Origin of the sequence: Pseudomonas sp. BMS12 (assembly GCF_001592875.1) — a bacterium.
Classification (GTDB): Bacteria; Pseudomonadota; Gammaproteobacteria; order Pseudomonadales; family Pseudomonadaceae; genus Aquipseudomonas.
Genome location: NZ_LSOF01000003.1, coordinates 1 through 52,913, shown reverse-complemented (window position 1 = coordinate 52,913; position 52,913 = coordinate 1). Strand labels below are relative to the sequence as shown.

49 protein-coding genes and 1 pseudogene are annotated in these 52,913 nt (G+C 65.2%); 15 read left to right on the top strand and 35 right to left on the bottom strand.

From position 1 onward, the window contains the following. Positions 1-115: 115 nt before the first annotated feature. The 5 genes from AYB31_RS01305 to AYB31_RS01285 form a co-directional block, all read right to left on the bottom strand. Positions 116-2,170: a pyridoxamine 5'-phosphate oxidase family protein gene (locus AYB31_RS01305; protein ID WP_068825007.1), complete on the bottom strand. Its 2,055-nt coding sequence runs from the start codon at positions 2,168-2,170 to the stop codon at positions 116-118. Positions 2,171-2,221: 51 nt separating this feature from the next. Then, complete coding sequence (locus AYB31_RS01300) at positions 2,222-2,848, bottom strand: glutathione S-transferase family protein (protein WP_068825005.1); 627 nt, start codon at positions 2,846-2,848, stop codon at positions 2,222-2,224. Positions 2,849-2,990: 142 nt separating this feature from the next. Continuing rightward, positions 2,991-3,893, bottom strand: a complete 903-nt coding sequence (locus tag AYB31_RS01295) for a LysR family transcriptional regulator (RefSeq protein ID WP_068825002.1) — start codon at positions 3,891-3,893, stop codon at positions 2,991-2,993. A 3-nt stretch (positions 3,894-3,896) separates the two neighbouring features. Then, on the bottom strand, positions 3,897-4,790 hold the full coding sequence (locus tag AYB31_RS01290) for a LysR family transcriptional regulator (protein ID WP_177332266.1): 894 nt from the start codon (positions 4,788-4,790) through the stop codon (positions 3,897-3,899). 203 nt (positions 4,791-4,993) lie between these two features. Then, entirely contained in the window at positions 4,994-5,860 is an 867-nt protein-coding gene (locus tag AYB31_RS01285; RefSeq protein WP_330219997.1) for a LysR family transcriptional regulator, read from the bottom strand. Between the two features lie 122 nt (positions 5,861-5,982). Between AYB31_RS01285 and AYB31_RS01280 the strand changes: the two genes are divergently transcribed. Next, positions 5,983-6,591 (top strand): short chain dehydrogenase, encoded by a 609-nt coding sequence (locus tag AYB31_RS01280; RefSeq protein WP_068824996.1) that lies wholly within the window; start codon positions 5,983-5,985, stop codon positions 6,589-6,591. 342 nt (positions 6,592-6,933) lie between these two features. Here AYB31_RS01280 and AYB31_RS22140 read toward each other — a convergent pair. From AYB31_RS22140 to AYB31_RS01255, 5 genes and pseudogenes are all read right to left on the bottom strand, one after another. Next, positions 6,934-7,093 (bottom strand): annotated as a pseudogene (locus AYB31_RS22140) (tripartite tricarboxylate transporter permease); the annotation flags it as partial. Positions 7,094-7,218: 125 nt separating this feature from the next. Beyond that, on the bottom strand, positions 7,219-8,298 hold the full coding sequence (locus tag AYB31_RS01275; RefSeq protein ID WP_068824994.1) for a GGDEF domain-containing protein: 1,080 nt from the start codon (positions 8,296-8,298) through the stop codon (positions 7,219-7,221). Positions 8,299-8,935: 637 nt separating this feature from the next. After that, entirely contained in the window at positions 8,936-9,382 is a 447-nt protein-coding gene (locus AYB31_RS01265) for an NfeD family protein (protein ID WP_068824990.1), read from the bottom strand. After that, positions 9,379-10,305, bottom strand: coding sequence for an SPFH domain-containing protein (locus tag AYB31_RS01260; protein ID WP_068824988.1), 927 nt, complete (start codon positions 10,303-10,305; stop codon positions 9,379-9,381). Before AYB31_RS01260 ends, AYB31_RS01265 begins: the two co-directional genes overlap by 4 nt. A gap of 51 nt (positions 10,306-10,356) precedes the next feature. Further along, a complete protein-coding gene (locus tag AYB31_RS01255) occupies positions 10,357-11,868 on the bottom strand; it encodes a L,D-transpeptidase family protein (protein WP_330219996.1) in 1,512 nt (503 codons plus the stop codon). Between the two features lie 167 nt (positions 11,869-12,035). On the opposite strand from AYB31_RS01255, the gene AYB31_RS01250 reads away from it, so the two are divergent. Continuing rightward, the gene (locus tag AYB31_RS01250) at positions 12,036-12,752 is read left to right on the top strand and encodes a murein L,D-transpeptidase catalytic domain family protein (RefSeq protein WP_068824984.1); all 717 of its coding nucleotides are present in this window, start codon (positions 12,036-12,038) and stop codon (positions 12,750-12,752) included. A gap of 26 nt (positions 12,753-12,778) precedes the next feature. On the opposite strand, the gene AYB31_RS01245 is transcribed toward AYB31_RS01250, so the two are convergent. Both AYB31_RS01245 and AYB31_RS01240 read right to left on the bottom strand, forming a co-directional pair. Next, complete coding sequence (locus tag AYB31_RS01245) at positions 12,779-14,563, bottom strand: GspE/PulE family protein (protein WP_068824982.1); 1,785 nt, start codon at positions 14,561-14,563, stop codon at positions 12,779-12,781. Positions 14,564-14,598: 35 nt separating this feature from the next. Then, complete coding sequence (locus AYB31_RS01240; RefSeq protein ID WP_068824980.1) at positions 14,599-15,966, bottom strand: CYTH domain-containing protein; 1,368 nt, start codon at positions 15,964-15,966, stop codon at positions 14,599-14,601. Between the two features lie 103 nt (positions 15,967-16,069). Between AYB31_RS01240 and AYB31_RS01235 the strand changes: the two genes are divergently transcribed. From AYB31_RS01235 to argA, 4 genes are all read left to right on the top strand, one after another. Then, positions 16,070-16,747, top strand: coding sequence for a TIGR00153 family protein (locus AYB31_RS01235; protein ID WP_068824978.1), 678 nt, complete (start codon positions 16,070-16,072; stop codon positions 16,745-16,747). A gap of 38 nt (positions 16,748-16,785) precedes the next feature. Continuing rightward, positions 16,786-18,051, top strand: a complete 1,266-nt coding sequence (locus AYB31_RS01230) for an inorganic phosphate transporter (RefSeq protein WP_068824976.1) — start codon at positions 16,786-16,788, stop codon at positions 18,049-18,051. A 74-nt stretch (positions 18,052-18,125) separates the two neighbouring features. Continuing rightward, positions 18,126-19,265 (top strand): acetylornithine deacetylase, encoded by a 1,140-nt coding sequence (gene argE, locus AYB31_RS01225; protein WP_068824974.1) that lies wholly within the window; start codon positions 18,126-18,128, stop codon positions 19,263-19,265. Between the two features lie 109 nt (positions 19,266-19,374). Continuing rightward, positions 19,375-20,673: an amino-acid N-acetyltransferase gene (gene argA / locus AYB31_RS01220; protein ID WP_068824972.1), complete on the top strand. Its 1,299-nt coding sequence runs from the start codon at positions 19,375-19,377 to the stop codon at positions 20,671-20,673. A 165-nt stretch (positions 20,674-20,838) separates the two neighbouring features. Here the strand turns inward: argA and rmf are convergent, their stop codons facing one another. The 4 genes from rmf to AYB31_RS01200 all read right to left on the bottom strand — a co-directional run bounded on the left by rmf (position 20,839) and on the right by AYB31_RS01200 (position 25,626). Then, complete coding sequence (gene rmf, locus AYB31_RS01215) at positions 20,839-21,036, bottom strand: ribosome modulation factor (protein WP_068824970.1); 198 nt, start codon at positions 21,034-21,036, stop codon at positions 20,839-20,841. Positions 21,037-21,178: 142 nt separating this feature from the next. Then, positions 21,179-22,765 carry a glutamate--cysteine ligase gene (gene gshA, locus AYB31_RS01210; RefSeq protein ID WP_068824968.1) on the bottom strand — a complete coding sequence of 529 codons (1,587 nt, stop codon included), beginning with the start codon at positions 22,763-22,765 and terminating at the stop codon, positions 21,179-21,181. A gap of 143 nt (positions 22,766-22,908) precedes the next feature. Further along, positions 22,909-23,295: a PaaI family thioesterase gene (locus tag AYB31_RS01205; RefSeq protein ID WP_068824966.1), complete on the bottom strand. Its 387-nt coding sequence runs from the start codon at positions 23,293-23,295 to the stop codon at positions 22,909-22,911. A 3-nt stretch (positions 23,296-23,298) separates the two neighbouring features. After that, on the bottom strand, positions 23,299-25,626 hold the full coding sequence (locus AYB31_RS01200; RefSeq protein WP_068824963.1) for a Tex family protein: 2,328 nt from the start codon (positions 25,624-25,626) through the stop codon (positions 23,299-23,301). 174 nt (positions 25,627-25,800) lie between these two features. Here AYB31_RS01200 and ompR point away from each other — a divergent pair, with 174 nt between their 5' ends. The 3 genes from ompR to AYB31_RS01185 all read left to right on the top strand — a co-directional run bounded on the left by ompR (position 25,801) and on the right by AYB31_RS01185 (position 31,761). After that, on the top strand, positions 25,801-26,532 hold the full coding sequence (gene ompR, locus AYB31_RS01195) for an osmolarity response regulator transcription factor OmpR (protein ID WP_068824961.1): 732 nt from the start codon (positions 25,801-25,803) through the stop codon (positions 26,530-26,532). Between the two features lie 117 nt (positions 26,533-26,649). Beyond that, positions 26,650-27,963, top strand: a complete 1,314-nt coding sequence (locus tag AYB31_RS01190) for an ATP-binding protein (protein ID WP_068824959.1) — start codon at positions 26,650-26,652, stop codon at positions 27,961-27,963. A gap of 54 nt (positions 27,964-28,017) precedes the next feature. Continuing rightward, positions 28,018-31,761: a sensor domain-containing protein gene (locus AYB31_RS01185; protein ID WP_068824957.1), complete on the top strand. Its 3,744-nt coding sequence runs from the start codon at positions 28,018-28,020 to the stop codon at positions 31,759-31,761. A gap of 77 nt (positions 31,762-31,838) precedes the next feature. Here AYB31_RS01185 and rimK read toward each other — a convergent pair whose 3' ends face one another. Both rimK and rimB read right to left on the bottom strand, forming a co-directional pair. Further along, the gene (gene rimK / locus AYB31_RS01180; RefSeq protein WP_068824955.1) at positions 31,839-32,744 is read right to left on the bottom strand and encodes a 30S ribosomal protein S6--L-glutamate ligase; all 906 of its coding nucleotides are present in this window, start codon (positions 32,742-32,744) and stop codon (positions 31,839-31,841) included. Further along, a complete protein-coding gene (gene rimB / locus AYB31_RS01175) occupies positions 32,741-33,208 on the bottom strand; it encodes a retropepsin-like aspartic endopeptidase RimB (protein ID WP_068824953.1) in 468 nt (155 codons plus the stop codon). The genes rimK and rimB overlap by 4 nt, the downstream gene beginning before the upstream one ends. 89 nt (positions 33,209-33,297) lie before the next feature. Between rimB and AYB31_RS01170 the strand changes: the two genes are divergently transcribed. Beyond that, the gene (locus AYB31_RS01170) at positions 33,298-33,684 is read left to right on the top strand and encodes an RNA-binding S4 domain-containing protein (protein ID WP_068824951.1); all 387 of its coding nucleotides are present in this window, start codon (positions 33,298-33,300) and stop codon (positions 33,682-33,684) included. A 1-nt stretch (position 33,685) separates the two neighbouring features. Here AYB31_RS01170 and AYB31_RS01165 read toward each other — a convergent pair whose 3' ends face one another. Further along, complete coding sequence (locus tag AYB31_RS01165; protein ID WP_068824946.1) at positions 33,686-34,483, bottom strand: phosphatase PAP2 family protein; 798 nt, start codon at positions 34,481-34,483, stop codon at positions 33,686-33,688. Positions 34,484-34,576: 93 nt separating this feature from the next. Here AYB31_RS01165 and hslO point away from each other — a divergent pair, with 93 nt between their 5' ends. Then, positions 34,577-35,470, top strand: a complete 894-nt coding sequence (gene hslO, locus AYB31_RS01160) for an Hsp33 family molecular chaperone HslO (RefSeq protein WP_068824944.1) — start codon at positions 34,577-34,579, stop codon at positions 35,468-35,470. 157 nt (positions 35,471-35,627) lie between these two features. Continuing rightward, the gene (locus AYB31_RS01155) at positions 35,628-37,169 is read left to right on the top strand and encodes a phosphoenolpyruvate carboxykinase (protein ID WP_068824942.1); all 1,542 of its coding nucleotides are present in this window, start codon (positions 35,628-35,630) and stop codon (positions 37,167-37,169) included. Positions 37,170-37,229: 60 nt separating this feature from the next. Here the strand turns inward: AYB31_RS01155 and AYB31_RS01150 are convergent, their stop codons facing one another. The 13 genes from AYB31_RS01150 to AYB31_RS01090 form a co-directional block, all read right to left on the bottom strand. Then, positions 37,230-37,631, bottom strand: coding sequence for a hypothetical protein (locus AYB31_RS01150; RefSeq protein ID WP_068824940.1), 402 nt, complete (start codon positions 37,629-37,631; stop codon positions 37,230-37,232). Between the two features lie 239 nt (positions 37,632-37,870). Continuing rightward, complete coding sequence (locus AYB31_RS01145; RefSeq protein WP_068824938.1) at positions 37,871-38,125, bottom strand: hypothetical protein; 255 nt, start codon at positions 38,123-38,125, stop codon at positions 37,871-37,873. 33 nt (positions 38,126-38,158) lie between these two features. Further along, on the bottom strand, positions 38,159-38,482 hold the full coding sequence (locus tag AYB31_RS01140) for a DUF3392 domain-containing protein (RefSeq protein ID WP_068824936.1): 324 nt from the start codon (positions 38,480-38,482) through the stop codon (positions 38,159-38,161). A 125-nt stretch (positions 38,483-38,607) separates the two neighbouring features. Continuing rightward, positions 38,608-39,762 carry a radical SAM family heme chaperone HemW gene (gene hemW, locus AYB31_RS01135; protein ID WP_068824934.1) on the bottom strand — a complete coding sequence of 385 codons (1,155 nt, stop codon included), beginning with the start codon at positions 39,760-39,762 and terminating at the stop codon, positions 38,608-38,610. Positions 39,763-39,794: 32 nt separating this feature from the next. Next, the gene (gene rdgB / locus AYB31_RS01130) at positions 39,795-40,391 is read right to left on the bottom strand and encodes an RdgB/HAM1 family non-canonical purine NTP pyrophosphatase (protein ID WP_068824932.1); all 597 of its coding nucleotides are present in this window, start codon (positions 40,389-40,391) and stop codon (positions 39,795-39,797) included. Next, the gene (locus tag AYB31_RS01125) at positions 40,388-40,807 is read right to left on the bottom strand and encodes a DUF4426 domain-containing protein (RefSeq protein WP_068824930.1); all 420 of its coding nucleotides are present in this window, start codon (positions 40,805-40,807) and stop codon (positions 40,388-40,390) included. The genes rdgB and AYB31_RS01125 overlap by 4 nt, the downstream gene beginning before the upstream one ends. Positions 40,808-40,833: 26 nt before the next feature. After that, complete coding sequence (gene metW / locus AYB31_RS01120; RefSeq protein ID WP_068824928.1) at positions 40,834-41,454, bottom strand: methionine biosynthesis protein MetW; 621 nt, start codon at positions 41,452-41,454, stop codon at positions 40,834-40,836. Between the two features lie 2 nt (positions 41,455-41,456). Then, a complete protein-coding gene (metX, locus tag AYB31_RS01115; RefSeq protein WP_068824926.1) occupies positions 41,457-42,596 on the bottom strand; it encodes a homoserine O-succinyltransferase MetX in 1,140 nt (379 codons plus the stop codon). A gap of 99 nt (positions 42,597-42,695) precedes the next feature. Then, positions 42,696-44,684 (bottom strand): dynamin-like GTPase family protein, encoded by a 1,989-nt coding sequence (locus AYB31_RS01110; RefSeq protein WP_068824924.1) that lies wholly within the window; start codon positions 44,682-44,684, stop codon positions 42,696-42,698. 152 nt (positions 44,685-44,836) lie between these two features. After that, a complete protein-coding gene (locus AYB31_RS01105; protein WP_068824922.1) occupies positions 44,837-45,133 on the bottom strand; it encodes a DUF167 domain-containing protein in 297 nt (98 codons plus the stop codon). After that, positions 45,130-45,720, bottom strand: coding sequence for a YggT family protein (locus AYB31_RS01100; RefSeq protein WP_068824920.1), 591 nt, complete (start codon positions 45,718-45,720; stop codon positions 45,130-45,132). The genes AYB31_RS01105 and AYB31_RS01100 overlap by 4 nt, the downstream gene beginning before the upstream one ends. Before the next feature lie 9 nt (positions 45,721-45,729). Continuing rightward, a complete protein-coding gene (gene proC, locus AYB31_RS01095) occupies positions 45,730-46,548 on the bottom strand; it encodes a pyrroline-5-carboxylate reductase (protein ID WP_068824918.1) in 819 nt (272 codons plus the stop codon). Continuing rightward, the gene (locus tag AYB31_RS01090) at positions 46,545-47,249 is read right to left on the bottom strand and encodes a YggS family pyridoxal phosphate-dependent enzyme (protein WP_068824916.1); all 705 of its coding nucleotides are present in this window, start codon (positions 47,247-47,249) and stop codon (positions 46,545-46,547) included. The genes proC and AYB31_RS01090 overlap by 4 nt, the downstream gene beginning before the upstream one ends. 72 nt (positions 47,250-47,321) lie before the next feature. Here AYB31_RS01090 and AYB31_RS01085 point away from each other — a divergent pair, with 72 nt between their 5' ends. Together AYB31_RS01085 and AYB31_RS01080 are read left to right on the top strand one after the other, a co-directional pair. Beyond that, positions 47,322-48,356, top strand: coding sequence for a type IV pilus twitching motility protein PilT (locus tag AYB31_RS01085; protein WP_068824914.1), 1,035 nt, complete (start codon positions 47,322-47,324; stop codon positions 48,354-48,356). 48 nt (positions 48,357-48,404) lie between these two features. Then, positions 48,405-49,550: a PilT/PilU family type 4a pilus ATPase gene (locus AYB31_RS01080; protein ID WP_068824912.1), complete on the top strand. Its 1,146-nt coding sequence runs from the start codon at positions 48,405-48,407 to the stop codon at positions 49,548-49,550. On the opposite strand, the gene AYB31_RS21675 is transcribed toward AYB31_RS01080, so the two are convergent. Both AYB31_RS21675 and AYB31_RS01070 read right to left on the bottom strand, forming a co-directional pair. Further along, the gene (locus tag AYB31_RS21675) at positions 49,551-50,933 is read right to left on the bottom strand and encodes a TIGR03915 family putative DNA repair protein (protein ID WP_161489370.1); all 1,383 of its coding nucleotides are present in this window, start codon (positions 50,931-50,933) and stop codon (positions 49,551-49,553) included. Next, positions 50,930-52,141 carry a putative DNA modification/repair radical SAM protein gene (locus tag AYB31_RS01070; RefSeq protein WP_068824908.1) on the bottom strand — a complete coding sequence of 404 codons (1,212 nt, stop codon included), beginning with the start codon at positions 52,139-52,141 and terminating at the stop codon, positions 50,930-50,932. The genes AYB31_RS21675 and AYB31_RS01070 overlap by 4 nt, the downstream gene beginning before the upstream one ends. Positions 52,142-52,243: 102 nt before the next feature. On the opposite strand from AYB31_RS01070, the gene AYB31_RS01065 reads away from it, so the two are divergent. Then, the gene (locus tag AYB31_RS01065) at positions 52,244-52,642 is read left to right on the top strand and encodes an NINE protein (protein ID WP_068824906.1); all 399 of its coding nucleotides are present in this window, start codon (positions 52,244-52,246) and stop codon (positions 52,640-52,642) included. Between the two features lie 60 nt (positions 52,643-52,702). On the opposite strand, the gene AYB31_RS01060 is transcribed toward AYB31_RS01065, so the two are convergent. After that, positions 52,703-52,913: amidohydrolase family protein (locus AYB31_RS01060; protein WP_153020618.1), on the bottom strand; the 211-nt coding region annotated here is incomplete at its 5' end.

Below are 52,913 nucleotides of genomic sequence, written 5' to 3'. Positions count from 1 at the left end.
CCCACTCCGGAACGTCAGCGGCCCAGGTCGAGGTGGCAGGCGAGTCGTTCCACAGCCCCGGCGCTGCCGACGGCCAATCTGGGATATCTGTGTTGTTCATGTGGTGGCCTCCGCGTCAGAGATCGAGTACCAGGGGTTGCGGGTTGTCGCTGGTCTGCGCCGGTACGGCACAGCAGATCAGTACCTTGTCGGCGTCCGGCAACTGCGCCGGTGGATTGGGGTAGTGCACGGTGCCGCTGACCAGGCGAGCGGCACAGGTACCGCACGAGCCGCCGCGGCAACTGAATTCCGGGCTCAAGCCGCGACTCTCGGCCAGCTCCAGCAGGCTGCCGCTGTCGGGCTTCCAGCGCGCTTCGGTGGCCGAGGCGGAGAAGTACACCGGCACCGGCGCGGTGGCCGCCGGCGGCTGCTCCAGGCTCGGCGGCTGCTCGCCCTGCGAGCGGCGCAGGGCAGAGGGGCCGAAGGCCTCGGCGTGGATGCGCTGGTCGGGGATATTGAGGTCGCGCAGGCCGTCGTACATGGCCTGCAGAAAGCCGCCAGGGCCGCACAGGTAGAAGTCGTAGTCGTCGAGCGGCAAGCGTGCCTTGACCTGGGCGAAGCCGAGGCGGCCGGCCAACTGGTAGTCGCGCTCGAGTTGCGCCTCGTTCTCGGGATTGCTCAGGGCGCGGTGGACATGCAGCCACCCGTTCGCCTGCTGTTGCAGCGCTGTCAGCTCCTCGCGAAAGGGCAGGTCGGCGAGGCTGCGGGCGCTCTGGAACAGGTGAATGTGCCGCTCGCGCTGTTGCTGCAGGTTCTGCGTCACCAACTCGCGGGCCATGGAAATCAGCGGCGTGATGCCGACGCCGGCGCCGATCAGCACCACCGGCCTGGTGGTGTCATCGACCAGGGTGAAGCTGCCCAGCGGCGCGCGTGCGTCCAGCAGATCGCCCACCCGGACGTTCTCGTGCAGGTGGCGCGAGGCCTTGCCCTGCAATTTCACGCTGATGCGGATATGCCCGTCGGACGGCGCGCTGGAAACGCTGTAGGTCCTGACCAGCGCCTCGTCGCCGGCCTGCAGGCGCATTGGCAGATGCTGGCCAGGGGCGAAGGTCACGGCGGCGTTGTCCTGCGGCGCGAGGAACAACGAGCGAATATCGCGGCTCTCCTGCTGCACCCGCGTCACCCGCCACTGCTGCCATTGCCGGCGCTGTTCCTGTGCGCGTACGCGCTCCTCGACCTCTGCCCAGGTGCCGGTGGCCAGGCTGGTGGGGGCGTAGTCATGGAACTGCCAGCGAATGCCCGCGGCGGCGGGGCGCAATACCACCCGCTCGACCTCGACCGTCCACAGCCGTTCGGCACCTTCGAAGGCCTTGATCAACGGGCTGTCGAGCAGCAGCTCGGTGCGCCCGCTGACCTGCAGCAGGTCGCCCGTGGCGAAGTCGACGAACAGCAGGCCGGCGCTCGGGTTGGCCTGCAGGTTGCCCAGGGTGTTGAAGAACAGGTTGCCGGCGTAGTCGGGGATGGTCAGGCGGTTGCCCTCGACCCGGACGAAACCGGCGCGGCCGCCGCGATGGGAGACATCCACCGAGCGGCTGTGGTCGGCATGCGCGACATAGCTGGCGATGAAGAAGGTGTCGGCGGCACGGATCAGCGCGCTGCTGTGCTCGTCCAGGCCGGTGAAGTCCTGGCGTGGCGGTTTGCCGTCGGCCGGCACATTGGCGCGGCTGTAGGCGCGTTCCTGGATGTACTTGGGGCAGTTGCCGTAGGAGTGCTCGACCTCCACCGTGAAGCCGGCGGCCGAGGCCTGCTGGATAACGCCGTTGATGCGGTTGCGCCGGCGCGTGTGCAGTTCGATGCCGAGCATGCCGATGGCGCTGCCCGCCTGCAGGCCCGATGCGGCAGGGTCCTGCGCGTCGGGCTGGGTAGCGAGGAGCAGGTGCTGCGGGTCGGCAGAGGTGACGAAGCCTTCCGGCCCTTCGAGCAGGGTCGCCCAGGGGCGGCCTTCGGCGTCCACCGCGCCGACCACCATGAACGGCAGCTGCTGGTAGAACTCGCGGTGCTGGTCGGGCATGTAGTCGCGGATGACCTTCTGCCCGATCACTTCCATGCGCTCGGTGACGTGCACACTCTCCTGCAGCTGGCGTTCGCCGGCGTGCCAGGGTGACTTGCGGTGCTTGGGCAGATGGTCCATGGCGACGCTCCTCGGAAGTGCTGCCGGATCACCCGGCAGCCTGATCGGTACTCAACCGGCTAGCAGTCCTGCGGCGGTACGTTGCATGGGCACGAAGCCGGGCAGGGCCTCGATGCGTTGCAGCCAGGCCCGCACGTTGGGGTAGGCGTCCAGCGCCACGTTGCCTTCCGGGGCATGGGCGATGTAGCTGTAGTTGGCGACGTCGGCGATGCTCGGTTCGTTGCCGACCAGGAATGGGCTGGCCGCCAGCTCGCTGTCCATCACCTTGAGCAGGGCATGGGCGCGGGTGATGACCTCGTCGGCATTGAAGGCCGCACCGAATACCGTGATCAGTCGGGCAGCTGCTGGGCCATAGGCGACCTGGCCGGCGGCGACCGACAGCCAGCGCTGTACGCGGGCTTCGTGCAGCGGGTCGTTGAGCTGCCAGCTGCCGCTGCCGTAGCGCTTGGCCAGGTAGACCAGGATCGCGTTGGAGTCGCTGAGCAGGGTGCCGTTGTCATCGATCACCGGCACCTGGCCGAAGGCGTTGATGGCCAGGTACTCGGCTTTCTTGTGCGCACCGTTGGCCAGGTCGACGAACACCAGTTCGGTTGGCAGGTTCAGCAGCGAGAGCATCAGCTCGACGCGATGGGCATGGCCGGACAGCGGGTGGCGATAGAGTTTGATGGCGTGGGACATGGTCGTGGCTCCGTAGCGGGTTGGTCAGCGCGGGGGCGGGGTGTTGCGCTGTTGGAGCCATGCTGCGCCCATGCAGGGATCAGCAGAATCCCCGCGATGGGCAATCCATAATTCCGTTTTCCGAAATAGTGCCGGGCCTGGTTCAGCCGGCGAAGGCGGGGTGGGCACGCAGTCGTGGGGTGGCGAAGTCGACGAAGCTGCGCACCCGCGCCTCGGCACGGCGGCCGTGGCGGTAGATCAGTTGCGCCGGCAGGCCGGGGCCGGCGAAGGGCTGCAACACGGGCTCCAGCAGGCCACTATGCAGTTCGGCATGGGCTTCGTAACTCATGCAGCGGATCAGCCCCAGGCCCAGCGTCGCGGCGTGGATGGCAGCGCGCTGGGTGGTACAGGTCAGCACCGGCACGGGCTTGACCTGGCGCGTGCTGCGTTCGCAGCGAAACTGCCAGGCGGCGTCGTAACCCGGTGCCGAGGCGAGTACCGCGCGATGGTTCCTTAGCTCGTCCGGCGTCTGCGGCCGGCCCCATTTGGCCAGGTAGGCGGGGGCTGCGCAGACGATCGGGCTGACCATGCCCAGAGGCTGGGCGAATTCGGACGAATTGGCCAGATGGCCTACCACCAGGGCCACGTCGACCCCTTCCTCCAGCAGCCTGGGCAGGCCATGGCTGGCGCGGGTGGCCAACTGCACGTCAGGGAAGGCGTCGAGGTAGGCGATGGCGATGGGTGTGAGTACCTGGTGGTCCATCAGCAAGGGCAGCGCCAGGGTCAGCTGCCCGCCTGCACAGGTGTGGATGCCCGCCGCCGAACGTTCGGCCTCCTCGGTCTGTTCGAGAATCTGCCGGCAGCTCAGAGCAAACCGCTCACCGGCGGGGCTCAGCGTGACGCCGCGGTGGCCGCGATCGAGCAGGCAGACGTTGAGGCGCGCCTCCAGCGCGTCGACGCTGCGCTGCACGGTCGCCACGGACAGCTCGAGACGGCGCGCGGCGGCGGCCAGGCTGCCGGCCTGCGCCACGGCATCGAACACCTGCATCTGCCGATAGCGGCTCATGCCTCAGCCCACCGCCGTCTGCAAGGCGGGGTCCTGCTGAAAGCGCCGGGTGCAGAAGTCGACGAAAGTACGCACTTTCGCCGGCACGCGCTTGTCGCCCTGATAGAGCACGTGCACGGGCAGCGCCGGCGTTTCATAGGCTTCGAGGATGATCTCCAGCTCGCCCTTGGCCACCAGCTCGGCGACCTGGTACGACAGCACCCGCGTCAGCCCCCAGCCCGTGCGCGCGGCATTGATCGCGGCCTGGTTGGAGCTGACCAGCAGGCGCGGCTGGGGATGCAGGGTCACGGCGCCCTGTGGGCCGTTGAACTGCCAGTCGGTGAGCAGGTGGCTGGCCGACGACATGACGACGGGCGCGCCCATCACCTCCTGCGGCACCTGTGGCCGCCCGGCGCGCTCGAGAAAGGCCGGCGCGGCGCAGATGACCGGGCGAATCGCACCTACCCGGATCGCGTTCAGGCCAGTATCGGGCAGGTTACCGATGCGGATGGCCACGTCCAGACCTTCGTCGACCATGTTCACCAGGCGATCCACCAGCAGCGCATTGATCGACACTTGTGGATGCTCGGCGAGGTACTCGGTGATCAGCGGAATCAGGAACAGCTCGCCGAACATCACCGGAGCCGTCACGCTCAGGTTGCCGCGCACGCGGCCGCTGCTACCGGCCGCCAGTTCATCGGCCTCTTCCAGGTCCTGCAGGATGCGCCGGCAGTCCTCCACATAGCGCCGGCCCGCTTCGGTCAGCCGCAGGCTGCGGGTATTTCTCGCCAGCAGCAGGGTGCCGAGACGGTTTTCCAGCCCGGCGATCACCCGGGTCACGCTCGGCGGCGACATGCCCATCAGCTTGGCCCCGCCGGCAAAGCTTTCCGCCTCCACGATTGCCAGCAGCACCTTCATCTCCTGAAACCTGTCCACCGTTACCGCCATGTCAGAGTGGGTTGGTGGCTACAGCTTAATGTCTGGCGAGGAGGGTGGAATATCGAAAGTGTTTGTGGTCGGGCGCGAGGTTGGTGGCTGATGTCGGCCAATAGCGGTCATCGAGGGTCTACAAAACCAGTGGCGATTCAAACTGGTTCAACACGAAAAGACTCGTCAGGCGACTAGCGTTCCGCCGCGTGCTCGAGCAAGTGCGCAATAAACCGAGTGAGCTTCGGCAGGGGGCGCAGGTCGGGTCGATAAACGATGTGTACGGGGCGGGGTTTGGGTGAATACGCTTGTAGCACTTGAACTAAGGCTCCGCTTGCGAGATCCGGGGCTACCAAGACCTCCGGTTGCAGCAACAACCCCGCGCCTTCGATAGCAGCCATGCGTAGGCCGTTGCCGTCATTGCAAGTGAACGCTGATTCCGTCACCACGTTCGGATCGACGCCACCATCGAGCTTCCAGTGACTACGACGACTCCATAACGTATGAGACAGGCAGTGGTGGGTGCTCAGATCCTGTGGCGTTTCTGGTAGACCATGTTGAGCCAGATAGCCTGGCGACGCACAAATCACCATGCGGTACATAGTCAAAGGCCTTGCAATCAGGTTGGCATCGTCCAGTTCGCCTATGCGGATCGCCAGGTCAAAACCTTCCTCAATCAGGTCGACGTTGCGATTGCTCAATTCTAACTCTACGCGCACAAGCGGATATAACTGCCGGAACGTCGCTGCCAAGGGGGCGATTACGCAGGAGCCAAAGGTAGTCGGAGCACTGATACGCAATGTGCCGGCCGGTGAGGTGCGTAACCGCTCGACCGAGGTTTCGGCGATACGCATGTGTTCGAGCGCACGTTTTGCATCTTCGTAAAAAACGCGACCAGCATCCGTCAGATTCTGACGCCGTGTAGTGCGCTCCAGCAGACGTGCCCCGAGATGTTCTTCAAGCTCGCGCACGTATTTGCCGACCATAACTGCCGATATGTCCAGCTTCGGCGCCGCCTCGGTGAAGTTGCCTGCTTCCACGACCGCAACGAAAGCTTCCATGGCCCGTAGTCTGTCCACATTGCTAACTCATAGTTAGTAGTGATCGAGATTTAAACACATTTATGGGGTTTCGATTTAGGTAAACAATGGCGTCGTTGAAACCTAAACGCGAAGGAGTGTTTATGAAGATCGTGGTGATCGGTGCTAGCGGGGACGTCGGCCGCTCTGTGGCGGATGAGTTTGAGCGCGGCGGCAAACACGAAGTCATTCGTGTCGGTCGTACCCGGTGTGAACATCAAGTCGACATCACCTGCGATGAAAGCGTGACCACGCTATTCGAGCAGCTTGGGCCTGTCGAAGGGATCGTGGTAACTGCAGGCAATGTTGTTTTGGCTTCAGTCGAGAAAATGACAGCGGACGATTTCCATAAAGGCTTGCAGGATAAATTACTCAGTCAGGTGCGAGTCGCCCTGATTGGTCAGCATTACCTGAGCGACGGCGGCTCGATTACGCTGACATCGGGTATCGCTGTTGATGATCCGATTGCCCAGGGCTCCAATGCCGCAGCATCTAATGCAGGGATTGAAGGATTCGTCCGTGCCGCTGCATGCGATTTCCGCCGGGGCATCCGCATCAACGCCGTAAGTCCAACTGTGCTGATTGAATCCATGGAGCGGTTTGGCCCGTTCTTTCCTGGCCACGAAGGCGTGCCCGCGATTAGTGTGGCAATGGCATATCGACGCAGCGTGGAAGGCGTGCATAGTGGCCGGGTGTACCGAGTAGGTCACTAAGACAAGCGCGCATTGCGCCGTGTCGGCTGCGCCTGCCGTACAAGATTTATCCGTGACTTAGGGGTATGTACAAAGGGGGCTAGCACCTAGCTCGATGCCTGACCATCCCCCACCTCCGAGCATCTGCTTCTGGCAGTTTCCTGCCCGATACGCCTGCCAGTGCTGCACTAGGTAAGTCCAGCATTTGCTCATGACTAGAAGTGGTGCCGCCAAATGCAGTTGAAGGTCGGCTCCACGGTTGATCGGTCTTGTGTACTTCGGATCTCGGCAGCCTGCGCGCCACGCAGCAAAAAGGGGCCGCCAACTCAGACGTTGGCGGCCCCTTTTTTGTCGCGCTCAGGTTCAGGTACGCAGGATCTGGTTGATCGCGCTGGGTTTCGGGCGCAGGGCTGAACACCTGCCAGAGCACGAAGATCAGGGCCAGGGCCAGGAAGCTGCCGGCGATGGGGGTGGTGAAGAAGTCGGCGAAGTTGCCGTCCGACAGCATCAGGCCGCGGCGCATCGCGAGAGCGTCGTTTTTTAGCGCGCCGAGTTGCGTGTATGTGGGGAGCGGGTTTGGCCGCGATGCGAGCCTATTGATCGCGGTTAAACCTGCCCCACTAAGCACCGCCAGCAGCAAGCGTCCCTTCAGGGCAGCGTGGTCGAGATCCGTATCTCTCGATCAGCGCTGACCAGGCAGTTGCGCCCCTCCTGCTTGCCGGCATACAGGCGGCCGTCGGCACAACGGTAAAGCTCGTCGGGTGTGCGGCCGTCAAACGGCCATTGGGCCAGGCCGAAGGTGGCGGACAGGGCAATCTGCTGGCCGCGGTAGTCCAGCGGGTTCTGGCTGATCAGCTCGCGCAGCGACTCCACCAGCGGTTTGGCGCTGTCGAGGTCGGTGCTGCGCAGCAACAGGCCGAACTCCTCGCCGCCGAGCCGACCCAGGCTGTCGGTGACGCGCAGGCGCTCCAGCAGCAGTTCGCAGATGTGGCGCAGGGCATGGTCGCCGGCGTCGTGGCCCCAGCGGTCGTTGACGTTCTTGAAATGGTCGATATCCATCAGTACCAGTACCAACGGGCTGTCACTGCGTTTGGCTTCCTGCAGGCCGCGTAGCAGTTCCTGCTTGAAATGGCCACGGCTGGCGGTGCCGGTCAGCGGGTCTGTCTGCGCCTGGTATTCCAGTTGCGAGTAGGTGATGGCGCGACGGGTTTCGTAGAGGTGGACGAAGACCATGATCAGCGCACCGCAGAGAATCGCGTTGCCGGCGTCGATCAGTTCATGGGCGCTCTGCGGCAGCGGGAAGCGCCAGTAGTACAGCAGCAGGGCGCCGCACATGTAAGGCCAGGCCAGTTGGAGGCCGCGGCGCTTGCCCAGCAGCAGGTAGGAGAGCAGGGGGATCAGGTAGGTCCAGACGAAGGCGCTGGCCGAGGCCTCCGGCATCAGGGTGATGTAGACCAGGAAGGCGCAGGTCGGAATCAGGTACAGGTAGATCCACAGTTCCAGGTTCGGCGTGCGGTAGATCCAGCGCGAGGCGCCCAGCAACGCAGCGCAGCCCAGCAGTTCGAGGCTGGCGAACAGGCTATTGCCCGCGCTGAATTGCAGCAGGGAGAAGCCGCCGATGGTCAGCCCGGTAGAGGCGAAGATCAGGCTTACCAGCGAACGCCGGGCACTGTCTTCCAGGCCTGTTTGGCGGCTGTCTCTACCTGGACTGTGGCGGGGCTTGGACATGGATCGTTCCGAACTGGTGGCAGACCTGCTGCCATATCGCTCCCATTAAGTACGGGTTCGATGGTAGTCGACCAGGCAGCCGGGCGGCGTAAAAAAATACGCCCGGCCAAGCGGCGTGCCCGCAGGACTCCCTGGGCAGCCGAGCAAAAGCATCACCTGACGTCCCGTGCGGTGCGTGCGTGAGGCGGGTTGTGCGGATTACAGGATATTCAGCGGGTGGCTGATGATCAGGCTGTTCCCCAGCAGACCAGGGCCCTCGTCGGTGCGGACGCCGGAGTTACACCGTTTCACGTTGAGGCTTTTGGCGCATCGCTTTGTACGGTGTAGGCCCGCTGCTTTCGCGGCCCCACTCCTCGGCGTCGTCACGGCCGGCGGTATGGATGTTGCTGTCGCTGGCGTAGCGGTTTGTCTCGGGTAGGCCGGCGATCTCGCTGGCGGAGAGCTGCGCGCCCGGGAAGGTCTGCGTCAGCGAGCAGGGGCGCGGCAAACCGTGCAGCGATCTCAGTTCGGTTTTCGACAGCTTGGCTGTAGTCGTTGCGCAGACGGACGGTGACCTTGGCGTTATCGTGCTGGACGAAGGGGGGGCGACAGCCGAGTGCTGTCGCCATTTTTCAAGGTTGTACGATAACGCTGGGTTTCAGAGCGGTTCGACCTTGAGGATCACGCCATCCTGGCCGGTTACTCGTACGCTGCTGCCGGCAGGCAGGTCCGGCCCGCTGACCAGCCACAGGCTGTCGCCGGCCTTGATCTTGCCGCGCCCGCCGACGATGGCCTCGTGCAGCACGAAGCTGCGGCCGATCAGCTCGCTGCCGCGGTTGTTCAGCCCGGGTACGTCGGAGAGCTTGCTGGCGCTGCGCTGGCGTTGCCACCAGAACACCGCGGTGAGTACCGAGAGCAGGGCGAAGACCAGGAACTGCCAGGCCCAGGGCAACTCCGGGAACAGGTAGGTGAGCACGCCGACGCCGGCGGCGGCCATGCCGATCCACAGCAGGTAGCCACCGGCGCCGAACACTTCGAGGATCAGCAGAACGGCGGCGAAGGCCAGCCAGTCCCAGAACGACAGGTGCTGCAGGTACTCGATCATGCTTGCTGGCCATCCTTGCCGAAGGTGGCCTTGACGATTTCGCCGATACCGCCGACCGCGCCGATCACCTGGCTGGCCTCCAGCGGCATCAGGATTACCTTACTGTTGTCGGCGCTGGCCAGCTCGCCCAGTGCCTCGATGTACTTCTGCGCGACGAAGTAGTTGACCGCCTGCACGTTACCGGCGGCGATGGCCTCGGAGACCATGCGTGTGGCCTCGGCTTCCGCCTGTGCTGCGCGCTCGCGTGCCTCGGCTTCGAGGAAGGCGGCTTGGCGCTGGCCTTCGGCCTTGAGGATATCGCCCTGCTTCTGCCCTTCGGCGGTGAGGATGGCGGCGGCGCGCAGGCCCTCGGCTTCGAGGATCTGCGCACGCTTGATGCGCTCGGCCTTCATCTGCCCGGACATGGCGGCCATCAGGTCGGCGGGTGGGCTGATGTCCTTGATCTCGATGCGGGTGATCTTGATGCCCCAGGGCGCTGTGGCCTCATCCACGGTGCGCAGCAGGCGCTCGTTGATGGCATCGCGCTGGCCGAGCATGGCGTCCAGCTCCATGGAACCGAGCACGGTGCGGATATTGGTCATCACCAGGTTGCGGATGGCGTGTTCGAGGTTGTTGACCTCGTAGGCCGCCTGCGCCGAGTTGATGATCTGGAAGAAGCAGATGGCGTCGATTTGTACCGTGGCGTTGTCGGCGGTAATGACCTCCTGGGGCGGGATATCCAGCACGTTTTCCATCACGTTGAGCTTGCGCCCGATGCGGTCCATCACCGGCACGATGATGTTGAGGCCCGGCTTGAGGGTGGTGGTGTAGCGGCCGAAACGCTCCACCGTCCACTGGTAGCCCTGCGGCACCACCTTGAAGCCCATGAACACGATGGCCACGGCGAGGCCGACGAAGACGAAGATGAATCCACCTATTTCCATTGCACTAACTCCTGTGGGCGCCTGGCCTGGCCAGGCATCTGTTGTATGTCGTCAGGGGGCCGTGGCCAGGGCAGCGATCAGCGCCGGGTCGCGGTTGTAGATGTCCGGCAGGTAGCGCAGGCCGCCGCCGGCGTCGGCTTCCACCGTCCAGTAGGCGATCAGCAGCGGCGCCGGTTGCGGCAGTCGGTAGGTCTGGGTTTTGCCCGTGGCGATGCGGGCTTGCACGGTGGCCAGGTCATCGGGCGCCAGCAGCCAGGCGAGCAGGTTGTCCACCGCCTCGACACGCACGCAGCCGGAGCTGAAAACCCGTGGCGACTTGTCGAACAGGGCCTGGCTGGGGGTGTCGTGCAGGTACACCGAGAAGGGGTTGTTGAAGCGCAGTGCCACGCGTCCCAGCGGGTTGCGGCTGCCGGACGCCTGGCGCAACAGGATGGCGCCGGGGCGATCCCAGTCGATTTGCTCCGGGTCGAGGCGATTGCCGGCGCGGTCGTACACGCTCATCTCGTGCTGGTCGAGGTAGCCGATATCGGCGCGAATGGCGGGCAGCTTGTCCTCGCGCAGGATGGTCGGCGGCACGGTCCAGGTCGGGTTGAGGGTCAGGCGCTCGATGCGGGCCGCCAGCAGCGGCGTCTCGCGCTCCGGGCGGCCGACCTGGGTGCGGGTACGCCAGGCCTCGGTACCGTCCTCGATGACGCGCAACTCGGCGCCGGCGACATTGATCAGCACCCTGGCCTGCGCCAGGTCGTCGGCCAACCGCCGCAGGCGCTCCAGGTTGGCACGCAGTTGCTCGCGGCGGGTCAGGGCGTCGACGTTCAGTTCACCGAGGCTGGCGGGGCCGAGGATGCCGTCCGGCTTGAGGCCGTGGCGTTCCTGGAAACTCTGCAGGGCGGCCACGGTGGCAGGGTCGAAGCGGCTGTCGGCCTCGGCGGGCAGCTCCGTCAGGTAGCCTTCGGCGGCCAGGCGGCTGCGCAGCAGAGGGACGCGTTCGTCGGCACCATCGGGCTTCAGCAGGCGCCCCGCGGGCAGCGGTTGCCACTGTGCCGGTGGTTGCAGGCGCGCCGCGGCATAGGCCGTGCGCAGCAGGCTGTACTGGGTGAGTTGCGGGCGGGCGGCGGCAAAGGCACCGGCGATATCGGTTTGCGCATTGGCGATGGAGAGTACGGCCAGCCGGGGATCGGCGCGCACGTCCTCGGCGGCATGCCAGACCGCTTCCTGGCGGGTCGGCGGCAGGCGGCCACGGCGCAGGTGCAGCAATGCCTGCAGGTAGCTGTGGCTGGCCTGCAGCTCGGCGCAGTCGTCCTCGGCGTCACTGAGGGGGTAGTCGGCGGGATTGAGGCCGTCGTCGGCCAGTTGCGCCAGCTGCTCACTCAACTGGTGGCGCTGGGCAGGGTCGCGCCAGGCAGGCTGGCCGTTGCGCAACTGATAGAAGTCGCTCAGCAACTGGCGCGTGGAATCGTCTAGGCTGCTTTCTAGAGGCGCGCACAATGGTGCAGGCGGCGCCTGTAGCGGGAGCTGGTCGACCGGCACCTCGATGGCGTGAGCGACCAGCGGTAAGGTGAGCAAGACAATGCTCGGGTAGGATGCACATTTTTTGAACAAAATACTGCTCCAATCCATGGCTCAGTGCGCGCGCGATAGCGGGCGCCACAACACCAACAAGTATAGGTGGGTCGAGGTCGGATTTAGTGACAGGACGTCCGGGGCACATGCTTTTTAGAGGTAGTAATTGCATGTTTGGACGACTGGGCCTGCTCTGTCTGGCAGGAATGTGGCTGTGTGCCGCGCCGCTGATGGCGGCAACTTCGCAGAATGATTCCCTGGTCAAGGACCTCTCCCAGGTGGCTTCGGGCCTCAACCCTCAAGCCCTGAGCGATGCGGTGGCGGCCATGCAGTGCGCGGTCAACCACGGCGCCCAGCCGGCGCGCCGCCTGGCCGTAATCGACTATTCGCAGCCTTCCACCGCGAAGCGTCTGTGGATCTTCGACCTGCAAACCAAGCGCCTGCTGCTGCGCGACTATGTGGCTCATGGGCGCCTGTCCGGCGAGAACTTCGCCAGCCAGTTCTCCAATCGCCTGGGCAGCTTCCAGACCAGCCTGGGCCTGTATCGCACTGCCGAAAGCTACCGTGGCAAACACGGCTATTCCCTGCGCATGGACGGCCTGGAGCCGGGTCTGAATGACCTGGCCCGCGAGCGCGCCATCGTCATCCACGGTGCCAGCTATGTGAACCCCAGCCTGGTGCGCAGCCAGGGCCGCATCGGTCGGAGCCTGGGCTGTCCGGCGGTGCGCCCGGAAGTGGCGCGCATGGTGGTGGACAAGCTCAAGGGCGGGCAATTCCTGCTCGCCTGGCACTCCGACCCACGCTGGTTGAGCCGTTCGGCGCTGCTGGCCTGCAAGTCGCCGCGCCTGGCCCAGACCACTCAGCGCCTGCTCGCCAAGAAGAGTTGAGAGCAGGGGCGGCTGCACCCCCGTCGCTACTTCTGCTCGCTCTGCGGGGTGACCCGCAACACTTCCTCGATGGTGCTCAGGCCGGCGGCAACCTTCTGCGCGCCGGACAGGCGCAGGCTGCGCATGCCGTCCTTGAACGCCGCGCGGCGCAGGGCGATGAGGTCGGTGTCGGCGGTGATCAACGGTTTGATTGCGTCGTTCAGCAGCATGATCTCGTAGACCCCGGCACGGCCGCGGTAGCCGGTGTCGCGGCACTCCAGGCAACCCACGGCACGGTGTGCCTGGGTTGGCAGTGGCGAGCTCCAGGGTTTGGTCAGGCTCTGCCAGTCCGCCTCTTCGAGCTCCACCGGTGCCTTGCAGTGCGGGCACAGGGTGCGCACCAGGCGCTGGGCCATCACGCCCAGCACGGTGGCCCGGAGCAGGTAGTGCGGCACGCCCAGTTCGAGCAGGCGGCTGATGGCACTGGGCGCATCGTTGGTGTGCAGGGTGGACAGTACCAGATGGCCGGTGAGCGCCGCCTGGATGGCCATCTCAGCGGTCTCCAGGTCGCGGATTTCGCCGACCATGATGATGTCCGGGTCCTGGCGCATCAGTGCGCGCACGCCGCTGGCGAAGGTCAGGTCGATGTTGTGCTGCACCTGCATCTGGTTGAAGGCCGGCTCGATCATCTCGATCGGGTCTTCGATGGTGCAGACGTTCACTTCCTCGGTCGCCAGCTGCTTGAGCGTGGTGTACAGGGTGGTGGTCTTGCCGGAGCCGGTCGGGCCGGTGACCAGGATGATGCCGTTGGGCTGGCTGGTCATGCTCTCCCAGCGGCGCAGGTCGTCCGGCGAGAAGCCGAGCTGGTCGAAAGTCTTGAGCAGCACTTCCGGGTCGAAGATACGCATCACCATCTTCTCGCCGAAGGCGGTGGGCAGGGTCGACAGGCGCAGCTCGACCTCGCCGCCGTCCGGGGTCTTGGTCTTGATGCGGCCGTCCTGCGGTTTGCGCTTCTCCGCCACGTTCATGCGGCCGAGGCTTTTCAGGCGGCTGACCACGGCCATGGTCACCTGCGGCGGGAACTGGTAGACGTTGTGCAGTACGCCGTCGATGCGGAAGCGCACGGTGCCGGCCTCGCGGCGCGGCTCGATATGAATGTCGCTGGCGCGTTGCTGGTAGGCGTACTGGAACAGCCAGTCGACGATATTGACGATATGCGCGTCGTTGGCGTCCGGCTCCTGGTCCTGGGCGCCGAGGCTGAGCAGTTGCTCGAAGTTGCCGACGCCGCTGGTCTTCTGGTCCACGGCGGTGGCGCCGCTGACCGAGCGGGCCAGGCGGTAGAACTCGGTGGTGAAGCGCTGCAGGTCGGCCGGGTTGACCACCACGCGCTTGATCGGGCGCTTGAGGACGTGGGTCAGGTTGGCTTCCCAGCCGTGCACGTAGGGCTGTGTGCTGGCGATGGTCACCGCCTCGCTGTCCACCGCCACGGCCAGGATCTTGTGGCGTTGTGCAAAGGCGTAGGACATCAGCGGGGTGACCGCCGCCACGTCGATCTTCAGCGGGTCGATGCGCAGGTAGGGCTGGCCGGACTGGTTGGCCAGCCATACGGTGAGGCCTTCCAGATCGTGTTTCTTGCCCGGGCGCTGCAGGTCGTCCAGTTGCTGCGCGGCGAGGAACTCCAGCGGGTGCATCTGTGCGTTGGCCGAGGCGCGACGCAGCACCATGCACTGTTCCGCGCTTTCCTGGGAGACCCGGCCCTGGGCGACCAGGTCGCGGAGGATGTCGTTGAGATCGAGCCAGCGATCCTGGGTCGGCGAGGCGAGGGTGGACATGGAGCTCCCTTTGTTCTGATGACGGGGTGAGCAGCTTATTTCAGCAGCAGCTTCCAGGGTTTGAGCGTTGCCACAGTATGGGCTTGTGCCACGCGCGCGGCCAACACCTCGGGACTCAGCGGCTGCTGGGCCAGTTCGTGCAGCTTGCACATTTCCCCATACAGGCGGTCGACCTCCGGTACCTCCTCCAGGACCTGTCGCGCCAGGTGCAGCCAGACCTGAATGCGCTCGATGCGTGGCAGCTGCTCGGCGAGGTCCTCCGGCTGCTGCTGGTAGCGCTTGAGCTGCAGGGCGGCACCTTCTTCGGCGAGCAGGTGCGGCAGCCAGTTGCCCAGCACGGCAGCGCCCTGGCGATTGCCGCGGGCATTGCGCTCGACCGTCCAGCTGCGTGCCAGCAACCAGCGCGAGAGGTTCAGCGAGAACAGGCCCCAGCGAATGCCCTGCAGCTCGGCGGCGAACAGCGCCGGTGCGTTCTGCCGCAGATCGTCGTTGTCCTGGCCGGCCAGCAGGCGCGGGCGCCAGTCGTCCAGCAGCGCATCCAGAGCTCCGCGCAGTGCATGGCTGGAGGCGCGCGGTGCGGCCTGGCCGAGGCTGCTGAGCAGGGCGCGCAGTTCCACCAGCTTTTCCAGCCATTGGCTGAGCAGCTTCCAGTGGCCGTTGAAGCGGTATTGTTCGGCCAGGCGCTGGCTGCTGCCGAGCAGGTGCCAGGCCAGGGCGCAGAAGGCATCATCCAGGCTCTGCTCGGCGTGCAGTTGCGGCGCCGGCAGGCTCAGGTTGTAGCTGGCGGCGTCGAACAGACGGTAGCCGCGCTCGGCCTTGCTGATGTCGCAGGGCATCAGCGGCAGGTCGGCGGCCAGTTCGGCGGCCAGCTCCAGCAGGGCCGCGGGCTCGCCCTCGCGCAACTCCAGCTCCAGCTCGCAGATTTCTTCTTCGCCTTCGCCGGCGACCACCTTGCCCAGGTCCAGGGCTGCCTCGATCACGGTCTTGGCCTTGCCGCGGCCCCAGGCGATTTCCGCCTTCTCGCGCACGAAGTCGGTGGTGAACAGTGGCTTGAGCTGCTTCTTGTCCAGCTCGGCCAGGCTGGCCGGCCAGCACTCGTCGGTGAGTTTCTTGGTGTCCAGCTTGGCCTTGCTCAGGTGCCAGTCCCACTCGTTGCGCTCGGACAGCCCGGCCACGCTCTGGCCGCGGCTCTTCAGGGTCTGGATCACCTGCTCGCCGTCGCGGCGCAGGCGCAGCGCCACGCGGGCCTGGGCCAGGTCGCGGTCAAGGGTGTCGAAATACTGGTTGAACAGCTCGTGGGAGGACCAGCCGGACTTGTTGCGCTTCTTCAGCAGCGGGTGTTCGCGCAGGGCGGCGAGGGTCTCGCGACTGGCGCGCAGCTTGATTTCGGTTTCTTTGTTCATGGCGGCGCCTATGATGAAAAGTGTTGCTGTCCGATGTGTCGCATTGGCCGGCGAGCAAAGCCCACCTATAATTGCGGCCTTTTTCCAGCAGGTACTTCCCTAAATGCCAACCAATCCCTTCGTCAGCCTGTTCGGTCGTTCGCCGATCGGCCCCATGCAACAGCACATCGCCAAGGCGCATGAGTGTGCTGCCAATCTGGTGCCGTTCTTCGAGGCAGTGATGGCACAGGACTGGGCAGAAGTTGCTCGGGTACAGCAGGAAATGGTGCGTCTGGAAAAGGAAGCCGACAAGCTCAAGAAGAGCGTACGCCTGAACCTGCCCAAAAGCCTGTTCCTGCCGGTGCCGCGCTCGGACTTGCTCGAGCTGCTCAGTGTACAGGACAAAGTGGCCAATAAAGCCAAGGACATCGCCGGGCTCATGCTCGGTCGCGAAATGGCCATCCCTGCTGGCCTGCAACCGCTGATCCGCGCCTTCGTGCAGCGCACTGTCGACGCCAGCGCCCAGGCGCTGAAGGCGATGAACGAGCTGGACGAACTGCTGGAGACCGGCTTCGGTGGCCGTGAAGCCAAGCTGGTGGAAAACCTGGTGGAGGAACTGGACGGTATCGAGGACGACACCGACCGTTTGCAGATCGAGGTGCGTCGCGCCCTGTTCAAGCTGGAGAAGGAAATGCCTCCGGTGGACGTGATGTTCCTCTACCAGATCATCGACTGGGTCGGCGATGTCGCCGACCGTGCCCAGCGCGTGGGCAACCGTCTGGAACAACTGCTGGCGCGCTAAGCGCCAGTGTCCTTCTGGGATAACAGGTAAAACTATTTATGTCTCTTATTGCGGATTACGGCTTCGTACTCCTGGTACTCGCCTGCCTGTTCGGCTTCTTCATGGCCTGGGGCGTTGGCGCCAACGACGTGGCCAACGCCATGGGTACCTCGGTCGGCTCGCGGGCCCTGACCATCAAGCAGGCGATTTTCATCGCCATGATCTTCGAGTTCTGCGGTGCCTACCTGGCCGGCGGCCAGGTCACCGAGACGATCAAGAACGGCATCGTCGATGCCAGTGTCATCACGCCTGACCTGATGGTGCTGGGCATGCTCTCGGCCCTGCTGGCCGCCGGCACCTGGCTGCTGGTCGCCTCCCTCAAAGGCTGGCCCGTCTCCACCACCCACTCCATCGTCGGCGCGGTGATCGGCTTCGCCGCCGTCGGCGTGTCGTCGGATGCGGTGCATTGGGAAGCCATCGGTCCGATCGTCGCCAGCTGGGTGGTGTCGCCGGTGCTGTCCGGCCTGGTCGCCTTCGGCCTGTTCATGAGCGTGCAGGCGTTGATCATCAACACCGACAGCCCGTTCAAGAACGCCAAGCGCTTCGTGCCGCTGTACATGTTCCTGACCGGTTTCATGGTCTCGATCATGACCCTGTCCAAGGGGCTCAAGCACATCGGTCTGAACCTCTCCGGCCAGGAGAGCATCCTGCTGTCGCTGGGCGTTGGCGCCCTGGTGATGCTCCTCGGGGTCGTCATCCTCAGTCGCATCAAGGTGGATGTCGAGGCTGACAAGGCCTTCCACTTCGCCAGCGTCGAGCGCGTGTTCGCCGTGCTGATGATCTTCACCGCCTGCTCCATGGCCTTCGCCCACGGCGCCAACGACGTGGCCAATGCGGTCGGCCCGCTGGCCGCCATCGTTGGCGTGATCGAGTCCAACGGCGCTGCCGCGATTGCCGCCAAGTCCGCCGTGCCGGGCTGGGTGCTGCTGCTCGGTGCCGTGGGCATCGTCATCGGCCTGGCCACCTACGGCTACAAGGTGATCGCCACCATCGGCAAGGAAATCACCGAGCTGACCCCCAGCCGTGGCTTTGCCGCCGAGCTGGCCACCGCCTCCACCGTGGTTGGCGCCTCGGCCATCGGCCTGCCGGTGTCCACCACCCATACCCTGGTCGGCGCCGTGCTGGGTATCGGTATCGCCCGCGGTATCGGCGCGCTGAACCTGGGCGTGATCGGCTCGATCTTCATGTCCTGGCTCATCACCTTGCCGGTCGGTGCCGGCCTGTCGATCCTGTTCTTTTTCATCCTGCGCGGCGTCTTCCTCTAAAGACCCTGCCCGCGCACGGTTTATTCCACGGCGCCGATGCCCCTATGATGGGGCATCGTCCGTGGAGACCGCCGATGTCGCTTCCCTCCCTCAAAGAGCAACTCGCTGCGCTGATTGCCGCACCTTCGGTGAGCTGTACCCAGCCGCGTTGGGATCAGTCCAACCGTGCCGTGATCGAGCTGCTGGCTACCTGGCTCGGCGACCTCGGCTTCGCCTGCGAAATCCAGGAAGTGGCGCCGGGCAAGGCCAACCTGCTGGCCGTCTACGGTAGCGGGCCGGGCGGCCTGGTGCTGGCCGGGCATAGCGACACCGTGCCCTTCGATGCCGCCCTGTGGCACAGCGACCCGCTCAAACTGACCGAGCAGGGCGACCGCTGGGTGGGCCTCGGCGTATGCGACATGAAGGGTTTCTTCCCGCTGATCATCGAAGCGGTGCGCGGGCTGCTCGACCAGCCGTTCAAGCAGCCGCTGCTGGTGCTGGCCACCTGCGACGAGGAAAGCTCGATGTCCGGCGCCCGTGCTCTGGCCGAGGCTGGCCGGCCGCTGGGGCGGGCCGCGGTGATCGGCGAACCGACCGGCCTCAAGCCGATCCGCCTGCACAAAGGCATCATGATGGAGCGCATCGATATCCTCGGGCAGAGCGGGCACAGTTCCGACCCGACGCTCGGGCACAGCGCCCTGGAGGCCATGCAGGACGTGCTCGGCGAGCTGCGGGCCCTGCGCGCGCAGTGGCAGCGTGAGTTCAGCAATCCTCAGTTCACGGTGCCTACGCCAACGCTGAACCTCGGCTGCATCCATGGCGGCGACAACCCCAATCGCATCTGTGGCCAGTGCGCGCTGGAGTTCGACCTGCGCCCGCTGCCAGGCATGGACCCGGAGCAACTGCGCGCGATCATTCGCGGCAAGCTGCAGCCGTTGGCCGAGCAGCATCAGGTGCGCATCGACTATATGCCGCTGTTCCCCAGCGTGGCGCCCTTCGAGCAGGCCGCCGACAGCGAGCTGGTGCGTCTGGCCGAGCGCCTCAGCGGGCATGCGGCGCAGTCGGTGGCATTTGCCACCGAAGCGCCTTATCTTCAGCAGCTCGGTTGCGAGACCATAGTCCTCGGCCCCGGCGACATCGCCTGCGCTCACCAGCCCGGGGAGTTTCTCGAGCTGGCGCGCATCGACCCGACGGTGCAGCTGTTGCGCCAGCTGATCCAGCACTACTGCCTGTAACCCTGCCGTGCCATGAAGGAGTTCCTGATGTTGCGACGACGCTAGGCCGACCCTTTCTCCCCAGGCGGGAGGCTCACCATCGTTCGTCCTTTGCTCGACAGGCTTGTTCATGCACGACTACGTCAACTGGCTTCGCCACGCTTCGCCCTACATCAACGCCCACCGCGACTGCACCTTCGTGGTCATGCTGCCCGGCGAGGGTGTGGAACACCCGAATTTCGGCAATATCGTCCATGACCTGGTGCTGCTGCACAGCCTCGGCGTGCGCCTGGTGCTGGTGCACGGTTCGCGCCCGCAGATTGAGGCGCGCCTGGCCGAGCGCGGCCTGACGCCGCGTTTCCACCGCGACTTGCGCATCACCGACGGTCCGACCCTGGATTGCGTGATCGACGCGGTCGGCAGCCTGCGCATCGCTATCGAAGCCAGGTTGTCGATGGATATGGCCGCCTCGCCTATGCAGGGGTCGCGTCTGCGCGTCAGCGGTGGCAACTTCGTCACTGCGCGGCCGATCGGCGTGCTCGACGGCATCGATTACCACCACACCGGCGAAGTGCGCCGGGTCGACCGCAAGGGCATCGGTCGCCTGCTCGACGAGCGCAGCATCGTGCTGCTGTCGTCGCTCGGCTATTCGCCCACCGGCGAGATTTTCAACCTGGCTTGCGAGGATGTCGCCACCCGCGCCGCCATCGACCTGCAGGCCGACAAGCTGCTGCTGTTCAGCCCCGAGCGCGGCCTGCTCGACGAGAACGGCAAGCTGGTGCGTGAGCTGCGTCCGCAGCAGGTGCCGGCACACCTGGCGCGGCTCGGCAGCTGCTACCCGGCCGAGCTGCTGGACGCCGCCGCCCAGGCTTGCCGCGGCGGGGTCAAGCGCAGCCATATCGTCAGCTACATGGACAACGGCGCGCTGCTCACCGAGCTGTTCACCCGCGATGGCGGCGGTACCCTGGTCGACCAGGAGCAGTTCGAGTCGCTGCGCGAGGCGACCATCGAGGATGTCGGCGGCCTGATCGAGCTGATCACCCCGCTGGAGGATCAGGGCATTCTGGTGCGGCGTTCGCGCGAGGTGCTGGAGCGCGAGATCGAGCAGTTCAGCATCGTCGAGCGCGACGGTCTGATCATCGCCTGCGCCGCGCTGTACCGCCTGGCCGACTCGGATGCCGGCGAGCTGGCCTGCCTGGCGGTCAACCCCGACTACCGCCACGGCGGGCGTGGCGACGAACTGCTCGAACGCATCGAGGAGCGTGCCCGCGCACTGGGCCTGAAGACGCTGTACGTGCTCACCACCCGCACCGCCCACTGGTTCCGTGAACGCGGCTTCGAGCCCAGCGCCGTGGAGCGCCTGCCGGCCTCGCGCGCCTCGCTGTACAACTACCAGCGCAACTCGAAGATCTTCGAGAAGGCGCTCTAGGCTGGGCGCGCAGGGTCAGCTACGTGGGAGCGACTTCAGTCGCGATGGTGTTGGGTTTATCGCGGCTGAAGCGGAGTGCCGCCCAGCCGCTCCCACAGGGCTGCCTTCTGGGCAGTGAGTAATGAAAAGGGCCGCATCTGCGGCCCTTTTTTATGCGTTCGGTATTCAGGCGCTGCGTCGCTGATGCAGCTTGAACTGCTCGTTGCCGTCATCCCAGCCAGCCTCCCAGGCGGCCGCCTGTACCTCGGCCGGGTATGGCTGCTGGCGCTGCGGCTGGCCGGTGAGGCCGGCCATGTAGCCTTGCTGGTAGGCCTTGTTCAGGCTGTCCAGGCTCCAGTCGTGGTTGTCGGTTTCGGGCGTCATGGCGTTTGCCAATGCGGGTTTCCCCACAGGCTAGCCTGCGCCGGCCGCCGTGGCTGACCGCTGGTCAGGGGCGAACGGTCGAAGTGGCGGTTTTGTGACGGACTGCCGCTGAACGGCGGCTCCGTCACTCAGGTTGTTGATCCTAAACGCCTATGCCAAGAATGCTGGCCTGGTAGGCGGCGACGAAGCTGTCGAAGTCTTCCTGTGGCAGCTGCTCCAGTTCGGCCTGTTCGATCAGCGAGGCGCGGGCCATGGCGGCGAACTGCTCCTGCTCCCCGGTACTCAGCGGCTGGCTGCGGAAGGTTGCGGCATGCAGTTTGCTCTGGCGCAGGGCGAACTCGCGGAAGGTCTCGGCATTGCCGCGCAGGTCGGCCAGCAGGCGGGCCGAGGGCGTCAGTGACGGGTCTTCGACCTTGCGCCGCTGCAGGTGCAGGGCGGTCTGGTAGGCATCGCCGCCATGGGCCTGATCGAGCAGGGCGGCGATGGGTGCGAAGGCATCCAGCAGCTCGCCGGCCCAGGTACGCAGCTCGACCTGCCGGCCGTCGCGTTGCAGGTGCAGGCCCGGGCGACGGCCTTCCTTGACCGTTTTGAGGAAGTTGTCGGTGCAGGCGTGGCACTCGCCACTGGCCAGCAGCGGGCTGGCCTGCAGGGCGCAGAACAGGATGAATGCATCGAGGAAGCGCGCCTGATCGAGGTCGAGCCCCAGTGGCAGGTAGGGGTTGATGTCCAGGCAACGCACTTCCACGTACTGCACGCCACGGCTGCTCAGGGCCTGAATCGGCCGCTCGCCGGAGTAGGTGACGCGTTTCGGGCGAATGCTCGAGTAGTACTCGTTCTCGATCTGGATGATGTTGGTGTTGAGTTGCAACCACTGGCCGTTGGCGTCCTTGGTGCCGATCTCGGCATAGGGGGCGTAGGGCGTGGCAACGGCAGAGCGCAGGCTGTCGATGTAACTGGCCAGGTCGTTGTAGCAGGGCGTCAGGCCGGACTGGGCGCTGCTCTGATAACCCAGGTCGCTCATGCGCAGGCTGGTGGCATACGGCAGATACAGGGTGTCGGCATCGAGCTGTTGCAAGTGGTGCGGGCGGCCGCGCAGGAAGCTGGCGTCCAGCGCCGGCGAGGCGCCGAACAGGTACATCAGCAACCAGCTGTAACGGCGGAAGTTGCGGATCAGCGAGATATAGGCGGCCGACTGGTAATCCTGGGGGCTGCCGGTTTCGCCGTCGAGTTGCTGCAGCAGCGGCCAGAGTGCTTCGGGCAGGCTGAAGTTGTAGTGGATACCGGCGATGCACTGCATGGTCTTGCCGTAACGCAGGGCCAGGCCGCGGCGGTAAACGTACTTCAGGCGGCCGATATTCGAGCTACCGTAGCGGGCGATGGGGATGTCCGCCTCGTCCGGCAGCAGGCCGGGCATCGATGGGCTCCACAGGTATTCGCCGTCCAGCTGGCTGGCGGCGAAGCGGTGGATGCGCTCCAGGTCGGCCAGGGTCGCGGCCGGGTCGGGCTCGGCCGGGGTGATGAACTCCAGCAGGGCCTCGGAATAATCGGTGGTGATCTGCCCGTGGGTCAGGGCCGAGCCCAGTGCGCGCGGGTGCTCGCTCTGTGCCAGGGCGCCATGGGTGTCGACGCGCAGGGTCTCGCGCTCGATACCGTGCAGGCACTGAGTCAGCAGGGGCAGGTGGGCAGTGTCGCCGAGCAAGGCCAGGCGGCGGGAAAGGAGATCGCTCAAGATTCTTGTTCCTTCACTCGACGGTCGCCCCTATATGGGGGTGGGGACGTCGCTCTACAAGTCGAACCAAGGAAGAGGGTGGAAGGCGAGAATGCGCCGACAGGGGAGGTCGGCGCAATCCTCGCAAGCGACGGAATGTTGCGCTATTTGCAGATGAAGGTGGCCTGGGCGCTGGCCACCAGCTTGTCGCCCTGGCTGGCGCGGGCCTCGATCACGTGCACCTTGCGCCCGGCGTTGATGACCTTGGCAATGCACACCACCTCGCCGTCTTCGACGGCGCGGATGTAGTTGATCTTGCATTCCAGGGTCATGCTGCCGGCTTCGCCGCCGAACAGGCTGTGGCTGGCCTGGCCGAGGGCGGTGTCGAGCAGCGAGAACAGCGCGCCACCGTGCATGCGCCCGTGCAGGTTGAGCATCTGCTCCTGCATGGTCATGCGCAGCTCGGCCTCGCCGTTTTCGGCGCGCAGGATGCGGATGCCGAGCAGGCGGCTGAAGTTGCTGTCCTTGCCCACCGGGGACTGGTCGCTCATGGCTTATTTCCTCAGTTGTTTGGCGTTGGCGAACAGCGAGGCCATCGCGGCGTTGGTCGGGGCCGGCTTGTCCTGGCTGGAGTGGCGCTCGCTGCGCGGCTGGTTGCCGCCACGGTTCTGGCCATTGCCGCGCCCGCCGCGCGGGCCATCGACCTTCTCGCCGGGGGTGTCGCTCATGCGCATGGTCAGGCCGACGCGGTTGCGCGGGATGTCCACTTCCATGACCTTGACCTTGACGATATCGCCGGCCTTGACCACTTCGTACGGGTCTTTGACGAACTTCTCCGACAGCGCCGAGATATGCACCAGGCCATCCTGGTGTACGCCGATGTCGACGAAGGCGCCGAAGTTGGTGACGTTGGTCACCACGCCCTCCAGCACCATGCCCGGCTGCAGATCCTTGAGGCTTTCCACGCCGTCCTGGAACTCGGCGGTCTTGAACTCCGGGCGCGGGTCGCGGCCGGGTTTGTCCAGTTCCTTGAGGATGTCGGTGACGGTCGGCAGGCCGAAGCTCTCATCGGTAAAGCGCTTGGGGTCGAGGCTGCGCAGGAAGCTGGAGTCGCCGAGCAGCGAGCGGATGTCGCGGCCAGTGTCCTGGGCGATGCGCTGCACCAGCGGGTAGGTCTCCGGGTGCACGGCGGAGGCGTCCAGCGGGTTTTCGCCGTTCATCACGCGCAGGAAGCCGGCGGCCTGCTCGAAGGTCTTCTCGCCCAGGCGCGGCACCTTCTTCAGGTCGGCGCGGGAGGTGAAGGCGCCATTGGCGTCGCGGAACTGCACGATGTTCTGCGCCAGGGTGCTGTTCAGGCCGGAGATGCGCGCCAGCAAGGCGACCGAGGCGGTGTTCACATCCACGCCGACGGCGTTCACGCAGTCCTCGACCACCGCATCCAGCGAGCGGGCCAGCTTGAGCTGCGACACATCGTGCTGGTACTGGCCGACACCGATGGATTTCGGGTCGATCTTCACCAGTTCGGCCAGCGGGTCCTGCAGGCGGCGGGCAATGGAGACGGCGCCGCGCAGCGACACGTCCATGTCCGGGAATTCCTTGGCGGCCAGCTCGGACGCCGAGTACACCGAGGCGCCGGCCTCGGAGACCATGACCTTGGTCAGCTTCAGGCCGGGTACGGCCTTGATCAGGTCGGCGGCCAGCTTGTCGGTCTCGCGGCTGGCGGTGCCGTTGCCGATGGAGATCAGGTCCACCGCATGCTTGGCGCAGAGCTTGGCGAGGATCGCCAGGGTGCCATCCCAGTCGTTGCGCGGGGCGTGCGGGTACACGGTGGCGGTTTCCAGCACCTTGCCGGTGGCGTCGACCACGGCCACCTTGCAGCCGGTGCGCAGGCCGGGGTCCAGCGCCAGGGTGGCGCGCGGGCCGGCCGGGGCGGCCAGCAGCAGGTCGTGCAGGTTGCGGGCGAACACGTTGATCGCCTCGTCCTCGGCCTTCTCGCGCAGCTCGCCGAGCAGGTCGGTTTCCAGGTGGGTGTAGAGCTTGACCTTCCAGGTCCAGCGCACCACTTCGCCCAACCACTTGTCGGCGGCGCGGCCGCGCTGCTCCACGCCGAAGCGCTCGGCGATCATCAGCTCGCACGGGTGCATGGTGCCCGGGGCTTCTTCGCCGACCTTGAGGCTGGCGCCGAGGATGCCTTCGTTACGCCCGCGGAAGATCGCCAGGGCGCGGTGCGAGGGCACGTTCTTCAGCGGCTCGTCGTGCTCGAAGTAGTCGCTGAACTTGGCGCCTTCGACTTCCTTGCCAGCCACCAGGCGGGCGCTGAGGGTGGCTTCGTTCTTCAGGAAGGAGCGCAGCTTGTCGAGCAGGCTGGCGTCCTCGGCGAAGCCCTCCATGAGGATGTACTTGGCGCCTTCGAGCACGGCCTTGACGTCGGCAAAGCCCTTCTCGGCGTCGACGAAGCGCGCAGCCTCGTTCTCCGGGTTCAGCTCGGGGTTGCCGAACAGCGCGTCGGCCAGCTCGCCGAGGCCGGCTTCCAGAGCGATCTGGCCCTTGGTGCGGCGCTTCTGCTTGTACGGCAAATACAAGTCTTCGAGACGGGTCTTGGTGTCGGCCTCGTTGATTTCGCGGGTCAGTTCGGGGGTCAGCTTGCCCTGCTCCTCGATGCTGGCGAGGATGGAGGCGCGGCGCTCGTCCAGCTCGCGCAGGTAGCGCAGGCGCTCTTCCAGGTTGCGCAGCTGGGTGTCGTCCAGGCTGCCGGTCACTTCCTTGCGGTAGCGGGCGATGAAGGGCACGGTGGAGCCCTCGTCGAGCAGCGCCACAGCGGCGGCGACCTGTTGCGGGAGGACGCCGAGCTCGGCGGCGATACGCTTGTTGATGCTGTCCATGAAAACTACCTGCAGCGAAACGGGAGCCGGCGTGGCCGACGCGAAAGCGCCGCATTATAAACACCGCATTCCGCCGTCGGCGGGAACTCCATCGGGAAAAATCTGCTAACAATGGCTGACACGGTGAGACGCGGCCTTCGGCCATAATGCCGCCACTGTTTAAGGGGAGATTGCATGAGCACTGCCGTTGCGCCGGAAGGCGAAAAGATTCTGATCGTCGATGACGACCCCGGCCTGCGCCGCCTGCTGGAGCGTTTCCTCAGCGAGCAGGGCTACCGTGTGCGCGCCGTGGAGAACGTCGAGCAGATGGACCGCCTGCTGGCTCGCGAGCTGTTCCAGCTGCTGGTGCTGGATCTGATGCTGCCGGGCGAGGACGGCCTGTCCGCCTGCCGTCGCCTGCGTGAGGCGAACAACCAGATGCCAATCATCATGCTCACCGCCAAGGGCGACGAGGCCAGCCGCATCCAGGGCCTGGAGGGCGGCGCCGACGACTACCTGGCCAAACCGTTCAACCCGCGCGAACTGCTGGCGCGGATCAAGGCCGTGCTGCGTCGCCAGGCGCCGGTGGTACCGGGCGCCCCGGCCAGCGAGGACGAAACCGTCAGTTTCGGTGACTACCAGCTGTCCCTGGCCACCCGCGAGCTGCGCAAGGGTGAAGAGCTGCATATGCTCACCACCGGCGAGTTTGCCGTGCTCAAGGCGCTGGTGCAGCACGCCCGCGAGCCACTGACCCGGGACAAGTTGATGAACCTGGCGCGTGGCCGCGAGTGGGACGCCCTGGAGCGCTCCATCGACGTGCAGATCAGTCGCCTGCGCCGCCTGATCGAGCCGGACCCGTCCAAGCCGCGCTATATCCAGACGGTCTGGGGCGTGGGCTATGTCTTCGTGCCGGATGGCAACAAGTAACGATCCACAGGATCTGCCGCGGGCAGGAGCGAGGGGCGCTGCGTCATCTGCTCGCGAGGCATTGTGCACCGCCCGGTTCGCGAGCAGAGCTCGCTCCTACGGAATTTCTAAGCCCTGATGAAAACCCCGCTCTGGTTCCCGCAAAGCTTCTTCGCTCGCACTCTCTGGCTGGTGCTGGTGGTCGTGTTGTTCTCCAAGGCACTGACCCTGGTCTACCTGATGATGAACGAGGACATGCTGGTCGACCGGCAATATAGCCACGGCGCGGCCTTGACCCTGCGCGCCTACTGGGCGGCCGATCCCGAGGATCGCGCGCATATCGCCGAGGCGGCGACCCTGACCCGCGTGCCGCGCGAGCAGGTGCCGGCCACCGAGCAGCACTGGCCCTATTCGGAAATCTTCCAGCGTCAGATGCAGGCCGAGCTGGGCCCGGACACCGAGGTACGGGTGCGCGTGCAGAGCCCACCGGCGCTCTGGGTACATGCCCCGAGCCTGGGCGAGGACTGGCTCAAGGTGCCGCTCTACCCTTACCCGCTGCGCGGGCAGCGGATCTGGAGCGTACTCGGCTGGTTCCTCGGCATCGGCCTGTTGTCCACCGCGGCGGCCTGGATCTTCGTGCGCCAGCTCAGCGCTCCGCTCAAGCGTCTGGTGTTCGCTGCCCGCCAGTTTGGCCAGGGGCGCAGCGTGCGCCTGCCGGTCAGCGATACGCCGAGCGAGATGACCGAGGTATACCGTGCCTTCAACCAGATGGCCGAGGACGTCGAACAGGCCGCCCGTGAGCGCGAGCTGATGCTGGCCGGGGTGTCGCACGACCTGCGCACGCCGCTGACTCGCCTGCGCCTGTCGCTGGAGATGCTCGGCGGCGATGCCGAGATGAGCGAGGACATGGTTCGCGACATCGAGCACATGGACACCATCCTCGATCAGTTCCTCGCCTTCATCCGCGACGGCCGCGACGAACAGCCCGAGCCGACCCTGCTCGACGAGCTGGTGCGCGAAACGGTGGCCCCCTACAACCAGCAGGAAGAGCGGGTGCGGATGTGGCTCGAACAGGTGCCGGCCTTTCCGCTGCGCCGGGTGTCGCTCAAGCGCCTGCTGGTCAATTTGCTCGATAACGCCCTGCGCTACGGCGGGCAGAACGTCGAGGTGGTGACCAATATCGCCGGCGACGAGAGCGCGCCCTACGTGGTGCTCAGCGTGCTTGATCGTGGTCCGGGTATCGCCCCGGAGGAAATGGACGAGATCTTCAATCCCTTCATCCGCGGCGACCGTGCCCGTGGCGGCAAAGGCACCGGGCTGGGTCTGGCCATCGTCAAGCGTATCGCCGCCCTGCACGGCGGCAGCGTGGAACTGCGCAACCGCTCCGGTGGCGGGCTGGAGGCACGTATCTGCCTGCCGTTGGGACTGCTGCTGCCGCGTCACGCCTGCTGAGCCGCGCCTGGCGGCGCTGATCTATGCTGCTCAGGTGATCAGCACGAGGTCAGCATGGTTGCAGAGTCCGACCGACTGCCGAGGTGGAGCTGGTGGCTACCGTTGCCGCTGCTGCACCTGGGAACCTGGATATCCCTGTCGACCCAGTTCGCCAGCGGTGCCGCGCTCTGCTACCTGCCGTTCGCCCTGGGCCTGTGCTGCGTGCTCTGGTGGGGGCCGCGGGTGCTGCCGGCGCTCTATCTCAATGCTGTGCTGAGTGCTCCGCTGTGGGGGCTGGACTGGCGCCTGGCGCCGCTGCACGCACTGCCGGAGACCCTGGCCGTGCTGCTGGCCTGGCTGGCGCTGGGTAATCGGGGCGATGTGGCCCTGCCCAATGTGCGCAACCTCTGGCGTCTGATCCTGCTGGGCATCCTCGGGCCGGCCTTGCTGCTGGCGCTGGGTGTGCAAGGCAGCCTGCTGCTGGCCGGGCAGCAGCGCATCGATGGCCTGGCGCAGGCCCTGCTCAACCTGTGGCTGCTCGACAGTCTGTCCGCCCTGGCCCTGAGCCTGCCGCTGCTGGCCTGGCTGACGCCCTGGCTGCGCCGGCGCAACTGGGCACTGCCGGCCCGGCGCAGCCGAGACGAGCCGCCTATCGCGCTGCAGCTGCCCTGGTGGTTGGTGCTGTCGGTGCTCGTCGTGCTGCCACTGGCCTTCCATCTGCTGCCGCTGCTGTTGCTGTTGCCCGTGGTGGCCGGCGTGCTGGCGGGCCTGGCCCTGTTGCGGGGTTTTGTCGGTGCCTTGCTGGGCGTGGTTTCGACCGTGCTGGCGGCGCTGCTGTTGCCTTTGTACCTGCCGTTTGCCTGGCAGGCCGAGCATGGCGCCGAAACTTATCTGTCCCTCCTGTTGCTGGTGATCGCCGCGCTGCTGATCGGGCGCGCCCTGAGTGATCTGCACGATATCCGCCAGCGCGGCAGCGACCTGCAGAAGGAACTGGCGCTGGCCAACCTGGCGCTGCAGGCCTGTCCCCTGGGGGTGTCGATTTCCGATCTGCGCCAGCCCGGGGTGCCCTTCATCTACTGCAACCCGGCGCTGGAGCGCATCAGCGGTTATACGCGCAAGGAGATCATCGGCGCGTCCAGCCGCCTGCTGATCGAGCAGGACGAATCGCAGAGCGGCCTGTTGCGGGTACGCCATGCCATTCGCAGCGGCGTGGTGCACCAGGAAGTGCTGCGCAACTATCGCAAGAATGGCCAGTGCTTCTGGAACGAGGTGACGGTGGCGCCCTTGCTCGACGAGTACGGCCAGGTCAGCCATGTAGTGGCGCTCAATCACGATGTCAGCGAGCGCGAACGTATCGCCGCCGAACTGGCGCAACGCCGCGAGGAACTGCTGCGCCAGACCCATCTGCTGAGCCAGACCGAGGCGGTGGCCGATATCGGTGGCTGGGTGCTGGATCTGGCGACCCAGCGCATGTACTGGACCGATGGCTGCTTTCGCCTCAATGAGCTGGATCCGGCCGGCGGTGCGCCGGATATGCAGGGCTCGCTGGATCGCTACGATGCCCCCAGCCAGAAGCTGATGAGCGAGGCTCTGGAGCGGGTGCAGGCGAGCGGTGAGCCGTTCGATCTCGAAGTGCGCCTGCTCGGCGCCCGCGGCACGGCGCGCTGGGTGCGCCTGAAGGGTTTCGCCGAGCGCGATGGCGAGCAGGTTGTGCGGTTGTACGGGGCGATCCAGGACATCGGTGAACGCAAGCGCGCCGAGCGCCAGCTGCGCGAGCGTGACGAGTGGTTGCGGCTGTTCTTCGAAGCCCCGTTGATCGGCATGGCCATGATCGGCCCGCAGCGCCAGTGGCTGGAGGTGAACTTCAAGCTGTGTCAGATCCTCGGGCGCAATCGCGAGGAGCTGCTGGCCGGGCATTGGTCGGACATCACCCATGCCGACGACCTGGCTGGCGAGGAGCGGCTGTTCGCCGCCATGCACGCTGGCGAATGCGACGACTATGAGCTGGAGAAGCGCTTTCTGCGCAAGGACGGCAGCGCGGTCCACACCCGCCTGAGCCTGCGTGCGGTGCGCGGCCCGGAGGGACAGCTGGAAGCCTGTCTGAGCTTGGTCGAGGACATCACCGCCCGGCATGAGGCCGAGGCGCGTTACCGCACCCTGGTCGAACACGCCCCCGAGGCCATCCTGCTGTACAGCCCGGATGGCGGCGTGCTCGACGCCAATGCCAATGCCCTGCGTCTGTTCCGTTGCAGCCGGGACGAACTGCTCGGGCGCAAACCCGCCGAGCTCAGCCCGGCGCGCCAGGCGGATGGCTCCGCCTCGGAGGAACTCGGCCGGCGCCAGGTTCAGGCGGCCATCGCCGGCGAAACGCCGGTCTTCGAGTGGTTGCACCGGGACCTGGCCGGCCGCGTGCTGCCCTGCGAAGTGCGCCTGGTGCGCATGCCGGGCGAACCGCTGCTGATCCGCGCCAGCATCACCGATATTTCCGAGCGCCAGCGCTACCAGCGCGAGATCGAACGGCTGGCCTACAGCGACGAGCTGACCGGCCTGCCCAATCGCCGCCTGCTTCAGGACCGCCTGCAGCAGGCCATGGCCCGCGAGCGCCGTGAAGGTACCTTCGGGGCGCTGCTGTTCATCGACCTGGACCACTTCAAGACGGTCAACGACAGCCTCGGCCACCCGGTTGGCGATGCCCTGCTGCGCGAGGTCACCACACGGCTGGGCCGTTGTCTGCGCGCCGAGGACACTCTGGCCAGGCTTGGCGGCGACGAGTTCGTGGTGCTGCTGGAAACCCTGGCGGACCACCAGGCGCTGGCGGCCGAGCTGGCGGCCGAAGTCGGCGAGAAGCTGCTGGACGGCCTGCAGGGCAGCTTTCAGGTGGCCGGTCACGATCTGGCGGTGACGGCCAGCATCGGCATCACCCTGCATCCACTGGCCAATCAGGATGCCGCCGACGCGCTCAAACAGTCGGATACCGCCATGTACCGGGCCAAGAACTCCGGGCGCAATGCCCTGCACTTCTTCGCCGCCGAGATGCAGGCGGTGATCGACCAGCGCCTGCAATTGCAGAGCGAGCTGCGCCAGGCCATCGCCCGCGGCCAGCTGTCGCTGATGTTCCAGCCACAGCTGGTGCTGGACAGCGGACAGGTCGCCGGCGCCGAGGTGTTGCTGCGCTGGAGCCACCCGGAACGTGGCGAGATCCCGCCGAGCCAGTTCATTCCGCTGGCCGAGGAGACCGGGCTGATCCAGGAGATCGGCGACTGGGTGCTGCAGCGTGCCTGCGCCTATCTCGGCGACTGGCAGCGGCGCTGGCCGCAGCTGGTGCTGGCAGTCAACCTCAGCCCGCGCGAACTGCGCCGGGCCGACTGTGCCGAACGTGTGTGCGCCTGCCTGGAGCAGCACGGCCTGCCGGCCTCTGGCCTGGAGCTGGAGATCACCGAGGGCGTGCTGCTGGAGGATGTCGAGCACTGCATCGCCACCATGCACGCGCTCAAGAACCTGGGCGTGCGCTTCGCCATCGACGACTTCGGTACCGGCTATTCCTCGCTGACCTACCTCAAGCGCCTGCCGCTGGATCGGCTGAAGATCGATCGCAGCTTCATCAGCGATCTAGAGGGCGAGGACAGTGGGCGCATGCTGGTGGAAACCATCCTGGTCATCGCCCGCAACCTCGGCCTGGAATGCGTCGCCGAAGGTATCGAGAACGACGCCCAGCTGGAGTGGCTGCGCCAGCACGGCTGCGCCCTGGGCCAGGGCTACCATTTCGGCCGGCCGCTGGGCGAGCGCGAGTTTCTTGAGTGGATGGTGGCGCACGGTTAGTGGCGCACGGCAAATGCGCGTGCGGCTGGCGGCGCAGGGCTGGGGTGACGAGCCTTGTGCCGCGGGACGGCGGGCGTTCAGCCGCGGCCGCGAGTCCTGGTCTGGTGGGGCATGGCGTTCTTTTCCAGGTACTGGATGATGATCCCGGCCACGTCCTTGCCGGTGGTAGTCTCGATGCCTTCCAGGCCGGGCGAGGAGTTCACTTCCATCACCAGTGGACCATGGTTGGAGCGCAGGATGTCCACACCAGCCACCGACAGGCCCATGACCTTGGCCGCGCGAATGGCGGTCATGCGTTCTTCCGGGGTGATCTTGATCAGGCTGGCCTGGCCGCCGCGATGCAGGTTGGAGCGGAACTCGCCGGGCTTGGCCTGGCGCTTCATCGCCGCGATGACCTTGTCGCCGACTACGAAGCAGCGGATATCGGCGCCGCCGGCTTCCTTGATGTACTCCTGCACCATGATGTTCTGCTTCAGGCCCATGAAGGCCTCGATCACCGATTCGGCGGCTTTTTCCGTCTCGCAGAGCACCACGCCGATGCCCTGGGTGCCTTCCAGCACCTTGATCACCAGCGGCGCGCCGTTGACCATCTGAATCAGGTCGGGAATGTCGTCCGGTGAGTGGGCGAAGCCGGTCACCGGCAGGCCGATGCCCTTGCGCGACAGCAGTTGCAGCGAGCGCAGCTTGTCGCGCGAGCGGCTGATGGCCACCGACTCGTTGAGCGGGAACACGCCCTGCATCTCGAACTGGCGCAGCACCGCGCAGCCGTAGAAGGTGACCGAGGCACCGATGCGTGGAATCACCGCGTCGAAGCCTTCCAGCGCCTGGCCGCGATAATGGATCTGCGGTTTGTGGCTGGCGATGTTCATGTAGGCGCGTAGGGTGTCGATCACCTGCATCTCGTGCCCGCGCTGCTGGCCGGCCTCCAGCAGGCGGCGGGTCGAATACAGACGCGGGTTGCGCGACAGAATGGCGATCTTCATTGGGCACCGGAGGGTGAGGTGAGCAGGGGTTTGTCTTGCACGTAGGTCAGCGCCGGGTTGACCACCAGTTGGCCTTCGATCAGCGCCTTGGCGCCGAGCAGCACCCGGTAGCGCATGGTCTTGCGACAGGCCAGGGTGAAGTCCACCGGCCACTGCCGGTCGCCGAGGGATAGCAGCGTGCGGATCACGTAGCGGGTCTGGGCCTGGCCGTTGGAGCTCTTGATGGTCTTCATCGTCACCAGTGGCGCTTCGCAGACATGGCGGCGTTGCACCAGGGTGCCGAAATGAGCGGTGAAACGCACCCAGCGCTCGCCATCGCGCTCGATCAGACTGATGTCGCTGGCATGCAGCGCGGAGGTGCTGGCGCCGGTATCGATCTTCGCCCGCAAGCCGACCATGCCCAGGTCGGGCAGGTTGATCCATTCGCGCAGGCCGATCACCGACAGTTGGTCGAAAGTCTTCAAGGCAGGCTTTCCCGGAAAATTGGAAGGATTCTAGCTGTGCCATGTGACAACGGCATCAGGCAAGATTCAGACCTGTGAAGGAGGAATGCATGAGCAGCAAAGACGACGACAAGGTACGCCTGGACAAGTGGCTGTGGGCCGCGCGCTTCTACAAGACCCGCAACCTGGCCAAGGAGGCCATCGAGGGCGGCAAGGTGCACTGCCGCGGCGAGCGCTGCAAGCCGGGCAAGGAGCCGAAGATCGGTGACCAGTACGTGATCCGCACCGGCTTCGAGGAGCGCACGGTGACAGTGCGCGCGCTGTCCATGGTGCGCCGTGGTGCGCCCGAGGCGCAGCTGCTCTACGAGGAAACGCCCGACAGCATCGCTCGCCGTGAAGAGGTGGCGGCGCTGCGCAAGGCCGGGGCGCTGGGAGTGCAGACCGAGGGGCGGCCGAACAAGAAGCAGCGGCGCCAGTTGCTCGGTCTGCGTGACTGACTCAGCGGCTGCGCAGCACGCCCAGACGACCTACGACCGGCAGCTTCTGCAGCAGTGGCAGCAGCGGCTGGCACAGGCGCTCCAGGCCGTTGGCGATCCAGCTGGCCAGCGGCGTGCAGTAGGCCCAGGCGAAACTGAGCAGGGCGATGAACACGCCGCCAACGGCTACGTCCACCAGCCAGTGGGCGCCGGTGACCAGACGCGGCAGCATGAAGAACAGCACCAGGCCGATGCTCATGGCCAGTTTCCAGCCGCGTGCGAACATGGCCATGAACAGGCCCCAGAGCAGCAGCACCGAGGCATGGTCGCCGGGGAAGCTGCGGCTGGAGCGGTCCTTGAGCTCGAACACTCGCTCCAGACCTGGGAACGACTCACTCAGGCGGATGGCGCCAGGTACCTGCGCTGAGGCGCTGGCGTGCTGCCAACCCATTGCCATGGCGAACTTGGTGAACAGCACGCGCACTACGAGCAGCACGGCAAGCATGGCGAGAAAGTGCAGGAAGGCGGGGCGCAACTCGTGCGCGCGGAACACCCAGCGCGGGTGAATCAGCAGGGTCAGCATCAGTGCCCCGACCAGGATGTCGCACAGGCGGATGCTGGTCAGCGCCCACAGCCAGTCCCACAGCGGGTGCTGGTTGAGCGTGCCGTTGAGGGTCTGGAATACCCAGAGATTGGCGGCGTCCCACAGCGTGCGGGTGGCGGGCATTTGCCAACTGGCGAGCAGCGCCAGCCCCAGCAGGTTGAGGCCGATCAACGCCGGCCATCGCCAGGCAGCTTGGATACGTAGGTCTTTGTCCATAAAATTCACCTCCTTCTTATAGTCCTTTACAAAGGCGCGCTTTATAAGCCTCTGTCATCGACTTGTCATCTCTACCTGATAACTGGCAGCCCAATGCACGATACCGATCACACCCAGCGTTTCCTGTTCGACGACACCGATGTGCGCGGCGAGCTGGCCAGTCTTGGCGAGAGCTACCAGCATGTGCTGGCCAAGCATCCCTATCCGCAGCCGGTGGCGCAGTTGCTGGGTGAGATACTCGCGGCTGCGGCGCTGCTGGTTGGCACCTTGAAGTTCGACGGCCTGCTGATTCTGCAGGTGCGTTCGTCCGGTGCCGTGCCGCTGCTGATGATCGAGTGCTCCAGCGAGCGCGAGGTGCGCGGTATCGCCCGCTACCATGCCGAGCAGATCGCCGCCGACGCCGGTTTGCGCGAGCTGATGCCGGATGGCGTGCTGGCGCTGACCGTCGATCCCAAGCAGGGCCAGCGCTACCAGGGTATCGTCGATCTGGAAGGCGACACCCTGGCCGAGTGCCTGTCGGCCTACTTCGCCACCTCGGAACAACTGGCCACCCGCTTCTGGCTGCATGCCGACGGCCAGCGCGCCCGCGGCCTGCTGCTGCAGCAGCTGCCGGTGGATCGCCTGCCCGATGCCGACGAGCGTGCTGCCAGCTGGGAGCACCTGCTGACCTTGGCCAATACCCTGAGTGCAGAAGAGCTGCTGGGCCTGGACAACGAGACGGTGCTGCACCGCCTCTATCATCAGGAAGCCGTGCGCCTGTTCGAGCCGCAGCCACTGTGCTTCCGCTGCAGCTGCTCGCGGGAGCGTTCGGCCAGGGCGCTGGTCAGCCTGGGCGAGGCCGATGCCAACGTCCTGCTGGGCGAGCACGGTGGCAAGGTGGTGATCGATTGTCAGTTCTGCAACCAGCGTTATGACTTCGATGCCGCCGACGTGACACAGCTATTTGCCGGTGGCGGCAGCGAGGCGCCCTCGGGAACTCGGCATTAGTCCGATAGCCGAACTCTATCAACGGCCATAGCGGACAAGAGGCTGCCAAGGAAAGAGCTTTTCTGGCATACTCCCGCGACTTTTTTATCGCTGTAGTGGTGCCGAGCGCCCACTACACAAGTTTGGAAGACTCGGCCGCGGCCGACGGGGACCCCTCATGACGCAAGCCAATACCGCCGTTTACACCAACATCAGCGCTGCCCAACTGGTCGAAGAGGCTATTCGCCGCGGCGAGGGTGAGCTGGCCGCCAATGGTTCCCTGGTCGTTCGTACCGGTCATCGCACCGGCCGCTCGCCGGTCGACCGCTTCATCGTCCAGGAGCCGAGCACCGAGTCCAAGATCGCCTGGGGCCCGATCAACCGCCCGTTCCCGGCCGAGAAGTTCGATGCCCTGTGGGACCGCGTCGAGGCTTTCAACAACGCCCAGGAGCACTTCGTCTCCTATGTGCATGTCGGTTCCGCCGATGCCCACTACCTGCCGGTCAAGATGACCACCCAGACTGCCTGGCAGAACCTGTTCGGCCGTTGCCTGTTCATCAATCCGGAAACCTACAACCCGAGCGCCAAGGCTGAGTGGCAGATCCTCAACGTCGCCAACTTCGAGTGCGTGCCTGAGCGCGACGGCACCAACTCCGACGGCTGCGTGATCCTCAACTTCGCCGCCAAGAAGGTTCTGATCGCTGGCATGCGCTACGCCGGTGAAATGAAGAAGGCCATGTTCTCCGTACAGAACTTCCTGCTGCCGGAAGCCGACGTGCTGCCGATGCACTGCGCGGCCAACATCGGTGAAGAGGGCGACGTGACCCTGTTCTTCGGCCTGTCCGGCACCGGCAAGACCACCCTGTCCGCCGACGAAAGCCGTTACCTGATCGGTGACGACGAGCACGGCTGGGGCGAGGGCGTGGTGTTCAATATCGAAGGTGGCTGCTACGCCAAGTGCATCGACCTGTCCGAGAAGAACGAGCCGGTGATCTGGAAAGCCATCCAGTTCGGCGCCGTACTGGAAAACGTCGTGCTCGACGAGAATCGCGTACCGAACTACGCCGACGACAGCCTGACCCAGAACAGCCGCGCAGCCTACCCGCTGGAGCTGGTCGAGAAGCGCTCCGAGAAGAACCTCGGCGGCGAGCCGAATGCCGTGATCTTCCTGACCTGCGACCTGACCGGCGTACTGCCGCCGGTGTCGATCCTCAGCGAAGAGCAGGCGGCCTACCACTTCCTGTCCGGCTACACCGCGCTGGTCGGTTCCACCGAGATGGGCAGCGGCGGCGGCATCAAGTCGACCTTCTCCACCTGCTTCGGTGCGCCGTTCTTCCCGCGTCCGGCCGGCGAATACGCCGAGCTGCTGATCAAACGCATCCGTGGCTTCGGCTCCAAGGTCTACCTGGTCAACACCGGCTGGACCGGCGGTGGCTACGGCGTCGGCAAGCGCTTCAACATCCCGACCACCCGTGGCGTGATCGCAGCCATCCAGAGCGGTGCGCTGATCGGTGCTGAAACCGAGCAACTGCCGATCATCAACCTGAGCGTGCCGAAGGCCGTGCCGGGCGTCGAAACCAACCTGCTCAACCCGCGTAACACCTGGGCTGACGGCAACGCCTACGACGAGGCGGCCAAGGGCCTGGCCCAGCAGTTCATCGAGAACTTCAAGAAGTTCGACGTGTCCGACGCCATCCGCAACGCCGGCCCGCAGCTGTAAGCTGCAGGCCAATGAAAAAGCCGCCCGAGGGCGGCTTTTTTGTGCGCTGTCGACAGGCGATCAGGCACGGGTTGCAACGTAGGGCTCCGGCCTGGCCGGATCGGTCTCGGGCCGCTCTGGGCGGCTGGGTGTTTCTGCGATGTTCTGGGCCCGATCGTTGCGCTGTTGCACTTCGCGCAGTTCCGTAGCGGTCTCCAAGGGACTCGGCTGGCTATCGACTTCGCTTTCGCTGGCTACTGCCAGATAGGTCTCGATCTGCCGTTGCTGGGTGTTGGCGCTGTAGATCTGCGTGGCGGTACCACGGCGCTCGGTCTGGCTCAGTTCACGGCTTTCCTGGCGCTCGCTGACTCGGTCGGAAGCCTGGTCCACGGCCTTGTTCACCTGTTCGGGATTGGCCGGGCCGAACTTGTTGACGACCTGCGTCGAGAGGGGCAGATTGCCGTTGTTGCCGGTTATCTGCATCAATGCTCTCCCTGTGGTTGCCTAGTTTCACTGTAATCCAGGGCCGCAGGAGAGCATTAGATTGATTGGCGATAGCCCCGCGTGGCTATGGAAGACAGCCGGGCTGGGTGCGCTGCAGGCAAGGACTGGCGGGCTCTGCCAGTGCGCCGGGATTGAGCAGGCTGGTAAGGATCAGCAGGACTGGAGCGAAGCGTTTCATGGCGGCCTCCCAAATGGTCAATGGAGGACTGCTGGCGGCTTCAGTCGATCACCTCGGCGCCCAGGATCGTCGGATCAGGCAGGGCGGCGGGCATCGGACAGATCTGCAGGTATTTGATGCTCTCGCGTGGAATCAGTAGCAGATCACCGTCCACCTCGATGCTTAGAAAAGGCGACTCCAGCTGTTTGCGCAAGCTGCGGGCAACATCGACAGGGTCTTCACTCTGTTTGGGGAAGCGCAGTGCCAGGCGTTGGCCGTCCTGGAAATACAGGTACAGATTCTTCAGCGGCTTCATGGGGGCTCCTGTGCGGGCGCCCCGTGGGCGTCCCTAGCTGCGGTCGGCCAGTACGCCGATCAGGAAGAAGACTAGTAGCAGCACCGGCGACAGGGTGAAGTTATTGAAGTAACCCAGTCCCTTGGCCAGCCAGGGCGTCAGGAAGACGATGGCCAGGCCGTAGCCGATGGCGCAGACCAGTACGAAGATCAGCGTGCGCAGGACGAAATTGAGGCCGCTGATGGAGCGCTGTACCCAGGCATTGATGCCAGGCCCGAACAACACGAACAGGGTGGCCATGATGGCCAGGGAAATGTCGTACAGGTTGCCGCGGCACCAGCGTGAGAGGGTGGCGATCAGGTCGAGTACGAGATCCATCGGGTGTCCTTGTTGTGATTATGGAGGTGCCGGCAGTTTACCGTCTGTCGGTCGGGCTGCGGTAGGCGCAAGCGCCAGGCCCTCGGCTCGCCAAACGGTCGCCCGGCTCCGTTTGCGAGCGGGGCTTAGGGCAGAAAATGCTGCAGCAGGTCGTTGAGGAACAGCTGGCCTTCGCGGGTGGCGACCAGGCGTGCCGGGTCGCGTACCAGTAGCCCGCGCGTTTCGGCCTCGCGGCGCGCTGCGTCCAGGCTGGCCAGGGGCTGGCCGGTGCGCTGGGTGAACAGCTCGGCGGCGACGCCATCGCTCAGGCGCAGGACGTTCATCAGAAACTCGAAGGGCAACTCCTCGGCATCCAGCATCCGCTCGCCAGCCTGGAAGGCTTTGCCCGGGGCGAGGTAATCCTTGGGCAGGCGGGTCTTCCAGGTGCGCTGGATGCGTCCGCCCGGCGCGCTGAGCTTGGCGTGGGCGCCGGCGCCGATGCCGAGGAAGTCACCGAAGGTCCAGTAGTTGAGGTTGTGGCGTGCCGCGCGCCCCGGCTGGGCGTAGGCGGAAACTTCGTACTGCAGGTAGCCGTGCTCGGCCAGCAGGGCCTGGCCGGCTTCCTGGATATCCCACAGCAGGTCGTCTTCGGGCAGCTGCGGCGGCTGGCTCCAGAACACCGTGTTGGGTTCCATGGTCAGCTGGTACCAGGACAGATGCGTCGGTGCCTGGGCGATGGCGGTGCGCAGGTCGAACAGGGCGTCCTCAATGCTCTGCTCGGGCAGGCCGTGCATCAGGTCCAGATTGAAGTTGTCGAAGCCGGCGGCGCGCGCCATATCGGCGGCGCGGATTGCCTCGTTACCATCGTGGATGCGGCCCAGGGCCTTGAGTTTGGCTTCCTGGAAGCTCTGCACGCCGATGGACAGACGGTTGATGCCCAGGCTGCGGTAGTCGCGGAACTTGGCTTGCTCGAAGGTGCCGGGGTTGGCCTCCAGAGTGATCTCGATATCACTGGCGAACGGCACGCGCTGTTCCACTCCCTGCAGCAGCCGGCCCAGTGCCTTGGCCGAGAACAGGCTGGGCGTGCCGCCGCCGAAGAAGATCGAGGTCAGTGGACGGCCGTGGACGTGACCGAGGTCGGCGTCCAGGTCGGCGAGCAGGGCGTCGACATATTCTTCCTCGGGCAGGCTCGGCCCGGCAGCGTGGGAATTGAAGTCGCAGTACGGGCATTTGCGCACGCACCAGGGGATATGGATATACAGCGCGAGTGGGGGAAGCTGGAAGCTCCACTCCCCGGTCATTGTCTCCGGGGGTGGAGGGGAGGGTTGCTGGCTCACACCAACCCCAGGCGCTGCTTGAGCAGGGCCATGGCGCGGGCGCGATGGCTAAGCTGGTTCTTCTCCGCGGGCGCGAGTTCGGCGCTGGAGCACTGGCGCTCCTCGACCCAGAACAGCGGGTCGTAGCCGAAGCCGTTGGCGCCGCGCGCCTGGCGCAGGATGCGCCCGTGCCAGAGTCCTTCGCAGAGGATCGGCAGCGGGTCGTCGGCGTGGCGCACCAGCGCCAGGGCGCAGACGAACTGGGCACTGCGCTCGGCGTCCGCCACGTCCTTCAGGGCGTCCAGCAGCTTGGCGTTGTTGGCCGCGTCGCCCTGACCGTCGGCGTAGCGCGCCGAGTAGATGCCGGGGGCGCCGCCGAGCACATCCACCGCCAGGCCGGAGTCGTCGGCCAGCGCCGGCAGGCCGGACACGCGGGCTGCGTTGCGCGCCTTGAGGATGGCGTTCTCGACGAAGGACAGGCCAGTCTCTTCCGGCTCCACGCTAGAGAATTCGCCGACCGAGCGTACGCGCACGGCGTCGCCCAGCATGGCCTGGAGTTCCTTGAGCTTGCCGGCGTTGTGGCTGGCCAGCACGAGTTCGGTGAAAGGCATCATTCGTCCGGGAACACTTCCTGGTTGAAGGTGAGGGTGTGCGGGGCGGCGTCGCCGAGTTGTACCTGGATGCTGAAGGTCAGGATCTCGCGCTCGCGCAGAGGGAACTCGGCCAGGTAGTAGACGGCGCCGCTTTCCAGCACCTGCTTGAACTGCAGCTCGCTGGTCTGGCCCAGCAGGTTCTTCAGCGTACCGCTGACCTTGGCCGGTTGGCCCTTGCCGCCCTTGAGTGCGGCGATGTTGAGCACGCCGACCGTCTTGCTGCGGGTCAGCCCCGCAGCCGCGGCGATGTCCGGTTGCAGGAAGCTGGAGTTGAACACGCTGTAGTGCACATCCAGTTCGCCGAAGGTTTCTTTGCGCTCGGCGGCGGCGGGCAGGGCGATGAGCAGGCATAGCAGCAGGGATGCGAAATGGCGCATGGTGATCCTCCGTGGCGTCGGGCGGGTTAGATGGCTACGCGGTGATCGGCCAGGCCGGCCCCGCAGACGCGATAGATACCGATCTCACCCAGTAGATTAGGCCAGATCCGGCTGGCCCAGCCGTGGCGATGCTCGCGGTCGACAGCCAGGCGCTCCTCGATGCGCGCACCCTGCTGGCGGCACAGGCGCTCGAAATCCTCGAAGGTGCAGAAGTGGATGTTCGGCGTGTTGTACCAGGTGTACGGCAGGAAGTCGGAAACCGGCATACGGCCCTTGCTGGAGAGATACCAGCGGCAGCGCCAGTGGCCGAAGTTGGGGAAGGTGATGATGCAGGTCTTGCCGACCCGCAGCATTTCCGCCAATACCTTGTCCGGGTAGCGCAGGGCCTGCAGCGACTGGGTCATGACCACCACGTCGAAGCTGTTGTCGGCAAAGTTGCCCAGGCCTTCGTCGAGGTTCTGCTCGATCACGTTGACCCCGCGCTCGATGCAGGTGGCGATTTTCTCCGGGTCGATCTCCAGGCCATAGCCGCTGACCTGCTTGTGCTGGCGCAGCCAGGCCAGCAGTTCGCCGTCGCCGCAGCCGAGGTCGAGTACCTGGCTGCCGCTCGGAATCCACTCCTGGATGATGTCCAGATCCGCGCGCATGCTCATACCTCGATCCGATTCATGTAGGCGCCGAAACCCTGGAGATAGCGCGGAATCGGCATGAGAAAGGCGTCATGGCCCTGCGGTGCGTCGATCTCCAGGTAGCAGACGTTCTTTTTCGCCGCCAGCAGGGCGTCGACGATCTCTCGCGAGCGTGCCGGCGAAAACCGCCAGTCGGTAGTGAACGACATCAGGCAGAAGTCCGCCTTGACGTTGGCCAGGGTCTTGGCCAGATCGTCACCATGGGCGGCGGCCGGGTCGAAGTAGTCCAGCGCCTTGGTCATCAGCACGTAGGTGTTGGCATCGAAACGCCCTGAGAACTCCTCGCCCTGGTAGCGCAGGTAGCTCTCGACCTGGAACTCGACGCTGTGGAAGTCGTAGTTGAGCTTGTCGGTCTTCAGTTCGCGGCCGAATTTCTCGCCCATGGCGTCGTCCGACAGGTAGGTGATGTGGCCGACCATACGCGCCAGCATCAGGCCGCGCTTGGGAATCACGCCGTGCTCCTGGAAGTGCCCGCCGTGGAATTCCGGGTCGGTGAGGATGGCCTGGCGCGCCACTTCGTTGAAGGCGATGTTCTGCGCAGACAGCTTGGGTGCCGAGGCGATGCACAGGCAGTGGCGGATACGCTCGGGATAGCTGATGGCCCACTGCAGGGCCTGCATGCCGCCGAGGCTGCCGCCGACCACTGCGGCCCATTGCTGGATGCCGAGCAGATCGGCCAGGCGCGCCTGGCTATGTACCCAGTCTTCCACGGTCATCACCGGGAAGTCGGCGCCGTAGGGCTTGCCGCTGGCCGGATTGAGGCTGGACGGGCCGGTGGAGCCGTTGCAGCCGCCGAGGTTGTTGAGGCTGACGACGAAGAACTTGTCGGTGTCGATCGGTTTGCCCGGGCCGATGCAGCTGTCCCACCAGCCCGGCTTGCGGTCTTGCGAGCTGTGATAGCCGGCGGCATGGTGATGGCCGGAGAGGGCGTGGCAGATCAGTACGGCATTGCTAGCGCTGGCATTGAGCGTGCCGTAGGTCTCGTAGACCAGTTGGTAGTCGGCCAGGCTGCGCCCACAGACCAGTGCCAGCGGTTCGCTGAAGCGAGCGCTCTGCGGCGTGACCAGGCCAACGGAATCGGCGGGAAAATCAGTTGGCATCGACCCTGCTCTCGTTCGAGGAAGTGCAGCAGTCTAAAGAGCACGGCCCCCGGCAGCAAGCGCCGGAGGCCGTGGGCAAGTGCCTGAATCTAGGGGCTTTCAGGCCTGGTCCGAGGCACTCTGCGAGCGGATCGCGGTAGGCAGGCTGACGACCTTGCCCTGGCGCTGGATGGGGGCCGGTCGGCGCAGCGCGCGGAGCATCTCGTTGGCCTGGGCCAGCTGGGTTTCCAGCTGTGCGGTGTAGCCGGCCAGTTGCTGGCCACGCTGGCGCGCCTGCTGGGTTTCCTGGGCCAGGGCCTTGAGTCGCAGCATGTGGGTTTCCAGCAACTGCTTGTGCTCCAGGGTGTGCTGCATCAGCGGCATCAGCGCGTCGCTGGCCCACTGCTCGGCGTCGTTGCGCAGGCGCTGGTGCAGGCCGATGACTTCCTGCACCAGGGTGGCGAAGAAGCGCCGGGTCAGGCTGCGCTGCTCGGTGAGCAGGGTCTTCAGGTGCAGGCGGAACTGGTCGGCCTTGTCGCGCAGCTGTTTCAGCTCGCGCTGGTAGCGCTGGCTGTTGAACTGCGGGGCGTCGACGCCGTGCAGCGGGTTTTCCTCGTTGTGCCGACGGTAGATGGCGGCAACCATCTTGTTGGCCATCTCGGCCTCCTGGGCCAGGTTGCCGAGGTCGTGATCGACATTGCGGAAGAACTGCACGATGGCCTGGTTGATGCCCAGGGTGGTCCAGCTGCTGCCCAGGCCCTGGCGCACCTGGGCCAGGTGCTGCTCCAGGCGTTCCGGGCGTACCGCGGCGCGCAGCAGTTCGCCCTGGCGACGCAGCAGGCGCTGGTTGGTCTTCAGGCCGAGCAGGCGCTTGTGATGCTGGCTGTGGTCGTCCTTGGTCTTGGCGGTCAGCTCGAATAGCAACTGGCCGTTGTCGTTCTGGTGGGTGGTCAGCAGGTGCTGCTGCTCGCGCACTTTTTCCAGGCGCAGGCTGAGCACATGCTGGCTGTTGTTGAGCAGGGCCAGCACCTGATTGACCACGCGGTCTTCGAGCAGGCGTTCCTTCTGCGCGACGATGCGCTCGCACAACAGGTTTTCCAGGTTGGCCAGTTGGCTACGGGCGAGCAGCGCCTCGTCGTTGCGCACCTTGGCCAGCAGCGCCTGCTTGGCCGATAGCGGCAGCACGCTGGCGGCGGGGATGCCGAGCTGCTTGGCCGTGGTGCTCTGCACCAGGCCGATGGCCTTCTGCACGAATTCCTCGCCGGCCAGGTCGTCCCACAGGATGTCGATCTTGTTCAACACGGCGAACAGGCTGGCCTGGGTGTCTTCGTCGAGCTGGCGGATGTGCTCTTGCCAGATCGCCATGTCGCTGGCGGTGACGCCGGTATCGGCGGACAGCAGGAAGATGATCGCCTGGGCGCTCGGCAGCATCGACAGGGTCAGCTCCGGCTCGGAGCCGAGGGCGTTCAGGCCGGGGGTGTCGAGAATGCGCAGGCCCTGGCGCAGCAGCGGGTGGTCGAAATTGACCATGGCGTGGCGCCAGGCCGGTACCAGTACCTGGCCGGGTTTGCCGGTCGACTCCAGCATCTCCGGCAGGAAGCCGAGCTGGATCGCCTGCTCCACCGCCATCGGCTTGGTCTTGGCCACCTGGGCGAAGGCCAGGGCCATGCTGCTGGGATCGCTGGGGTCCAGCGGGATGTTCACCCAGTGCCGCGGGATACGCTTGAACTGCGCCACGCTGGCGTCGGTCATGCGCGTTTCGATGGGCAGCAGGCGGATATAGGAACGTTCCGAGCGCGGGTCGAAGAACAACTCGGTGGGGCACATGGTGGTGCGCCCGGCCTGGGACGGCAGCATGCGCTGGCCGTATTCGGAGAAGAACAGGCTGTTGATCAGCTCGGTCTTGCCGCGCGAGAACTCGCCGACGAAGGCCAGGGTGATGTGATCGGTACGCAGCAGGCGCAAGGCGCGCTCCAGGCGCGTGTCCATCGCATCCGAGCCGAGGCGGTTGTGCGCCAGCCAGCTGCGATAGCGGGTGATCTCGCGCATCAGCTCGCGCTTCCAGGCTACGTAGGCATCGACCTGCTGACTGAGACGTTCCATGCTCATCCTGGCGCTCCTCTGGGGTTGCGCATCCTGCGGTAGGCGGGCTGTCGGTGGCGCCGCGAAAATGTGCGGAGCTTCGCCGAAGATGCCCGCATTATGCGGAGGCTGTAGCAGGCGTCAATTGCGCTGGTTCACAACTCCGGCCCGGTGGTTGCTCAGGACGACCGAGCGGTCAGTCCCGGCAGGGCAGGCAACTGGCGCGGCGCCTGGATACGCACTCGCTTCTGTCGGTTCAGTTCGCCGCTCTCCAGACGCACCTGGCTCTTGGCCACGCCGAATGCCTGGCCGAGAAACGCCAGCAGCTGGGCGTTGGCCTTGCCGTCCACCGGCGGCGCGGTGAGGCGGATCTTCAGGCGCTCGCCGTGCAGACCGGCGAACTCGTCCTTGCTCGCCTTGGGTTGCAGATGGCAATCGAGTAGCAGGTCGTCGCCGTCCCAGCGGAACCAACTCACATCAGCAGGCCGAGTACCGCCGGCATGTGGCTCATGGCTGCCAGGTTCTTGACCACCAGCATGTCTATCAGGTTGATCGCGATGAAGGCGAAGATCGGCGAGATATCCAGGCCGCCGAGGCTCGGCAGCAACTTGCGGAAGGGCGCCAGCAGCGGCTCGCAGATCTGATTGACCAGCTGGGCGCCGGGGTTGTAGCTACCCGGTGCGACCCAGGACAGGATCACGCTGATGATCAGGGCGAAGAAGAAGATCTTGAGGAACAGCGAGGTCACCCCGATCACGGCCCATACCAGCAGCTGCAGTGGGTTGCCCAGCGTGCCGTAAGCCAGCAGCAGGGTCAGCCCCATGATCACCAGCTGTACCAGAATGGCCAGCAGCAGCGAGGCCAGGTCGAGGCCGCCGAAGCCAGGGATGATCCGCCGCAGCGGCTTGAGCAGCGATTGGGTGGCCTTGACGGCAAACTGGCTGAGCGGGTTGTAGAAGTCGGCACGTACCAGCTGCAGGACGAAGCGCAGCAGGACGATCAGCAGGTAGAGGCTGCCGAGGGTCTGCAGGACGTAGATGGCGGCGGTGTTCAGTCCGTTCATGAGGGTTCCTTATTGGCCCAGTTGTTCGGCAAGTTCTGCGGAGCGGCTGGCGGCGGCATTCAGCGCCTGTTGCACCAGGGCCTCGAAGCCGCCGGCCTGGAAGCTCTTGATCGCCGCTTCGGTGGTGCCGTTGGGCGAGGTGACCCGGCGCCGCAGCTCGGCGGCATCGACATCGCTCTCGCAGGCCATGCGTGCAGCGCCTAGGGCGGTCTGCAGCGTCAGCTGGGCGGCGGTGGCGCGGGGCAGGCCGAGCTGTTCGCCGGCGGCGGTCATCGCCTCGATCAGCAGGAAGAAATAGGCCGGGCCGCTGCCGGAGACGGCAGTGACCGCATCGATCAGGTGTTCCTCGTCGAGCCACAGGGCCAGGCCCACGGCGCTCAACAGCTGCTCGGCCTGCTGGCGCTGCGCGGCGGACACCTTGGCGTTGGCAAACAGCCCGCTGACGCCCTGGCGCAGCAGCGCCGGGGTGTTGGGCATGCAGCGCACGATGGCGACGTCACCGAGCCAGTTGTTCAGGCTGGCGCAGGTGATGCCGGCGGCGATGGATACGATCAGTTGGTTAGGTTGCAGGCTGGGCGCCAGGGTCTGGCATACACTCTTGAGTACCTGCGGCTTGGTCGCCAGCACCACCAGGTCGGCACCGCTGACGGCGTCGGCGTTGCTCTTGAACAGCTCGATACCGTATTCGCTGGCGACCTTGGCGCGCTGCTCGGCGCCCGGATCGCTGGCGCGGATATGGCTGGCCGGGATGCCCTGCGCCAGTAGGCCGCCGATCAGGCTGGTGGCCATGTTGCCGGCGCCGATGAAGGCGATACGCGGGTGGCTCATTGTTCGCTTCCTTTATTGGTGGTGCCGTAGTCGCGGCTGCCGAACAGCGCCGTGCCGATGCGTACCCAGGTGGCGCCTTCGGCCACGGCGGCCTCCAGATCCTGACTCATGCCCATGGACAGGCAGTCGAGATCCAGGTTCAGCGCGTCGCGCAGGCGGCGCAGCTCGGCGAGTGGTGCGCGTTGGAGCAGTGGGTCGTCGCTCGGTTCGGGGATTGTCATCAATCCACGCAGTTTCAGGTGTGGCAGTTGTGTAACGGTCCGTGCCAGTGCCGGCAGCTCTTGCGGCGTGCAGCCGGATTTGCTGGCCTCGCCGCTGACATTCACTTGCAGGCAGATGTTCAGTGGCGGCAGGTGCGCGGGGCGTTGTTCGGACAGGCGCTGGGCGATCTTCAGGCGGTCTACGGAGTGCACCCAGTCGAAGTGTTCGGCCAGCGCCTTGGTCTTGTTCGATTGAATGGGGCCGATGAAGTGCCAGATCAAGTCCAGGTCGCTCAGTTCGGCCTGTTTGCTCAGGGCTTCCTGCAGGTAGTTTTCACCGAAGTCGCGCTGGCCGCTGGCGAAGGCGTCGCGAATGGCGGCGGCGGGTTTGGTCTTGCTCACGGCGAGCAGGCCGATTGCCGCCGAATCGCGCTGCGAGGCTTGCGCCGCCTCACGGATACGCGCGCGAACCTTTGCAATATTCTCTGCTATCGTGGACATTACTTGCGCTCTATAGCCCGCCCATCAGGGGTCTGCGGCATTCTACCTGCTTGCATGTGATTGGGGAGTCCCATGGATATTACCGAGCTGCTCGCCTTCAGCGCCAAGCAAGGCGCGTCGGACCTGCACCTCTCGGCGGGTCTGCCGCCGATGATTCGAGTCGACGGTGACGTACGGCGGATCAACCTGCCGCCGATGGACCACAAACAGGTCCATGCGCTGATCTACGACATCATGAACGACAAGCAGCGCAAGGATTACGAGGAATTCCTCGAGACCGACTTTTCCTTCGAGGTGCCCGGTGTCGCTCGTTTCCGGGTCAACGCCTTCAACCAGAACCGCGGCGCCGGCGCCGTGTTCCGGACCATTCCATCCAAGGTCCTGAGCATGGAAGACCTGGGCATGGGCGAGGTGTTCAAGAAGATCACCGACGTGCCGCGCGGCCTGGTACTGGTTACCGGCCCGACCGGTTCGGGCAAGTCGACCACCCTGGCGGCCATGCTCGACTACCTGAACAACAACAAGTACCACCACATCCTCACCATCGAAGACCCGATCGAATTCGTTCACGAGTCGAAGAAGTGCCTGGTCAACCAGCGTGAGGTGCACCGCGATACGCACGGCTTCTCCGAGGCTCTGCGTTCGGCCCTGCGTGAAGACCCGGACATCATCCTGGTGGGTGAGATGCGCGATCTGGAGACCATCCGCCTGGCGCTGACAGCCGCGGAAACCGGTCACTTGGTATTCGGCACCCTGCACACCACCTCTGCGGCCAAGACCATCGACCGCGTGGTCGACGTGTTCCCTGCCGAGGAGAAGTCCATGGTTCGCTCCATGCTCTCCGAATCGCTGCAGGCGGTGATTTCGCAGACCCTGCTGAAGAAGGTCGGCGGCGGCCGCGTGGCGGCGCACGAGATCATGATCGGCACCCCGGCGATTCGTAACCTGATCCGCGAGGACAAGGTGGCGCAGATGTATTCGGCCATCCAGACCGGCGGCTCGTTGGGCATGCAGACCCTTGATGCCTGCCTGAAGAACCTGCTGAGCAAAGGTCTGATCGCTCGCGAGAGTGCTCGCGAGAAAGCCAAGACACCGGAAAACTTCTAAAAACAAGGCGGCTCAAGTCGCCACAGCTGAAAGACACGGGCGGGAAAGATGGAATTTGAAAAACTGTTGCGTCTGATGGTGGAGAAGGGTGGTTCCGACCTGTTCATCACCGCCGGCGTACCACCGTCGATGAAGGTCAACGGCAAGATCATGCCGGTGACCAAGAATCCCATGTCGCCGGAGCAGACCCGCGAAACGGTGCACTCGGTGATGAACGAGCAGCAGCGCCGCGAGTTCACCGAGAACCACGAATGCAACTTCGCCATCAGCGCTCGCGGCGTTGGTCGCTTCCGCGTCAGTGCCTTCTACCAGCGCAACCTGGCGGGCATGGTGCTGCGCCGCATCGAGACCAATATCCCGACCCTCGACGATCTCAAGTTGCCCGAGGTGTTGAAGAAGCTGGCGCTGACCAAGCGCGGCATGGTGCTGTTCGTCGGTGCTACCGGTACCGGTAAGTCCACCTCGCTGGCGGCGATGATCGGCTACCGTAATAAGAACACCAGTGGCCACATCATCTCCATCGAAGACCCGATCGAGTACATCCACCAGCACCAGAACTGCATCGTCACCCAGCGCGAAGTCGGCATCGACACCGAGTCCTTCGAGGTGGCGCTGAAGAACACCCTGCGCCAGGCGCCGGACGTGATTCTGATCGGCGAGATCCGCACCCGCGAGACCATGGACTACGCGGTGGCCTTCGCCGAAACCGGTCACCTGGCGCTGGCCACCCTGCACGCCAACAACGCCAACCAGGCGCTGGACCGGATCATCAACTTCTTCCCGCCGGACCGGCACAACCAGGTGTGGATGGATCTGTCGCTCAACCTCAAGGCCATCGTCGCCCAGCAACTGGTGCCGACTCCGGACGGCAAGGGCCGCCGCGCGGTGATCGAGGTGTTGATCAACACCCCGCTGGCCGCCGACCTGATCCGCAAGGGCGAGGTGCACGAGCTCAAGGCGCTGATGAAGCGCTCCACCGAGCTGGGCATGCAGACCTTCGACCAGGCCCTGTACAACCTCTATAGCCAGGGCGAGATCACCTACGAGGACGCCCTGCTCTACGCCGACTCGGCCAACGACCTGCGCCTGCTGATCAAGCTGGGTTCGGAGACCGATGGCGATCACCTGACCAGCATGAGCCAGGGGCTCAGCCTGGAAGTCAGCGAGGAAGATCCGGGGCGACGCTTTCGCTGATCAAGTGCCTATCCCGCAGAGGCGCTTTGCCTGCCGCAGAGACAGCAGCAGAGCGTCGTAGGCCCACTGGCGGCCTGTCGGATGGTTCCATAGCAGCTCGCTAGGGTGGTCACCGATCAGGACTTTTCGGCCGGCTTCATCCTCCACGAGATGACCATACAGCTTGTCGAATTCGCTGTTGTCGCCCAGCAGTGCCTGGGTCGCTGTTTGTCCCAGTGCCAGGATCGCCTTGGGTTGTAGATGGCTCAGCTCGGTTTGCAGGCAGGGGCGGCAGTGTGCGATTTCTTCTCTTGATGGTTTAAGCAGTTGCTGTCGCGCCCGTGCCTTGATTTCCACCAGTGGATTGAAATGTTTGACCGCGTACGTCAGGTAGACCTGGCTGCGATCCAGCCCGACATCCCGTAGCGCCTGGTCCATAAGCCTTCCTGCGGCGCCTCCGAAGGGGCGGGCACCTGGCTGGTCGGCTAACAGGACAAGGCCGCACTGTTCTGCTGATATGGCTGGCTGTTGCCCCGTTCGTCGTGGGCAGCTCTGGCAGCGTTTTTCGCTGCTCTTCGTGCCGATGACGTGACCAGGCATGTGCGTTACGCCGGCGAACTGGCCGTGCGATTGCCCGCCGCAGCGTGCCTGGCTCATGAGCTCGGGAATTGCCGAACCTTCGGGCAGGTTCTTCCAGAAGCGCACTGGCAGACTTCGCTCCAGGCATTCCTTGTTCAGTCGCGCCGGGTTGAATGTGCTTTTGTAGTAGGCAACCCATAGCCCATCGTCCTCTTCCGCTGCGGCGCGGGCGAGCTCTGTCAGCGCGGGTGGACAGGGCAGGGTGAGTGACATCTTCTCGCCGTTCCAATGGGCGGCCCCTTCAGGCGTGACGATCAGCCAGTGGGTCTTGCCCATGCGTGCGGCGAAGTGCTCGACAGCCAGGTGCAGAATATCGTGGGCGGGTTCGTGCCAGGCGATGAAGCACGGCGACTCCGGGCTTTCGGGGAGGCTGCGAAAGCGCAGGAAAGCATGCGTATGATGGATTTCGCGGCGCACAGCCTTGATCCGCCGATGCAGCTGTGAACCATCCGGGTCACCGGCCAGCATCGCGCTTCGCTCACCTCGGCAGACTCGCCAGAGAATTCGGTAGAGAAGCCCCCAACGGTTATCGCCGCGGAAGCATGCTGCGATCTGGAGTAGCTCGAACAGTTGTCGCGGTATCGGGATGGTTGCGGTCATTGATCGGCCTGGCTGAGCATCCGCTGCACAGAACATGTCGAGAGTGGCGCTGACTTCACCGACTTCCCAGGCAATCTGTTGCGGCTCCATGCCAGCCAGCACCAAACGACGGGCCTCGTTGCGCCAGCCAGCGAAGCTGCCATCGAAGAAGGCTGTGTAGATCACCACAATGCCATCTGTGCAGGTGTGTCGCTGAGCTGGCGGCGCAGTGCGGAAGACTCCAGGCTGGCCTGTTGTGGCCGGTAGTCCTGGGTGACGATGAAGGGCTTGGCCTTGTCCACCGCACAGCGCAGGCGGACCAGATCCAGATAGCGAATGCGCCGTTCCCTGCGTAGATCGACCAGACGCCTGGCGCTGAGTACACCAATGCCCGGTACGCGGGCGATCAGCGCTGCATCGGCGCGGTTCAGGTCGAGCGGGAACTGCTCGCGGTTGGCCAGCGCCCAGGCCAGTTTGGGGTCGATGTCCAGCGCCAGGTTGCCGGGCGTCGCGAGCAGCTCGGTGGCCTGAAACCCGTAGCCGCGCATAAGGAAGTCGGCCTGGTACAGGCGGTGTTCGCGCAACAGTGGGGGAGCCTGGAGCGGCACGCTGTCGGGGCTGTGCGGGATAGGACTGAATGCCGAGTAATACACGCGCTTGAGGCGGTACTTGCCATAAAGATTCTGCGCCGTGTCGAGAATGCTACGGTCGTCGGTATCGTCGGCGCCAACGATCATCTGCGTGCTCTGGCCAGCCGGTGCGAATGCCGGGCCGCGTTTCTCCTCGGTTGCTTCATCGACGCCGAGGCGGATCGCGCCCATGGCCTGCCGGATGCTGCCGACGCTCTTCTCCGGCGCCAGGCGAACCAGGCTGCTCTCGCTGGGCAGCTCGATATTGACGCTGAGGCGGTCGGCGTAGCGTCCGGCCAGCGTGATCAATTCGGGTGAGGCATCGGGAATGGTCTTGAGGTGGATGTAGCCGCGAAACTCGTGCTCTTCGCGCAGCAGGCGAGCCACCTGAACCAGCTGCTCCATGGTGTAGTCGGCCGAGCGGATGATGCCCGAGCTGAGGAACAGGCCGCTGATGCAGTTGCGCCGGTAGAAGTCCAGGGTCAGTTTCACCACTTCCTCGGGCGTGAAGCGGGCCCGTGGAACATCGCTGGAGCGGCGATTGACGCAGTACTGGCAGTCATACAGACAGAAGTTGGTCAGCAGGATCTTCAGCAGCGACACGCAACGCCCGTCAGGCGTGAAGCTGTGGCAGATGCCCATGCCGTTGGTGGCGCCCAGGCCGGACTTGCCGCGCGAGTCGCGTTTGGGGGCGCCGCTGCTGGCGCAGGACACGTCGTACTTGGCCGCGTCGGCCAATACGGTTAGTTTGGTGATCAGTTCCATGGGTCATTAATACTGTTTTTATATACAGTATTCCGCGGGCTGCTTTTCGTGCAAGAGCCCATGCCGACCAATCGTCAGTGCCATATTCAACAAGGAGCTTTTATGCAACGACAGGACACCCACAGCAAGGTCATCGGTTATCTGCTCTGGATCTTCGGCTTCCTCGGCGCGCACCGTTTCTACTACGGCAAGCCGGTGACCGGGACCATCTGGTTCTTCACCCTGGGTCTGCTGTTCATAGGCTGGATCATCGACCTGTTCCTGATTCCGGCGATGGATCGCGAGGCGGATCTGCGTTTTACCGCAGGTGATACCGACTACAACGTGGCCTGGATACTGCTGACCTTCCTCGGCGTATTCGGTGTACACCGCATGTACCAGGGCAAGTGGATCACCGGGATCATCTATCTGTTCACCGGCGGGCTGTTCCTGATCGGCGTGCTGTATGACTTCTGGACGTTGAATACCCAGATATCGATCAAGAATGCCTCGCGAGCTTGAGTCCGCGCCATGAAAAAGCCCGCCAATCGGCGGGCTTTTTCATGTTCATGGTGTTGCGCCTCAGCTCTGATAGCTGATGCGCCCGTCCACCAGGGTGTAGCGCACCTGTCCGGGCAGGCAGTGACCGATGAAGGGGCAGTTGTTGCCCCTGGAGCGCCAGGTTTCGCCGGCCAGGGTCTGGCCCTCGGCATCGAACAGCAGCAGGTCGGCCGGTGCGCCGACGGCCAGGCGCCCGGCGGGCAGGCGCAGGGCCCTGGCCGGGCCGCTGGTC

Bases quoted from the DNA above. Each gene is read 5' to 3' on its own strand.
- AYB31_RS01305 (WP_068825007.1), bottom strand. From the start codon at position 2,170: ATGGACCATCTGCCCAAGCACCGCAAGTCACCCTGGCACGCCGGCGAA.
- AYB31_RS01300 (WP_068825005.1), bottom strand. From the start codon at position 2,848: ATGTCCCACGCCATCAAACTCTATCGCCACCCGCTGTCCGGCCATGCC.
- AYB31_RS01295 (WP_068825002.1), bottom strand. From the start codon at position 3,893: ATGAGCCGCTATCGGCAGATGCAGGTGTTCGATGCCGTGGCGCAGGCC.
- AYB31_RS01290 (WP_177332266.1), bottom strand. From the start codon at position 4,790: ATGAAGGTGCTGCTGGCAATCGTGGAGGCGGAAAGCTTTGCCGGCGGG.
- AYB31_RS01285 (WP_330219997.1), bottom strand. From the start codon at position 5,860: ATGGAAGCTTTCGTTGCGGTCGTGGAAGCAGGCAACTTCACCGAGGCG.
- AYB31_RS01280 (WP_068824996.1), top strand. From the start codon at position 5,983: ATGAAGATCGTGGTGATCGGTGCTAGCGGGGACGTCGGCCGCTCTGTG.
- AYB31_RS01275 (WP_068824994.1), bottom strand. From the start codon at position 8,298: ATGTCCAAGCCCCGCCACAGTCCAGGTAGAGACAGCCGCCAAACAGGC.
- AYB31_RS01265 (WP_068824990.1), bottom strand. From the start codon at position 9,382: ATGATCGAGTACCTGCAGCACCTGTCGTTCTGGGACTGGCTGGCCTTC.
- AYB31_RS01260 (WP_068824988.1), bottom strand. From the start codon at position 10,305: ATGGAAATAGGTGGATTCATCTTCGTCTTCGTCGGCCTCGCCGTGGCC.
- AYB31_RS01250 (WP_068824984.1), top strand. From the start codon at position 12,036: ATGTTTGGACGACTGGGCCTGCTCTGTCTGGCAGGAATGTGGCTGTGT.
- AYB31_RS01245 (WP_068824982.1), bottom strand. From the start codon at position 14,563: ATGTCCACCCTCGCCTCGCCGACCCAGGATCGCTGGCTCGATCTCAAC.
- AYB31_RS01240 (WP_068824980.1), bottom strand. From the start codon at position 15,966: ATGAACAAAGAAACCGAAATCAAGCTGCGCGCCAGTCGCGAGACCCTC.
- AYB31_RS01235 (WP_068824978.1), top strand. From the start codon at position 16,070: ATGCCAACCAATCCCTTCGTCAGCCTGTTCGGTCGTTCGCCGATCGGC.
- AYB31_RS01230 (WP_068824976.1), top strand. From the start codon at position 16,786: ATGTCTCTTATTGCGGATTACGGCTTCGTACTCCTGGTACTCGCCTGC.
- argE (WP_068824974.1), top strand. From the start codon at position 18,126: ATGTCGCTTCCCTCCCTCAAAGAGCAACTCGCTGCGCTGATTGCCGCA.
- argA (WP_068824972.1), top strand. From the start codon at position 19,375: ATGCACGACTACGTCAACTGGCTTCGCCACGCTTCGCCCTACATCAAC.
- rmf (WP_068824970.1), bottom strand. From the start codon at position 21,036: ATGACGCCCGAAACCGACAACCACGACTGGAGCCTGGACAGCCTGAAC.
- AYB31_RS01205 (WP_068824966.1), bottom strand. From the start codon at position 23,295: ATGAGCGACCAGTCCCCGGTGGGCAAGGACAGCAACTTCAGCCGCCTG.
- AYB31_RS01200 (WP_068824963.1), bottom strand. From the start codon at position 25,626: ATGGACAGCATCAACAAGCGTATCGCCGCCGAGCTCGGCGTCCTCCCG.
- ompR (WP_068824961.1), top strand. From the start codon at position 25,801: ATGAGCACTGCCGTTGCGCCGGAAGGCGAAAAGATTCTGATCGTCGAT.
- AYB31_RS01190 (WP_068824959.1), top strand. From the start codon at position 26,650: ATGAAAACCCCGCTCTGGTTCCCGCAAAGCTTCTTCGCTCGCACTCTC.
- AYB31_RS01185 (WP_068824957.1), top strand. From the start codon at position 28,018: ATGGTTGCAGAGTCCGACCGACTGCCGAGGTGGAGCTGGTGGCTACCG.
- rimK (WP_068824955.1), bottom strand. From the start codon at position 32,744: ATGAAGATCGCCATTCTGTCGCGCAACCCGCGTCTGTATTCGACCCGC.
- AYB31_RS01170 (WP_068824951.1), top strand. From the start codon at position 33,298: ATGAGCAGCAAAGACGACGACAAGGTACGCCTGGACAAGTGGCTGTGG.
- AYB31_RS01165 (WP_068824946.1), bottom strand. From the start codon at position 34,483: ATGGACAAAGACCTACGTATCCAAGCTGCCTGGCGATGGCCGGCGTTG.
- hslO (WP_068824944.1), top strand. From the start codon at position 34,577: ATGCACGATACCGATCACACCCAGCGTTTCCTGTTCGACGACACCGAT.
- AYB31_RS01155 (WP_068824942.1), top strand. From the start codon at position 35,628: ATGACGCAAGCCAATACCGCCGTTTACACCAACATCAGCGCTGCCCAA.
- AYB31_RS01150 (WP_068824940.1), bottom strand. From the start codon at position 37,631: ATGCAGATAACCGGCAACAACGGCAATCTGCCCCTCTCGACGCAGGTC.
- AYB31_RS01145 (WP_068824938.1), bottom strand. From the start codon at position 38,125: ATGAAGCCGCTGAAGAATCTGTACCTGTATTTCCAGGACGGCCAACGC.
- AYB31_RS01140 (WP_068824936.1), bottom strand. From the start codon at position 38,482: ATGGATCTCGTACTCGACCTGATCGCCACCCTCTCACGCTGGTGCCGC.
- hemW (WP_068824934.1), bottom strand. From the start codon at position 39,762: ATGACCGGGGAGTGGAGCTTCCAGCTTCCCCCACTCGCGCTGTATATC.
- rdgB (WP_068824932.1), bottom strand. From the start codon at position 40,391: ATGATGCCTTTCACCGAACTCGTGCTGGCCAGCCACAACGCCGGCAAG.
- AYB31_RS01125 (WP_068824930.1), bottom strand. From the start codon at position 40,807: ATGCGCCATTTCGCATCCCTGCTGCTATGCCTGCTCATCGCCCTGCCC.
- metW (WP_068824928.1), bottom strand. From the start codon at position 41,454: ATGCGCGCGGATCTGGACATCATCCAGGAGTGGATTCCGAGCGGCAGC.
- metX (WP_068824926.1), bottom strand. From the start codon at position 42,596: ATGCCAACTGATTTTCCCGCCGATTCCGTTGGCCTGGTCACGCCGCAG.
- AYB31_RS01110 (WP_068824924.1), bottom strand. From the start codon at position 44,684: ATGAGCATGGAACGTCTCAGTCAGCAGGTCGATGCCTACGTAGCCTGG.
- AYB31_RS01100 (WP_068824920.1), bottom strand. From the start codon at position 45,720: ATGAACGGACTGAACACCGCCGCCATCTACGTCCTGCAGACCCTCGGC.
- proC (WP_068824918.1), bottom strand. From the start codon at position 46,548: ATGAGCCACCCGCGTATCGCCTTCATCGGCGCCGGCAACATGGCCACC.
- AYB31_RS01090 (WP_068824916.1), bottom strand. From the start codon at position 47,249: ATGTCCACGATAGCAGAGAATATTGCAAAGGTTCGCGCGCGTATCCGT.
- AYB31_RS01085 (WP_068824914.1), top strand. From the start codon at position 47,322: ATGGATATTACCGAGCTGCTCGCCTTCAGCGCCAAGCAAGGCGCGTCG.
- AYB31_RS01080 (WP_068824912.1), top strand. From the start codon at position 48,405: ATGGAATTTGAAAAACTGTTGCGTCTGATGGTGGAGAAGGGTGGTTCC.
- AYB31_RS01070 (WP_068824908.1), bottom strand. From the start codon at position 52,141: ATGGAACTGATCACCAAACTAACCGTATTGGCCGACGCGGCCAAGTAC.
- AYB31_RS01065 (WP_068824906.1), top strand. From the start codon at position 52,244: ATGCAACGACAGGACACCCACAGCAAGGTCATCGGTTATCTGCTCTGG.